The sequence below is a fragment of the Actinomycetospora sp. C-140 genome, from assembly GCF_054796175.1.
In genome coordinates this window covers 338,974-396,644 of sequence record NZ_JBTWNF010000002.1, presented here as the reverse complement: position 1 = coordinate 396,644, position 57,671 = coordinate 338,974, and the positions used below count along the sequence as shown (strand labels likewise).

Genomic DNA, 57,671 nt, shown 5'->3' with positions numbered 1-57,671 from the left:
GCGGTCGCCTCGCGGGCCGCCGCGAGGGCGTCGCGGGCGAGGTCGGCGCCCCGTCGCGGCGGCTCGGACACACCGGGTGACCCCGCTTCGGCGGTGCCCGAATCCTCCCGATCGGGGGTGTGGACAGGGCCGTCGGTGCCGCGTCCCTGCTCGGGCCCCGGATCCGGGGACGGACGATCGCCGGCAGCGGATCTGTCGGCCGAGTTGTCCACAGCATCCACAGGTCTGTCCCCAGAACCCCCCGCAACATCACGCGTCCGGCTCACCAGATCCACCCCCTGTCGACCGTAACGCCGCGGCCATCTCACGCACCGTGCCCGATTCGACCACGTAGCGTGCCCCTTGCAGGTCGTCCGGGACATCGTCGTCCACCGCGGCGGTCACCAGCACCTGTTCCGCGCGGACGGCGGTGCGCGCCAGTGCCCGGCGGCGACGGACGTCGAGCTCGGCGAACACGTCGTCGAGCACCAGGACCGGCTCGGACCCCTCTCCCCGCAGCAGTTCGAACCCGCCGAGCCGCAACGCCAGCGCCAGGGACCACGACTCGCCGTGGCTCGCGTAGCCCTTGGCCGGCCCGTCCCCGAGGGTGAGCTCGAGGTCGTCGCGGTGCGGGCCGACCAGGCACACCCCGCGCTCGATCTCCTGGGGACGCCGCCGGCGCATCTCGTCGAGCAGCATCTCCTCGACCGCCTCGGGCGGAGCGAGGTCGGCGCCCGGCGCGCCGAGCGCGTCCACGGCCTCCACCTTCGACCGGTAGCGCGCCCCGACCGGCTCGGACTCCGGGGCGACCTCGGCGTACGCGTCGCGCACGTGCGGGGCCAGGGCCGCGGCGAGCTCCAGGCGGCCCGCGACGAGCACGCCGCCGGCCCGCGCGAGGTGGGCGTCCCACACGTCGAGGGTGCTCGTGTCGCCGCGGGCGTTCTTCGCGGTCTTGAGCAGCGCCGAACGCTGGCGCAGCACCTTGTCGTAGTCCGCCCGGACCCCCGCCCAGCGCGGCGCCCGTGCCACCAGCAGGTCGTCGAGCAGGCGACGGCGCTCCGCGGGGTCGCCGCGGACCAGCGCGAGGTCCTCGGGGGCGAACACCACCGTGCGCACGATGCCGAGCACCTCGCGCGGACTGCGCACCGGCGCCCGGTTGACGCGGGCACGGTTGGCCTTCCCGCTCGCGATCTCGACCTGCACGGTGAGCTCGCGGCCCTCGTTGACCGCGACCGCGCGCACCGTCGCCGAGGACGCGCCGCGGCGGATGAGCGGCGCGTCGTTCGCGACCCGGTGGGACGACAGCGACGCGAGGTAGCCGACGGCCTCGACGAGGTTCGTCTTGCCCTGGCCGTTGGCCCCGACGAGCACCGACACCCCGGGCGCGAACGTGAGGTCGGCCTGCTCCCAGGACCGGAAGTCGGTCACCGACAGCGCCCGGACGTACATCGGCTCCTCCCCGTCGCCGCGCCCACCCGTCAGGGGAGCGCTCAGCCCCCCGTGGGCGGCTCGTTGGCGGCGTCGCCTGCCTTGTGGGTGGCGTGGCCCCCGAACTGCGCCCGCAGGGCCGCCACCGCCTTCATGGCCGGCGAGTCGATCTGGCGCGAGGCGAACCGCGCGAACAGCGCCGCCGAGATCACCGGCGCGGGCACGGCGTGCACGATCGCCTCGTCGACCGTCCAGCGGCCCTCGCCGGAGTCCTCCGCGTAGCCGGTGATCTGGTCGAGATGGGGGTCGGCCTCGAGCGCGCGCACCATGAGGTCGAGCAGCCAGCTGCGCACCACCGTGCCGCGGCTCCACGCCTTCATCACGGCCCCGACGTTGTCGACGGGGCCGCCTGCGCTGAGCAGCTCGTAGCCCTCGGCGTAGGCCTGCATGAGGCCGTACTCGACACCGTTGTGGACCATCTTGGCGTAGTGCCCCGCGCCCACCGGGCCGGCGTGCGCGAAGCCCTCCTCGCGCGGGCCGTCGGGACGCAGGGCGTCGAAGACCGGCATGAGCCGCTCGATGTCGGTGGCGTCACCACCGGCCATGAGCCCGTAGCCCTCGGTGCGTCCCCAGACACCCCCGGAGACGCCGCAGTCGACGTAGCGGACACCGTGACCGTCGAGCAGCTCGGCGTGCACGGTGTCGTCGGTGAACTTGCTGTTGCCGCCGTCGACGACGAGGTCGCCGCCCTCGAGCAGGTCGGCGAGGCTCCGCACCGTCGAGTCGGTGGCCGCCCCCGCCGGCACCATCAGCCAGACCGTGCGCGGGGCCGACAGGGCCTTGACGAGCTCCTCCAGCGACGCGACGTCTCCGGATCCGTCGTTGGCGTACCCGACGACCTCGTGACCGGCGGCGCGCAGCCGTTCGGCCATGTTGCCGCCCATGCGTCCGAGACCGACCATCCCCAGCTGCACGTCCGCGTTCCTCTCGTCAGGGCCTGCAGCGCCTCGCCCTCGTGTCGGGGCGCTCGTGTCGCGTGCCGGACGGCCGGGCCGGGCTCAGCCCGGGAGTCGCACCGGCATCAGGAGGTACAGATACCCGGGACGAGGATCGGGGAGATCATCGGCGTTGTCACCCGGTCCGGGCTCGACCGCCGTGGCGCCGCCGCCGGCGGGCTCGTCGGCGTCGGATCCCCCGCCGTCGCCGTCCGCGGACTCCCCCGGTGGAGTGGCCGGGCGCAGCAGCGCCGGGCGGCTGGGGGTGGTGAACGACAGGTGCGCGTGGTCGGCACCCAGGGCCCCGAGGCCGTCGAGCAGGTAGCCGGGGTTGAACGCGATGGTCAGCGGCTCGCCGACGAACCGGCAGGAGAGCTCCTCCTCGGCGCTGCCCTCGTCGTCGCCGCCGGCGGTGAGCCGCAGCGTGTCGTCGCCGAACTCGAGACGCACCTGCGTGCCGCGCTCGGCGACCAGGGAGACGCGCTTGATGGCCTCGACCAGCGGTGCGATCTCGAGCACCGCGGCCGACGTGTGCTCCTTGGGCAGCAGCTGGCGGTAGCGCGGGAACTCCGCGTCGAGCAGGCGCGTGGTCGAGCGGCGGCCGCCGCCGGCGAGGCCGAGCAGGCCATCGCCGCGGGCGAGGGCGAGCTCGATGCGCGAGCCGGAGGAGGTCAGCGTCTTGGCCGCCTCGGAGAGCGTCTTCGCCGGGGCGAGCAGTGCGACCTCGCCGTTCTCGCCGGCGCCCGCGCTCTCGCCCGGCTCCCACGAGAACTCGCGGACCGCGAGCCGGAAGCGGTCGGTGGCGGCGAGCGTCAGGGTCGAGCCGTCGATCTCGATGCGGATGCCGGTGAGCATCGGCAGCGTGTCGTCACGACCGGCGGCGACCGCGACCTGCGAGACGGCCTGGGCGAACACCTCGGGGGCGAGCGCGCCGGCGACGGGGGGCATGTCGGGCAGCTGCGGGTAGTCCTCGGCCGACATGGTCGGGAGGCTGAAGCGGGCGTTGCCGCAGGCGATCGTGGCGCGCGGCCCGTCGACGGTCACGTCCACCGGGTGCGGCGGGAGCGCCCGCGTGATGTCCGCGAGCAGGCGACCGGAGACCAGCGCGCGGCCGGCGTCGCCGACCATGGCCGGCACCTCGACGCGGGCGGACACCTCGTAGTCGAACCCGGACACCGTGAGCGTGCCGTCGCCCTCGGTGTCGAGCAGCACGCCGCCGAGCACCGGCACGGGAGCGCGGCTCGGGAGGCTGCGGGCGACGAAGGCCACGGCGTCGGCGAGCGCGTCACGTTCGACGCGGAACTTCATCGCGGGTCCTCCCCCTGCTGACCGGTCCCTGCGGACTCGTGCTCCGGCAGGGGACGAGACCCCGGCGCGGGTCCATCACGGTAGAGCCTGCCGGAGGGGTCCGACACTCCGGGCCCGATCTCGATTCGAGCCGATCGGGTACGCGGTCGGGAGGCGTCCGGCCACCTCGGCGACGCGTCCACACCACCTGTTCTTCAGGAGTTCTCTAGAAGAGAGAAAGACAGCAGTACCAGTAGGTCCTGTGCGTGGTGTGGATCGAGCCCGTCCGCGCTGGTCGGGCGGCGCGATGCGCTGTGGACACCTCGCTCCCGGCGGTGCCCGGATCCGGGGACAGCGCGGCGTGTCCGGTGGACGGCGGAGCGTTCTCCCTTGTCGTCCCGTGCATTTCCACCGTCGTCCGGCGTATGTCCACAGAGTTGTCCCCAGCTGTGGGTCGATCGGGAGTCGAACGACTGCGGTGTGCTACCGGCCTCGGTGTTCGCCGACGAACTCGGTCGTCTCGTCGTCGGGGCGGTGCTCCAGTGGTCACGCTCGGTCGCTCAAGGGCGGTCGGATCTCGACGCAGGGTGATCAATCCGTGGCCGGAGCACTGGTGCGGAGCCAGCTCGGGAGGTGGTGGGAGCGAGGGCGTCCTCTGCTGCCTCCGACGCAGCCGGGGACGCCCTCGATCCGCGGGCGTGGTCCGAGCGCCGTCGCGAGTGATCTTCGTGGAGCGGGCCGTGGGGGCACGGGGCGCGGACGAGGGCGTCCCTCGTTGCGCCGGACGCAGCGAGGGCGTCCCCCGCTCCCCCGGCACGGAGCGAGGGCGTCCCTGACTGCCTCCCAAGCAGCCAGGGACGCCCTCGGTCGGCACGCAGTGGCCCGAACGTCGCGAGCCCCCGTCGCGAGCCCCCGTCGCGAACGGGGAATTTGCGCGCATAGAAGCAGCGAACAGCCCGTTCGCTGCATCCGCCGGGCGAGCCGCGGGCGGGGTGGGCGGGGTGGTGGAACGTCAGCCGCGGGCGCGCTGCTTGATGCGCGCGGTGAGCTCCTGGACCTGCTCGTAGGTCCGGCGCCGTTCGGCCATCTCCTTGCGGATCTTCTTGTCCGCGTGCATGACCGTCGTGTGGTCGCGGTTGCCGAAGGTCTGCCCGATGCGGGGCAAGGAGAGGTCGGTGAGCTCGCGGCAGAGGTACATCGCGATCTGGCGGGCCAGGGCGAGGGCCTTCGTCTTGCCGGGGCCGCAGAGGTCGTCGATGGACACCGAGTAGAACTCGGCGGTCACCGCCATGATCGTCGGGGCGGTGATCTCCGACTGCCGGGAGTCGGGGATGAGGTCGCGCAGGACGATCTCGGCGAGCTGCAGGTCGATCGGCTGCCGGTTGAGCGACGCGAAGGCCGTGACGCGGATCAGGGCGCCCTCGAGCTCGCGGATGTTGCGCTCGATGCGGTCGGCGATGAACTCGAGGACCTCGGGCGGCGCGGCCATCCGCTCGCCGGCGGCCTTCTTGCGCAGGATCGCGATGCGGGTCTCGAGCTCGGGGGGCTGGATGTCGGTGATCAGGCCCCACTCGAACCGGGTGCGCAGCCGGTCCTCGAGCGTCTCCAGGCGCTTGGGCGGCCGGTCCGACGACACGACGATCTGCTTGTTCGCGTTGTGCAGCGTGTTGAAGGTGTGGAAGAACTCCTCCTGGGTGCCTTCCTTGCCCTCCAGGAACTGGATGTCGTCGACCAGCAGCACGTCGACGTCGCGGTAGCGGCGCTGGAACGCGATCTTGCGGTCGTCGCGCAGCGAGTTGATGAAGTCGTTGGTGAACTCCTCGGTGGACACGTAGCGCACGCGCATCCCGGAGAAGAGGCGCTGCGCGTAGTGCCCGACGGCGTGCAGCAGGTGCGTCTTGCCGAGCCCGGAGTCGCCCCAGACGAACAGCGGGTTGTACGCGCGGGCCGGCGCCTCGGACACGGCGACCGCGGCGGCGTGCGCGAAGCGGTTCGAGGCCCCGATGACGAACGTGTCGAACGTGTACTTCTCGTTGAGCCGGGTCTGCGAGCGCGGGGCGCCGCGGGCCGGGTCCGGACCGGTGTCGCGCAGCTCGCCGGCGGGCTCGGGCCCGCCGAGGCCGCCGCGGGGCGCCCAGATCTCGTGCACCGCGGCGAGGCCGTCGCCGACCTCGTCGACCTGTTCCTCGGGGTGCGCGGGATCCGGGTTGTGCGTCACCTGCCCGACGCCGGCGGCCGCGGCGATCGCCTCGGCCCGGTACGAGGAGGTCGGCGACGACGCCGAGGACGTGGCGGCGAGGTAGCCGGTGTCGGGACCCGTGTGCGCGTGGTGCCCGTCGGACCGGGCGTCGCCGTTGGTGCGCTCGCGCTCGTCGGCGGGCAGCGAGGCGCGCGGCAGCGGCGCGGTGCTCGGACCGGCCTCCGGCGCGGGGCGGGCGCTGTGGTCGACGCGGACGGCCAGGGAGACCGGGCGGCCGATGTGGCGGGAGAGGGCGGCGACGATCGGGTCGCGCAGGGCCCGCTCGATGGCCTCCTTGGCGAACTCGCTGGGCGCCGCGAGCAGGGCGGTGTCGTCGAGGAGCCCGAGCGGCCGGGTGACGCGCACCCAGGCCCGCTGCTGCGGGGAGAGCGAGGCGCCGTCGGCCGAGCCCGCGGTGAGCTCGGCGACCACCTGGCCCCAGGTCTCGTCGAGGTCGAAGAGCTGGTCCGACATCCGGTACCCCCCTCCGTCCCCTGCGGCGGCCGCCCGTGCGTGCCGCTCGGCACCGTCGCGTGGACGCGCGCGTCCACAGCTCTGTCCACAACTGTGCACGACATCGCGCGGACGGTGACGCGCGGGTACGAGGGCGTCCTCCCCCTGACGCCCGGCCTCGGTCCCGCTCGGCGGGCACGGCCCGGGAGACCGGGAACCCGCGTCCTCGACGGGAGCACGGACGCTAACAAGCCTCCAGCACGGGCCACAACCTCCCCCCGGACGGCGGTGGCGGACGATCGAGTGGTCCTGCCGGACCGGGGTGCGACCCCGTGGGGGAGCACCGGCTACCCTGGTCGTGACCGGATCCGGCGCCCGGACGGGGCTGCCGGCACCCACGCGCTGTCGCGCGCTCGGAGCAGGAGACATCGAAAGTGGCCAAGGGCAAGCGCACGTTCCAGCCGAACAACCGTCGGCGGTCGAAGACCCACGGCTTCCGGCTGCGCATGCGGACGCGCGCCGGCCGCGCGGTGCTGGCTTCGCGCCGCCGCAAGGGCCGCGAGCAGATCAGCGCCTAGTCGGCCCGCGGGTCCGGCCCGCGCGACACGGCTCTTCCGACGGGACCGCTCCCTCGTGGACGCGGTCCCGTCGTCGTGTCCGCAGGGTCCCCGCTGCCGGCGCACGCCACCGTGCTCCCCCGCGAACTCCGGATCACCCGGCCCCAGGACTTCCGCCACGTGCTGCGCGGCGGCCGGCGCGCCGGGCGCCGCCACCTGGTGGTCCACGCGGTCGCGACCCCGGCCGCCGGCCGTCCGGACCGTCCCGCCCGCGCGGGCCTGGTCGTCGGCCGCGGCGTCGGACCGGCCGTGACCCGGCACCGGGTGAGCCGGCGGCTGCGCCACCTGCTGCGGCCGCGTCTCGCAACCCTGCCGACGGGCACCGACCTGGTGGTGCGGGCCCAGCCGCCCGCGGCGGACGCGACCTCCGCCCAGCTCGGCGACGACCTCGACGCGGCGCTCGCACGCCTGCGGCTCACGGACTGAACAGGTAGTTCCGCTCGGTGTCGACGATCCCCGCCACCGGCCGCCAGCCGGCCGACCACGTGTGCGCGCGGTACCCCAGCGCGCCGGTGAGCCGGTCGAAGAGGTCGGCGGCCGCGAGCCCGTACTTGCTGGTGTGCCGGTCCTCGATCTCCAGCAGGAGGTGGGGCCGGTGAGTCGCGAGCGTGGCGACGGCCCCGTCGACCAGGGCGCCCTCCGCACCCTCGACGTCGGCCTTCACGAGCGCGACGCGGGCGAGCCCCAGGTCGGCGACGACGGCGTCGAGCGTGTCCACGGCGACCGACTCCAGCCGGTGGCCGGCGAACTCCCGGTTGGGGCCGGCGTCCCGCGCGCCCGCGGTGAGGTACGCGCGGCCGTGCACCGGCAGGCCGCGCCGGCGGGGCACCGAGAGCTCCTGGCGCCCCGGCGCCGCGCCGAGCGCGAGACGGTGCGGATGGACGTGGTCCAGCCCGGCCGCCCGCACCCCGAGGGTGAGTGCGCGGTGGGCGCCGCGCTGGGGCTCGAAGCTGTGCACCGCACCGCCCGCCCCGACCAGGTCGGCGAGCACGTGGGTGTAGAGCCCGAACTCGGCGCCGACGTCGAGGCAGACGTCGCCGGGTCCGACGAGGTCCGGCAGGCCGAGGATCTCCTTCTCGACCACCGAGCCCCGGTGGGCGGCGGCGGCGAGGACGCGGTGCACGGCCCGCGATCGGCGGGTCCCGCCGACTCCCCGTCCGGCGGGGTGTCCGTCGATCGACACGGAACTGATCGTCCCACCCCGCCGTCCGGCCCCCGGTCCGACCCCGTGGGCGGTCGCTTCCCGGCGCGACGACGGGCACCATGGAACCGACGACCGGGGCCCACGGCACCGACGGCGGGCGGGGTGCGCGCCGCCCGGGCCCCGACGAGGAGGACGGCATCGGTGGAGGACCGAGCACCGGTGCACGCCGTGCCGGGCGATCCGTCCGCGACGGCCGGGCCGCCGGCATCCGAGCCCCCGGCGTCCGGACCCTCGACGACGCCCCCGGGAGCACCCGACGGTGAGCGCCGCTCCCCCGCGGTCCGCGCGCTCGTCGCGGTGCTGCGGTTCTACCAGCGCTGGATCTCGCCGCTGTTCGGTCCGTCGTGCCGCTTCTACCCCAGTTGCAGCGCCTACGCGATCGGGGCGCTGCGCGTGCACGGTGTCGTGATCGGCGCGGGGCTGACCCTGGTCAGGGTGGCCAAGTGCGCTCCCTGGCACCCTGGAGGCCTGGACCCGGTCCCGCCGCGCGGCGACCGGACGTGGTGCGGGTGGCCCCGCCGCACCGCCGACCCGGGGGCCGACGGCCCCCACACCGAGGAGCGAGAGACGTGCTGAACTTCATCTACTACCCCGTGTCGGCCATCATGTGGTTCTGGCACGAGGTGTTCGGCTTCGTCCTCGGGCCCGCCAACGGCTTCGGCTGGGCGCTCTCGGTCATCTTCCTCGTCTTCACGCTGCGCTCCCTGCTGATCAAGCCGTTCATCAGCCAGGTGCGCTCGATGCGCAAGATGCAGGAGTTCCAGCCGCAGATCAAGAAGCTGCAGGAGAAGTACAAGAACGACCGGCAGAAGCTCGCCGAGGAGATGCAGAAGCTCCAGAAGGAGCACGGGGTCAACCCCCTCGGCGGCTGTCTCCCGCTGCTGGTGCAGCTGCCGGTCTTCATCGGCCTGTTCCACGTGCTCAAGGGGTTCCAGCCGAACTTCCCCTACAACTACGTCTTCGACCGGGCCGACATCGAGTCGTTCAACAATGCCGACATCTTCGGCGTGAAGCTGAACGAGGCGATCGCCGGCGGCATGCAGCAGCTGGGCCACATCTCGTTCAACTTCGGCGACTTCCAGGCCCACGTCGTGCCCGTGGCGCTGCCGCTGATGATCCTGGCGGCCATCGCCACCCACTTCACCGCGCGCGTCTCCCAGCAGCACCAGAGCCCGGCCGCCGCGGCGAACCCGCAGGCCGCGATCATGGGCAAGATCACGATGTGGCTGTTCCCGATCGGCCTGCTGGTCTTCGGTGCCTTCTTCCCGATCGCGATCCTCATCTACTTCCTGAGCCAGAACACCTGGACGCTCGGCCAGCAGTTCCTCATCTACCGCAAGATCGCCCGCGAGGAGGAGGAGAAGCGCGAGCAGGCCCGCGAGCAGCGTGACGCCCTCGCGCCGAAGCCGGGCCAGAAGCCGCAGCCGGGCCAGAAGTCCCAGCCGGGCCAGAAGCCCCAGCGCGCCGCGGCGACCGACGTGGCGGTGGACGAGGACGCGGACGACGTGGCGGAGGTCGCCGAGGCGCCGGCGCCGGACGAGGCCGGCGCGCCCGCGACCACGGGCGGCACGGTCGCCGGCGGCGCCGGGAAGGGTGCGAAGTCGGGCGGCGGGAAGAAGGGCGGCTCCGGCAACGGCGGCCGCCGGGCTCCTGGGAAGGTCGGCCCCGCCCGGTCGGGCAACGCACGCCAGGGTTCGGGCAACCCGACACCCGGCAAGGTCGCCCGGGCGAACGGCGGCGCCGGTGCGAACGCGGCCAACGGGAACGGGGCGAACGGCGCCACCGCCTCCGGCGGGTCGAACGGATCGAACGGGTCCGGCAAGGGCGCGGGCGGCAAGGGTGGCCAGCTGGCGTCCTCGGGCCAGGGCAAGCGACCGAACAAGAAGAAGAAGTAGCCCGCCGGCCGGCCGGCGTCCCCGTGCGGGCGCCCGGCCGGGGCGGGCCCTCCGGTGACCGCGCGCGACGCTCCGCAGCGCGGACCCGGACCACAGGACCCGCACGCCCGCGACGGTGGCGCGGCGCGTGCCAGACAGGCTCCGTGACGGGGCCGGGCGGAAGGAGACGACGTGTCGGAGACGGTGGCGTCGCAGGACGAGGCAGGCACGGCCGAGCCGGCGGAGACGTCCGGGTCGGGCGCGCCCGCGGAGGACGCGTCGCGCGCGGAGCGCAGCTCCGAGGACCAGCTCGTCCGCGAGGGTGACATCGCGGGCGACTACCTGGAGCGGTTGCTCGACATCCTCGACTTCGACGGGGACATCGACCTCGACGTTGAGGCGGGGCGCGCCGTCGTGAGCGTGGACGGGGGCAAGGACCTCGAGAAGCTGGTCGGCGCCCGTGGCGACGTCCTGGAGGCGCTCCAGGAGCTGACGCGGCTCGCGGTGCAGCAGTCGACCGGGTCGCGCAACCGGCTGATGCTCGACGTCGCCGGGTGGCGCTCGCAGCGACGCTCCGAGCTCACCGATCTCGGGCGCCAGGCCGCCCAGGAGGCCAAGGACACCGGGCACCTCCAGAAGCTCCGCCCGATGACCCCGTTCGAGCGCAAGATCGTGCACGACGCGGTGGCGGCGGTCGGTGGCGTGCGGAGCGAGAGCGAGGGCGAGGAGCCCCGCCGTCGCGTCGTGGTCCACCCGGCGGGCTGACCACGGTGCCCGCGGCTCCGGTCCCGGTGCGTCCCGCGAGGGACCCGGGCGATCCGGTTCCACGTGGAACACGACGATGAGCACCACGCACGGCGAGCCGGCGGAGGGGGCCGGCGGCGCGGAGGCCGCCGGCGAGGTGACTGCCGTGCCGTCGACCCCGCAGGAGGCCGCGGTCGTCTTCGGCGCCCGGCTGGCGTCCGCGGAGCGCTACGTCGCCCTGCTCGCGGGGCCCGGTCTCGACCAAGGGGTCATCGGGCCGCGCGAGCTGCCGCGGCTCTGGGACCGCCACGTCCTCAACAGCGCGGCGGTCGGTGAGGTGCTCCCCGCCGACGCGACCGTGGTCGACGTCGGGTCCGGCGCCGGCCTGCCCGGTATCCCGCTCGCCCTCGCGCGACCCGATCTCACGGTGACGCTGCTCGAGCCGATGGCCCGTCGCGTCGCGTGGCTGGAGCGGGTGGTCGCCGAGCTCGATCTCGACGTCGCCGTCGTGCGGGGACGGGCCGAGGAGCGCGAGGCGCGTCGCCGGTGCGGGGAGAGCGACGTCGTCACCGCGCGGGCGGTCGCCCCGATGGGGCGTCTCGTCACATGGACGCTGCCCCTTGTCCGCCCGGGTGGGACCCTGGCGGCGATGAAGGGCGCGAGCGCCGCCGACGAGGTGGCGCGCGACCTCAAACAGATTCGCGCGGCGGGCGGGGACGAACCCCGGGTGGTGCGTTGCGGCGTGGGAGGCGCGGCGACCTCCGTCGTGCTGGTAAGTCGGAGTGAGCGACGCGGCCCCTCCCCCGGTTCCGGACGCCGCGCCCGCGGCAGGAAGGATCGTGCCCGTGACCGATCGACCGACGACGCCTAGCCGCTCGGTTCCACGTGGAACAGCGGCCACCGACCGGCCGTCCGCCGAGAAGGTGCGCGAGGCGGTCAGCGACGCGGCGGCCAGCGTCGGCGCCGGCGTCCTCGGTGCCGGGGAGGTGCTCTACCCCGACGGCGACGAGGGCATGACGCCGATCGCCGAGGAGGCCGCGCGCGCCGCGCGGGTCCTGCATCCCGAGGACCACCGCCTCCCGCGGCCCAGCGAGCGCCGGATCATCACCGTCGCCAACCAGAAGGGCGGCGTCGGCAAGACGACGAGCGCGGTCAACCTCGCGGCGGCGCTGGCGCTGCACGGCGCGCGGGTGCTGGTCGTCGACCTCGACCCGCAGGGCAACGCCAGCACCGCGCTCGGCGTCGACCACCGCAGCGGGACGCCCTCGATCTACGAGGTGCTCCTCGGCGAGCTGACGATCGACCAGGCGGCCGCGGTCTGCGAGCGCTCGGAGGACCTCCTCTGCGTGCCCGCGACCATCGACCTCGCCGGCTCGGAGATCGAGCTCGTCTCGATGCTCAACCGCGAGTCCCGCCTCAAGAACGCGCTGACCACCGAGGCGCTCGACCGGCTCGACGTCGACTACGTCGTCATCGACTGCCCGCCGTCGCTCGGCCTGCTCACGCTCAACGCGATGGTGGCCGCGCCCGAGGTCCTCATCCCGATCCAGTGCGAGTACTACGCGCTGGAGGGGCTCTCCCAGCTCCTCAACAACATCGCGCTGGTGCAGTCGCACCTCAACCCCGGGCTCCACGTGTCGACGATCCTGCTGACCATGTACGACGGGCGCACCAAGCTCGCCGACCAGGTCACCTCCGAGGTGCGCAACCACTTCGGCGACGTGGTCCTGCGGACCGTCATCCCCCGCAGCGTGAAGGTCTCGGAGGCGCCCGGCTTCGGCCAGACCGTCCTCACCTACGACCCGGGCTCCCGGGGAGCGATGAGCTACCTCGACGCCGCCCGGGAGTTCGCCGCCCGCACGATCGTGCGGCGCCAGCCCGAGGGCGAGGGGGCACGATGACGGAGAGGACCGAGCGTCGGGGCGGCCTGGGGCGCGGGCTGGCCGCCCTGATCCCCACGGGTCCTCCGGAGACCGACGGGACGGCCGCGCCGTCGCGTCACGGGCTGGGCAACCAGGCGGCCGACGTCATGTTCGGGGCGCGACGCGCCGAGGGCCCCGGCGCGGGCGAGGACGACCGGGACCACGGGAACGGCCGGGACCGCGCGGCCACGACGAACGGCGCGACGGCCGCCCCCGAGCTCTCGGGCGAGGTCGCCGGCGCGGTCTACCGCGAGGTGCGCCTCGACGGGATCCGCCCCAACCCCCGTCAGCCCCGCACCGTCTTCGACGAGGAGGCGCTGGCCGAGCTCGAGCACTCGGTGCGCGAGTTCGGGCTCCTGCAGCCGATCGTCGTGCGCGAGCTCCCCGAGCCCGAACCGGGTGTCGACGGCGGGCCGCAGCTCACCCACGAGCTCGTCATGGGCGAGCGGCGGTGGCGCGCGGCGCAGCGGGTGGGGCTCGAGCACATCCCGGCGATCGTCCGGCAGACCACCGACGACGCCCTGCTCCGCGACGCGCTGCTCGAGAACATCCACCGCGTCCAGCTCAATCCCCTCGAGGAGGCGGCCGCCTACCAGCAGCTGCTCACCGAGTTCGACGTGACGCACGAGCAGCTCGCGGACCGCATCGGGCGGAGCCGCCCGGCGATCACCAACACGATCCGGCTGATGAAGCTGCCCGTCGCGGTGCAGCGCCGCGTCGCGGCCGGCGTCCTCTCGGCCGGGCACGCCCGGGCCCTGCTCGGGCTGGAGGACGCCGGTACCCAGGAGGAGCTCGCGGCCCGCATCGTGGCCGAGGGCCTGTCGGTCCGGGCCGCGGAGGAGGCGGTGACCCTCGCCCGGGGCGGCACCACGAACGCGACGAAGCGGGCGCCGGCGCGCAAGCCGATGCACGCCCCGGGGCTCCAGGATCTGGCCGAGCGGCTGTCGGACCAGTTCGACACCCGGGTCAAGGTCGAGCTGGGCCAGCGCAAGGGCCGGATCGTCGTCGAGTTCGGCTCGGTCGACGATCTGGAGCGCATCGCGCAGCTGATGGGCCGGGACCCCTCCTCGGGCCCCTCACCCCGGGACTGATCTCCGGGGTCCGCAGCGTCGATCTGGGGGCGCCCTGAGATCGACGGAGAGCACGCTCACCTCGGGTCACCACGATCGAGGGTCGATTCGGCGGTCGAGGGAGACCGCTCGTCCACTCGGGCGACCCGGGCCCGGCGCCACGAGAGGCCGGGACACTATCCTCTCGGCGTCCGGATGTCGGGGAAGGCGGAACGCGTGTCGCGGAGCTGTGTCGGGGTCACCCTCGACAACATCGAGGAGCTGCCGAAGCAGTGTCGCCGCTGTGTGTACTGGGAGTTCCCCCCGCACCTGAGCGACCAGGCCGAGGAGTTCGGCACCGTCGAGCTCGAGAAGGAGGCCTGGGTCTCCGGGGTCCTGCTCGAGTGGGGCTCGTGCGGGCGCATCGCCCACGTCGAGGGGGTGCCGGCCGGGTTCGCGTTCTTCGCCCCGCCGACCGTGGTGCCGCGCGCCGCGGCGTTCCCCACGGCGCCGGTCTCGCCGGACGCGGTGCTCCTGTGCGGTGTGCACGTGCTCCCGGACTTCGCCGGGGAGGGGATCGGGCGCCTGCTCGTGCAGGACGTCGTCCGTGACCTCACGCGGCGCGGGGTCAAGGCCGTCGAGGCGTTCGCCGACGACTCCGAGCGCCCGCGCGCCGAGGGTCACGGCCGCACCGACGCCGGGACCCCGACCTGCATCCTGCCGGCGGCGTTCCTGCGCGCCGTGGGCTTCAAGACCGTCCAGCCGCACCCGCGCTGGCCGCGGATGCGCTTCGAGCTGAACACCGGCTTCAACTGGAAGGAGGACGTCGAGGCGGCCATCGCCCAGCTCCTGGGCTCGGTGACGATCTCGACGGCCCCCGCCGCCGCGCCGGCGCGCGTGAGCTGCGGCTAGGAGCGACCGGGCCGGCCGGCCGCGCGTCGTGCGCTCAGCGTGCGGCCGCGGGCCGGTTGGCCTCGCGCTGCAGGACCTCGGCCCAGGTGAACGTGCCGGTCGGCTTGTCGTCCTGGCCGAGCAGGTAGAGGCGCTTGACCGCGACGAGGATCCCCTCGGCGACGACGTCGCGGAAGCCCGGGTCGAGCAGGGCGGCGCGGTCGCGGTCGTTGGTGAGATAGCCGATCTCGACCCGGACGGCCGGCATGCGCGTCAGGCGCAGGAGCTCCCAGGGCCGCGGGTGCACCCCGCAGTCGAGCATGCGGGTGCGGGCGAGGAGCTCGCGGTGGATGAAGCCGGCCAGGGCCTCGCCGACCGTGGAGGTGGCGCCCGTGCCGGTGCCGAAGTGGAACGCGGCGAGGCCGTTGGCGGCCGGGCTGGCGTTGGCGTCGACGTGGAGCGAGAGCACGACGTCGGCGCCCGCGGAGTTGGCGAACCCGGCGCGCTCGGCGTCGGTGGGGCAGTCCTGCGGGCCGTGGGAGAGCAGGGCCTCCATGCCGGCGGCCGCCATCCGGCCTTCGAGCCGGCGCGCGATGTCGCCGACGAGCCCGGCCTCGGTGACCGCGTCCGGCCCGGTACCGATGAGGCCGCCGCGGTCGGCGCCGCCGTGCCCGGGGTCGATGACGATGCGCTTGCCCGACAGCCGCGGGCCGGCCTTGTGGAGCCGCTCCTGCTCGCGGAGCAGGCCGGGCCGCCCGCCGGTGACCTTCCGGCCCAGGTAGCCGAGGTGGCGCAGGGTGCGGGGCCCGCACATGCCGTCCGGGCTCATGCCGTAGTCGCGCTGGAAGCTGCGCAGCGCCTGCTCGGTCTGCCGGCCGAAGACACCGTCGGCGCGCCCCGAGTCGTAGCCCAGCTCGAGGAGGCGCTCCTGGAGGGCGAAGACGTCGTCGCCGGTGAGGGGCTGCTGGGTGTTGAGCAGGAGCATGCGGTCGCCGAGCGACCACCGGGCGTCGCGCAGGGCGCGGTAGGTGGCCGGCCCGACGATGCCGTCGGTGATCAGGCCACGGTGCTGCTGGAAGATGCGCACGGCCTGCTCGAGCAGCTCGTCGAAGAGGGCGGGCCCGGGGCCGGTCGGCTCCAGGATGCCCATCTCCTCGAGTGCTGCCCGGACCTCGGCGACCGGCGGGCCGGCGTCACCGCGGCTCAGCAGCTGCATGCACTTCGCTCCCGATGGTCCGCGTCCGCGTCCGGGACGTCTGGCACGTAGGTGTCGTCGCGCTTCACTGGAGCCTCATTGTGCCCTGTCCGGCGCGTCACGCCGTGCAGTGGGGCGCCGCCGCGGGTCACGGTTCGGGCTCGCCGAGCGGACACGCGACGGCGCCGGGTGCCCGCCGATGATGACGGACGCCCGGCGCCGTGGCGATGGACGGCCGGATCCGGACCGTCGCGGCCCGATCGGCCGTGCTCAGACGGTGCTCAGGAGATGACGTCGGAGAGGTCGTCGAGCAGGACCGACTTCGGCTTGGCGCCGACGATCTGCTTGACCGGCTTGCCGCCCTGGAAGACCAGCAGCGTCGGGATCGACATGACCTGGTAGTCGCGCGCGGTGGCGGGGTTCTGGTCGATGTCGAGCTTGGCCACGGTCAGCTTGTCGCCGTGCTCGGCGGCGATCTCCTCGAGCACGGGGGCGACCATCTTGCAGGGGCCGCACCAGGTCGCCCAGAAGTCGACGACGACGGGCTTGTCGCTGCCCAGGACCTCGTCGGCGAAGGTGGCATCGGTGACGTTCACGGGCGCGCTCATGGCGTTCCTCTCAGGGGTGTGGGGTCGGGAGGTCGATGGCGGGCGATCAGGACGGGGCGGGGACGGCGTCGCCGGCGGGCTCGGGCGATCCCTCGTCGACGGAACCCACCGAACCACCGCTGGTGTCGGGTCCCACGGAAGCGAGGCCGTTCGTGGCGCCACCGTCCACCCCCGGGGTGGGCGGCGGGGCGGTCTCGGTGCCCGCGTCCGCCTGCTCGGCGAGCCAGCGCTCGGCGTCGATGGCGGCCTGGCACCCGCTGCCGGCGGCCGTGATGGCCTGGCGGTACGTGTGGTCCACGAGGTCACCGCAGGCGAACACGCCGGGCAGGTTCGTGCCGGTGCCGGGCAGGGCCACGCGCACGTAGCCCTCGTCGTCGGTGTCGACGGCGTCGCGCACGAGGCCGGAGCGCGGGTCGTGACCCACGGCGACGAAGAAGCCGGTGACGGCCAGCGTCTCCTCCTCGCCCGTGGCGACGTTGCGGACCCGGACGCCCTCGACGGTGTTCTCGCCGAGGACCTCCTCGACCACCGTGTCCGTGCGGATCGTGATCTTCGGGTCCTGCTTGGCGCGCTCCAGCATGATCGCGGAGGCCCGGAACTCGCTGCGCCGGTGCAGGATCGTCACCGACCGGGCGAAGCGGGTGAGGAAGGTGGCCTCCTCCATCGCGGAGTCGCCGCCGCCGACCACGACGATGTCGTGCTCGCGGAAGAAGAAGCCGTCACAGGTGGCGCAGGCGCTGACGCCGCGGCCGAGCAGCCTCTCCTCGCCGGGCACGCCGAGGTACCGGGCCTGCGCACCCATCGCGAGGATGACCGCCCGGGCGCGGTGCCACGTGCCGTCGACCCGCACGGCCTTGACGCCGTCGCCGGAGCCGGTGAGGTCGATCGCGTCGACGTCCTCGGGGCGCAGGTCCGTCCCGAAGCGCTCGGCCTGGCGGCGCATGCGGTCCATGAGCTCCGGGCCCTGGATCTCGTCCGCGAAACCCGGGTAGTTCTCGACGCCGGTGGTGGTCATCAGGGCGCCGCCGAACTGGCTGCCCTCGAAGACCAGGACGTCGAGCTGGGCGCGCGCGGCGTACACGGCGGCCGTGTAGCCGGCCGGGCCCGAGCCCACGATGATCACGTCGCGGATGGTCTGGTCGCTCACGTGGGCGTCAACGTCGCAGACCACGCGAGGATTCCCCGTGCGGCACCGCTCACCGGCCGACCGTCGTGTCGGACACGGTGAGCGGTGCGCCGGCGGCGCACCCGGGCTCCACCACCAGCAGGCGGAACCGTGCGGCCACCCCGGTGGGCAGCACGAGCAGCACGCCGGGGCGTCCGTCCACCACCACCTCGCGGGCACCCACCGGGCGGACCCCGGCGGGCACCCTGTGCGCGGCGAGGCACCCGGCGAGCCGGTCGGTGTCCGCGAGCGGCCCGTAGTCGCTGCGCCCGAGCCCGGCGCGCAGGGCGGCCGGGCCGTCGCCGCCGGCGAGGACCGGGACCTCGGTCCCTCCCGGGGCCGTCGGCGCGGGTCCCGGGGCCGCGGTCGGCGGTGCTGGCGTGGGGCCGGAGCCGGCGGTGGCCGACGCCGCCACGGCGGCGGCGACCGCGACGACGGCGACGGCGGCCGCCGCGGCGACGAGCCACCGGGCCGAGGGGCGGCGCCGGAGGGCCCCGTCCGCCGGGCCGGCCGACTCCCCGGCGTCGGACCGCCCGGCGTGGAACGGCCGGGCTCCGGACTGTTCGGGTTCCCCGGCGTCGCGTTCCCGGGCCAGCGCGCGGTCGATGTCCGCGAGGAGCCCGGACGGCATCGCGGGTGTCCGTGCGCCGTACTCCGCGAGGTCGGCCCGCGTGCGCTCGAGGGCCGCGGCCACGGCCGGATCGGTCGGGTCCGGGAGATCCGCCACGCGGTCGTCGTCGCTCATGACCCACCTCCCGTCCGCTCGGTGCCCCTCGCCTCGTCGCCGGCACTCATGGGTTGGACGTCGCCGGCCGTCCCGTCGTTCCCCCGGGCCGGATCGCGGGCCCGTCCGGGCGGCTGCAGATGGCCGAGCAGCCCGCTGAGGCGGCCGCGCGCCCGGTTGCACCGGCTCTTGATGGTGCCCTCCCGCACGCCGAGGATCGCGGCGGTCTCGGCGACGGAGAAGCCGTGGACGTCGACCATCACCACGGCGAGCCGCTGCCCGTCCGGCAGGGTCGCGAGGGCCTCGGCGACGGTGAGGCGGGTCAGGTGGTCGTCGATCCCGTCGCGAGGGGTGGGCAGCTCGTGCCCGGCGAGGGGCTCGGTGGCGCGGGCGCGACGCCGCCGGATCCGGTCGAGGCAGGCGTTGACGACGATGCGGTGCAGCCACGTCGAGACCTCCGACTCGCCGCGGTAGCGGTCCGCTCCGCGCAGCGCGGAGACGAACGTGTCCTGGACCGCGTCGCTGGCGTCCTCGCGGTGGTCGAGCGTGCGGAACGCGAGGAGCCAGAGCCGCTCGGCGTAGCGCCGCACGAGCTCGTCGAACGCGCCGTCCTGCCCGGCCACGTGCGCCGCGAGCAGCTCGCGGTCGCTGCGCGGGTCGGGCGGTGGGCCGGGCACGAGCCCGGACGCTAGCCGCCGGCCACGACCCGCCGGTGCCGTTCGGACAAGCTCGTGGGCCCGGTCAGGACCCGGCGCGCTGGATCGTTACCTCGGCCAGCTCGCTGACGTACTTGTCGTCGTCGTCCTGCCCGAGCGCGGTGATCCAGATGAGGAGGTTGCCGGTCGGCGGCGCCGCCTGGAGGGGGATCGTCAGCGTGTCCTCGTCGACCGTCCCGGCCCCGAGGAGCTGGGTCTGGGCCACCGGCACGTCGGGTCGGGCGGCCGCCCGGACCTCGATGCGGGTGCCCGGGCTGGGCGAGCGGACCGTCACCGCCGCGACCTGGGCCGGGGCCGTGAACGTCGTCATCATCCCGATCCCCGGCTTGAGGGCGGGGAGCTGCTGGCGGTAATCCGAGGTCGACCACGTGGTCGACGGGTCGTTGTCCGCGGCGCGGTTGATGCGCGTGGGGTTGTCGGGGCTGCCGGCCGGGCTGTACACGGCCACGCTCGAGAGCTGCACCGGCCCGGACGGGGCCGGCGACGGCGAGACGGGCGCCGGCGAGGGTCCGGCCGGGGCCGCCGGCGCGGCGCTCGGTGCCGCGGTGTCCGGGATGACGACCACCGGCGGCGCCGACGAGCCGCCCCCGGCGACGACCGACACGACCTGGTAGGTGACGAAGCCCAGGATCGCGAGGGTGGCGATGACCAGCGCCGTCACGCCGATGCGCAGCTTGCGGCGGCGCTCGGGGTCGGGACCGGGCTCGGGCACGGCGTCGTCGTGCCAGACCTCGGTGGGGTCGTCGGCGTCGATCGTCTGCCCGTCCTCGAGGACGGGCAGCAGCACCCCGTCGTCCTCGAGGCCCTCGCGCATCTGGACGACGAGGCGGTGCACGGCGGCCGCGGTGCGGATGCCGCCGTCGGAGTCCAGCGTGCGGTCGACGAGCGCGCCGAGCTCGACCGGCAGGTCCGGGCGCAGCTGGCGGGCCGGCACCGGCCCCCCGCCCGGGGCGTGCGGCGCGGGCCGCAGGCCGGCGGGCGTCGGGACGCCCTCGGACCCGGGCCAGCGGGCCGTGAGCAGCAGGTAGAGCAGCGCACCGAGCCCGTGCACGTCGTCGGCGTTCGTCGCGTCGCCGCGCGGCATCGGGAACGCCAGGCGGGTGGCGGCGCGGGCGCTCACCCGGACCCGCTGGGGGTGGTCGAGGCCCAGCACGAGGCCCGAGCGGTGCGCCGCGGCCACCGCGTCGGCGAGGGGTTCGATCACCCGCAGGGCGGCGCTGGGGCGCAGGGGCCCGTCGGCGACCAGCTCGGCGAGATCGCGTCCCGGGGTCCACTCGGCGACGGCGGCACCGAGCACGCCGGTGGGCAGCGGCGAGCCCCCCGGCCGCACGACGTCGAGGATGCGGGCGGCGTGCGGGTGCTCGAAGTGCGCCGACCGCGTGGCGCGGGACAGGGCGGCGGACGCCCTCGCGTCGCCCTGCCACGAGCCGACCAGCAGCGTCACCGCGACGTCGCGCTCGAGCATGATGTCGCGCGCCTTCCACAGCGCGGCGTCCGCGCTGCGGTCGCGGCCGACCTCGGCCACCAGCCGGTACCGGTCCGCGAGCAGCGTGCCCGGCATGAGCGCGCTCGGCGCCGGGATCGGGCCGGATCCCGGTCCCGTCCGGACGGGACCGCGCCCGGGGCGCCGGGGGCCGGCCGCCGGGAAGGGTGCGGACGGGGGGCCGGGAGGGCCGGCGGGACCGGGCCCCTGGGCCGCCGGTCCGCGGGGGCCGCGGCCGGCGCCGCCACCTCCGGGCGGCGGGCCCGGAGGCACGGTGCCGGTGGCCGGTCCACCGGACCCGTTCGTGCCGGACGCCGCGCCGCCGGCCTCGGCGGCGCGGGGGACGTGGGTGGTGGGGCCGTCGATGCCGACACCGCGGCGGGTGGGCGCACCGCTGGGGGCCGGCTCCTCGGGGCCGTCCTGCGCGGCGACCCGGGTCGTGGCCTCGACGCCGCCGGACCCGGAGCCGTCCGGACGCTCCTCGTGCTCCGTCCGGCCCTCGGTCACCTCGGGCTCCGCGGGGGCAGGTCCGGTGGTCGTGCTCTCCGGAGACGGTTCGCCCGCCACGTCCTCACCTCCCCCACGAATCCGGCCGAGCCTACGGGACTCCGGTGCCGCCTCGGGGGACGCCGTACCGGTGCCGTGGGTTGCTCGATGGGCCCCTGAGCCACCCGTTCTAGGCCGCCGGGGCGCGCCCCCGACCGACCAGACGGCGCAATCGGGACACGACGGGGTCGAGCTCCGGCACCCGCAGGAGGCGCATGGCCACGGCGACGACGACGAGGAACGCCACCGACCCGACGACCAGCACGAGCCAGGACCGCAGGACGAGCGACACCCCGCCCCCCAGGACCCGTTCGAGCAGCGTGACGACGAGCACGGCGACGAGCACGGCGACGAGCGAGGCGAGCAGCGTCAGGACGAAGGTCCGCAGGACGCGCCGGGTGTGGAGGTGCCCGAGGCGTACCCGCAGCCAGATGTTGCCGACCACCAGCCCGATGACGAACCCGAAGGCGTTGACCGCGGCCAGTCCGAGCACGACCTGCTCCGGCGGGAGGAGGACCGGGCAGAGGTAGGCCATCGGCACCTTGATCGCGGTGATGATCACCATGATCAGGGTCGGCGTGCGGGCGTCGTTCATCGCGTAGAAGACGCGCATCTGCAGCATGACGACGGCCATGGGCAGCAGACCGAAGGCCGACGCGGCCATGGCGCCGCCGAGGGCCGCGGCACCCTCCGGTCCCGACCGCCCGACGCTGAACAGCGCGACGCCGAGCTGGGAGCCGAACACCGTGAGCAGCGCGCTCATCGGCAGCAGCGTCACGGTCGACAGGCGCGTGCCCAGCGAGAGGTCGGACACCACCTGGTCGGTGCGGCCGTTGGCGGCGGCGGCGCTCATCCGCGGCATGAGGGCGGTCAGCAGGGACACGCCCAGCACGCCGTAGGGCACCTGGATCAGCAGCCAGGCGTAGCTGTAGATCGCGGGCCCGCCCTCGTCCGAGCCGGACGCGACCCGGGTGATCGCCGCGAGGCCGACCTGGCTGACCAGGACGTAGCCGACGACCCACGCCGCCAGGCCGCCGAACGCCGAGAGCCGGGTGTCCCACCCGAAGCGCCACTTCCAGTGGAAGCCGACCCGGCGCATGGCCGGCAGCATCACCCCGGCCTGCACGACGATGCCGAGGGTGCTCCCGACACCGAGCACGAGCAGCTGCGCGGTGGAGATGCCCTCGGGCGGCGAGGGCAGCATCGCGTAGACGCCCAGCGCGATCAGCGCCACGACGTTGTTGAGCACCGGCGCCCAGGCCGCGGGGCCGAAGTTCGCCCGCGAGTTGAGGATCGCCCCGAACAGGGCGCCCATCCCGTAGAAGAAGATCTGCGGCAGGAGCAGGTAGGCGAAGTCGACGGCCAGGTCGACGTTGACGTCCGCGGCCAGGTAGGGCCGGATGAGCAAGGGGGCCGCGACCACCGCGAGCGTCGTGGCGACGAGGAGTCCGACCGTCGCCCCGGACAGGAGCTTCTGGGCGAAGGCGTCGCCGTCGTCCCCGTCCTCCTTGGCGGCGCGGACGAGGACGGGGATGACGACGCTGGTCAGCACCCCGCCGAGCAGGAGCTCGAAGATGATGTTCGGCAGGGTGTTCGCGACGTTGAACGAGCTGCCGACGAGGTTCAGCCCGACGATCGCGGTCAGGCCCAGCGTGCGCAGGAAGCCCGTGAGCCGGCTGACCAGCGTCGCGACGGCCATGCCGCCCGAGGCCTTGACCAGCGCGCGGTCGTCGCGGCCGGGCTCGTCCACCGGCGCGCGGGGCGCCGGGACGGCCGGGGCCTCCTGCTCGAGCGGCAGGCGCGGGAGCAGCACGGTCTCGTCGGCCGCGCCGCCGTAGCTCCACGACGCCAGCGGCGCCGGGGTCCCGACCCGGACGGTCCGCTCCTCGCGGGGCGGACGGGCCGCGGCCGCGAGCGTCTCGGTCCGCTCCGGATCGGCGGCGTCGGCGAGGGCACCGTCGGCCTCGAGGGCGTCGATCGCGGCGGTCGGCGCGGTGAGCCCGGTGGTCGACGGCTCGGCGGGACCGGCCCCGGGCGGCGCGCCGGGGGGCCTCGGCGGGAGCCCGGGCCCGGGGGGCGTGGCGCCACCGTGGACGGGCGGCGCCCCGGGTCCGCGGGGCGGCCCGGGAGGTCCCGGTGGGCGAGCGGGCGGGCGGCCTCCCGGCGGGGCGCCACCGCCCGGCCCGCCGGCCTCCGACACGGGCGGGTCGTGCGGTGCGCCGTTCCGGGGCACGGCGGGAGGTGCTCCGGCGGGCGGCGGTCCCGCGGCGGGTGGTCCGTGGCCCGGCCCGGGAGCGGGCGGGTGCGGTGGCGGGCCGGGAGGAGGACCCGGGGGCGGCGGCGCCGGCACCCGCGGTGCGCGGTCACCGGGCCGGCCGCGTCCGGACGGTCCCGGAGGGGGCAGCGGCGGCCGACCCGGACCACCCGGGGCCGGGCCCGGCGGCGGTCCGCCGGCGGGCGATCCGGGGGGCGCCCCGCCGCGGGCTCCGGGCGGGGGCGGCGGGGGCACGACCTCCGGCGCGTCCGGGTGGGACGGCGGAGCCGGGGGTGTGGGCGGGTGCTGCTGCTGGTTCGCGTGCTGGTGCTGGTTCGGGTGCTGACCGGGGTACACGGCGGCGTCCGGCGTCCGCCCGGGGCGCTGGGGTGCGTCCGGGCCGACGTCGTCCGCCTGCGCGTCGTCGCGCCGGCGGTCGGGCTGGCCGGCGCTCATCGTTTCTGCAGCTCGCGGGTCGGGAGATCCTGCGGATCCGTCGTGGTGGGGCCCCCGCGACGCCGACTGCGGCGGGACCTCCGGTCGCGCCGGGCCGCCCGGACCCGGCGAGCGATCCGCACGCTCGCCAGGATCACCAGCACGAGGGCTGCGGACGCGGTCAACCACACCGTGATCGTGCCGTAGGCCGTCGATCGCAGCAGCAGACGAGCCGTGGGCCCGAGAGGTTCACCCCCCGGTGTCTGGGCCCGCGCGTCCACGGCGAACTGCCCGGCGCGGGTGACCTCGACCTCCACCTGCACCTGGCGACTGCCGAACGCGGGCACCGTGAGCTGGGGCAACGGTGTGGTCCGCAACCCGTTCGTCGGTTCCAGCACCACGTCGACCCGCACCGCGACGGGCAGGCGGTTCTCGACGGTGAGCAGCAGCGGGGCGTCGTTGCTGCCGAGCGAGTACGACCCGGACGGCTGCACGACGCGCACGAGCGAGCGCAGCTCGTCGTTCTGCCGCTCGACCGCGCCGACGGCGGCGTCCTGCGCGGCCGGGTCGCCGCGCCACGCCGCGGACAGGCTGCGCAGCACGCCGTCGGTCAGCGGCTCGACGAAGTCCGACGGCGAGGGCGCGCCGACGCCGTCGCGCTCGGTGGCGGCGAGCAGTTCGCGCTGGCGGTCCCGGACCTGCCCGGCCCGGGCGACGACCGACGGCTGGAGACCGTCCGCCGCGGAGAGCCCGGAGCGCGAGGACAACGACGCCGTGGGCAGGGGCGTCCCGGCGCCGACGGGCGAGAGCAGGCTGCCCAGGTCGGCGGGCCGGGCGAGGCCGAGACGGGCGAGCTCGTCCACCGCACCGAGCAGGGCCCCCGCCTCGGCGCCGTTCGCCGCCCAGTCGATCGGCGGGGCGACGACGTCCACCGGCGGGCTCCCGGTGCCCGGGCCCTGCAGGGCACGCAGGGCGAGCGCGCCGACGGCGTCCTGGGCGGCGAGCGCGCCGGGGGTCCCCGCGGGGCTCGCGACCGCCTCGTCGGTGCGCGGCGCGAGGGCGGCGGCGGCCACGGGGTCGAGCGTCACCGCGGTGGGCGCGGCACCGGCAGGCCCGGGCAGGCGGGCGAGCGCGCCGGCGGGCGGGTCGCCGTCGAGCACGTCCGGGTCGAGCAGGAGGTTCCGGGTGCCGCCCGCCGTGAGGTCGGCGAGGCTGCGCTCGTCGACGAGCCCGCCGGCCGGCCAGACCGTGTCGGGCACCGGGGTCACGCCGAGCAGCTCGGCGACGCGCCGCGTGCCGGTCGCCACGGCGGCGGTGGTGAGATCGGTGAGGTTGCCCCGGGCCGTCGCGACGAGGTCGGTGTCCGCGTAGGGCAGCGCGGTCACGCACCGCCCCCGGGCCTGCGCGCGGACGGCGTCGAGCCACTGGCCGGCCGCCGCCGCCCCCGCTCCGGGCCGCGAGCCGCCGTCCGGCGTCCGCACCTGGTACCCGCCGGCCATGGCCTGCGCGGTCTCGAGCAGGTCGGCGTCGACGGCGAGGCACACCGAGCGTGCGGCGGCGGAGCCCGCGGGAGCGGCCTTCCCCAGCGCGTCGACCAGGCCCGCGAGACGCCCGCCCGGGGCGAAGGACGTCGCCAGGTCGTCGTCGGCGAGCAGGGTGGGGGCGCCGGGGACCACGGGCAGACGACGCGGACGGTCGGCGAGGGGGTAGAGCACGGAGATGCTCGTGGCGCGGTCCGCGGGGGGCGGGGTGGCCGGCCGCCCGCCGGGCACGCCGAGGACGGGCAGCAGCACGGGCACCGCGCCCAGGCGGCTCGTGCCGGCACCACCGACGCTGCCGGTGGCCTCGACCCGCAGCGGGAGGACTCCGCTCCGGGCGGCGAGCGCGTCCGTGCCGGTGAGCGGGACCCGCAGCGTGAACGGCGCGTCCTGGCCGGGCTCGACGGTCGGCGGCGCGTCGACGCGGGCGCGGACCGCCTGGGTGGCCCCGTCGCCGTCGAGGGCGTCGACCGCGCCCCGGGACCCGGAGACCGCCGAGCCCTTCGCGAGGCGCACGGTGAGGTCGCGGACGGCCACCGCCGACCGGTTGGCGACGTGGCCGGTGACCACCAGCTCCCCGGGCCCGTCGGCGGTGACCGCGCGCGGGGTCATGCCGTCGAGCACGAGGGAGACGGCGGTGTCGTCGTCGGGCGCCTCCGGTGCGGCCGGTGCGGCCGCCGCGGACGGCGCGGCGACGAGGGCGACGAGCAGGCCGACGAGGAGGAGCAGCCCCGCCGCGTACGCCCGCGGCGGGCGGCGGCTCACGCCGACTCCTCCAGGATCTGGGCGGCGCGCCGCACGAGGCGGCGCTCGTCGGCGTAGGCCAGCCTCCGGTCCAGCTCCGCGAGCGGCACCCAGGCCACCTCGGTGACCTCGACGTCGGCGTCGGAGAGCTCGCCGCCGTGGGCCCGCAGCAGGTAGTGGTGCACCGTCTTGTGGATCCGTCGGTCCTCGGCCACGAACCAGTAGTCGATGCTGCCGAGGAACGCCCGCACGGACGCGATGATGCCGGTCTCCTCCTCGACCTCGCGCACCGCGGCCTGCTCGGCGGTCTCGCCCTCCTCGAGGTGGCCTTTCGGCAGGGACCAGAGCAGGCGGCCGCGGCGGTCGAGCCGGCCGATCAGGGCCGCGCTGGCGCCGGTGGCGTCGACGACGAGGCCTCCCGCCGAGGTCTCGTCGACCGTGCGCATCCGCCGTCGGGAGCCCCGTCGGCGCCGGTCGCCGGACCGGCGGGACGGGGTGGACACGCTCGCGATCGTACGGCGCCCGCTCGGTGACGGGGATCTGTCGGCGGGTCGACGCGCGGGTGTCGGATCCCCGCACCTCCGGTGTCGGGGTACCGCGACCCGGTCGCGGTACTCTGTCCTGCCGTGCCCGTCCCCGCCCAGGCCCCCACCGCCTCCACCGGCGCCGATCACGCGGCGGTGGTCGACATGCTGCGCTACTCCCCCGTGGCCGACGAGCTCGCGGAGCGGTTCGCGGACGCCGGGCACCGGCTGTACCTCGTCGGCGGCAGCGTGCGGGACGCCCTGCTCGGGCGAGCGTCCCCCGACCTCGACTTCACCACCGACGCGCGACCCGAGCAGATCCAGCGGCTGGTCTCCGGGTGGGCCGAGGCCGTGTGGGACACCGGCATCGCGTTCGGGACGGTCGGCGCCGCCCGCCGGGGCGTGACCTGCGAGATCACGACGTTCCGCGCCGACGCCTACGACGGCGTGACGCGCAACCCCGTCGTGGCGTTCGGCGACACCATCGACGGCGACCTCGTCCGGCGTGACTTCACGGCCAACGCCATGGCGCTCTCGCTGCCCGACCGCACGTTCGTCGACCCCTACGGCGGGCTGGCGGCGCTGGCCCGCGGCGAGCTGGACACCCCGGCCGACCCCCGGACCTCCTTCGCCGACGACCCGCTGCGCCTGCTGCGGGCGGCACGGTTCGTCGCGCAGCTGGGGTTCGAGGTCACGCCCCGCGTGCGCGAGGCGATGACCGAGATGGCGCCGCAGCTGGGACGCATCACCGCCGAGCGGGTGCAGGCCGAGCTGTCGAAGCTGCTGCTCGGCGAGCACCCGCGGCGCGGCATCGAGCTCATGGTCGACACCGGGCTCGCGGACGTCGTGCTGCCCGAGGTCCCGGCCATGCGCCTGGAGATCGACGAGCACGCGCAGCACAAGGACGTCTACGAGCACTCCCTGACGGTCATGGAGCAGGCGATCGGCCGCGAGACCGACGGCCCCGACCTCGTCCTGCGCCTGGCCGCCCTGTTGCACGACATCGGCAAGCCGGCGACCCGCAAGGTCGAGCCGGGGCGGCGCGTGAGCTTCCACCACCACGAGGTCGTGGGCGCCAAGATGACGCGCAAGCGCTTGCGCGAGCTGCGCTACCCGAAGCAGGTCATCGAGGACGTCGCGCAGCTGGTGTTCCTGCACCTGCGCTTCCACGGCTACGGCAAGGGCGAGTGGACCGACTCGGCGGTCCGCCGCTACGTGACCGACGCCGGGCCGCTGCTCGACCGCCTCCACCGGCTCGTGCGCTCCGACTCGACCACCCGCAACAAGCGCCGGGCCGCGGCGCTGCAGCGCTCCTACGACGACCTCGAGGAGCGGATCGCGCGGATCGCGCAGGAGGAGGACCTCGCGCGCGTCCGCCCGGACCTCGACGGCAACGCGATCATGGAACTGCTGGGGATCCCGCCCGGCCCGCTGGTCGGGAGGGCCTGGCGCCACCTCAAGGACGTCCGCCTGGAGCGCGGGCCGCTCGACGACGACGAGGCGCGCGCGGAGCTGTTGCGGTGGGCGGAAGCGGAAGGGATCCCGGGGGAACCGCAGGACTGACGCCCGCGTCGAACCGGGTGTGGGATCGATCAGCTATGTCTTCGGCACCGGGGAGGGCCCGGTGCACCGCCACGTCTCCGTCGCCGACCTCGACCTCGGCCCGCCGGGATCCCGGGACGCGGTGGCGCTCGACTTCGACGGCGACGGGCGCGCCGACGACGCCCTCTGGGACGCCGACGGCGACGGGGTCGCCGACCACTCGGTGCTCGACCTCGACGACGACGGCCGGGGCGACCACGCCTACACCGACCCGGGCGGGCGGGGCCTGTGGGGCACCCGGGTGCCGCTGGACACCGGGGCCGAGGCGGGCGCGGCGCTGAGCTGGTCCGACGTGCGCGGGCGCTCGGCGCGGGCCGACGCGACGCTCGACACCGACGGCGACGGGGCGCTCGACGGCGCGGCGGTGGACGCCGACCACGAGCCGGGCTCGGAGGTGGTGTGTGACCTCGACGGCGACGGCCGGGCCGAGCAGCTGCTCGTCGACGCCGACCACGACGGCCGCGCCGAGCTCGCCTACCTGTCGGCCGGCCCGGAGGCGCCGGGCTCGCCGTCCGCCCGCTGGGACGTGGTGCTGGTCGACACCGACGGGGACGGGGCGGTGGACACCGCGGTCGCCGAGGGCGCCCCGGGCTGGGTGCCGCCCTGAGGCGCGTGCCGGTCGCCGACGCGCAGCGCGGCCTCGTAGATGACGAGGCCGAGCAGGTAGATGCCGGCCGCGAGCACGAGCAGCAGCGGCGAGCGCCCGCTGGTGGGCGCCACGAGGGCCGCGCCGGCCACCGCGACCACGTAGGTGACGTTGAACGTGGTGTCCGAGAGCGAGAACACCCGGCCGCGCACCGCGTCACCGACCTCGCTCTGCACCGCCGCGTCGGAGCACAGCTTGATCGCCTGGCCGACGAGCCCGAGCACGAACGACCCGGCGAGGATCGTCGGCAGCGTCATCGGCAGCCCGAGGCCGAGCAGGGCGACCGCGGCGAGCACGAGCATGATCCGCACGGTGCCGGAGCGCCCGACCCGCCCGGTGAGCCACGGCGTGACCACCGCCGCGACTCCGAGGCCGGCCGCGACCGCCGCCACGACCTCCCCCAGCCCCGCGATGCCGGCCTTGAACGGCCCGACGTCGGTGAGCGAGTTGCGCATGAGCAGCAGCATCACCAGCGTCGTGATGCCGAACGCGAGCCGGTGCGCGGCGACTGCGCCGAACGCCCCCAGCACCCCGGGCGCCGCGCGGGCCGCCCGGAACCCGTCGACGAGGCCGGACGCGACGGCCCGCAGCGCCTGCGCGGCCTCGCGGCGCTCGTCGGGCCCGAGCGATCCCGGCGTGATGCGGGCGGCGACCACGACGATGAGCAGCGACCCGACCGCGGCGGCGCTCGTGGTCCACGCGGCGTCGACGTCGTAGGGCCCGATGATCCCCCGCAGCCCGATGGCGCAGCCGGCCCCGATGGCGGCGGCCACGGCCCCCGAGGTCGTGACCAGGGAGTTCGCCCCGACGAGGTGCTCCTCGGCGACCACGTGGGGCAGTGCCGCGGAGAGCCCGGCCTGGATGAACCGGCTGACCCCGATGGTGGCCAGCGCCCCGAGGTAGAGCAGCGGCCCCGTGACACCGGCCAGCACCACGGCGGCGGTCGCGAGCGTCAGCACCCCGCGCAGCGCGCCCGCGACCAGCATCACGCGCCGCCGGTCCCACCGGTCGAGCAGCGCGCCGGCGAACGGACCGACGATCGAGTACGGGAGCAGGACGGTCGCGAGGCCCACCGCGACCATGACGGGGTCGGCCTCGCGCTCGGGGCTGAAGAGCACCAGCCCGCCGAGCGCGGCCTGGAAGACGCCGTCGCCCCACTGCGCGGCCAGCCGGACCGTCAGCAGCTTCCCGAAGCCGGGGTGGGTGAGCAGTTCGCGCAGGCGGGCGACCGGGCCCCTCGCCGGCAGCGCGGTCGGGGCCGCAGCAGCGGTCGAACCGGGCGCGACGGGCACGGGCGCCCACGCTACGCGTCCGGTCCGGCACTCGGTCACCGCTCGGTGGTGCGGGGAGAGTGACCACCTCCACCGTGCCTGCCACCCCGGCGCGCGGCGGTGCGACGATGGGGCTCGTGGCCAGTGGTGTGGGTGAACATCAGGAGGCCGAGGTCGAGGCCGGGACGCTCCTCGTGGCCGCCCCGACCCTCACCGACCCCAACTTCTCGCGGTCGGTCGTGTTCGTCATCGACCACCGTCCGGCCGGCACCCTCGGCGTCGTGCTCAACCGGCCCAGCGAGGTCTCGGTGGCCGACGTCCTCCCGACCTGGGGCCCCCACACCACCACCCCGCACGCGGTCTTCGTCGGCGGTCCGGTCGAGCAGCGCACCGCCCTGTGCCTCGCGGCCCTGCGCACGGGCGAGGACCCGGCGAGCACGGGCGGCGTCGTCGGCGTCCGGGGTCCCGTCGCGCTCGTCGACCTCGACGGCGACCCCGACGACCTCGCCCCGCGCGTCCGCGGCCTGCGGGTGTTCGCCGGCTACTCCGGGTGGGACCGCGGCCAGCTCGACGGCGAGATCGGCCGCGGCGACTGGTACGTCGTCCCGGCCCTGCCCGACGACGTCCTCGCCCCGCCCGGCTACGACCTGTGGGGCGGGGTCCTCCGTCGCCAGGGCGTGCCGCTGGCCCTGCTCGCCACCCACGTGAGCGAGCCCCGCCGCAACTGATCCGTTCACCCCTGTGGCGTCAGGGGCGGGAGGGGCGCGTGCTCCTGACGGACCGTGACGCCATCGGGTGAGTGAGGTCCCCCGACCCGGGCAGATCGCTTGGGTGCCGCCCACGGCCGGCCACAGGATGATCCGGCATCGAGCGGTGGACCGGGGGGTGACGTGGGCGTTCGTCGTGTCCTGCTGCCCCTGCTCACGGCGCTCGCCGCGACGGTCCTGGTCGCCACCCCCGCGTCGGCCGCGGGGCCGCGCGTCGATCTCCGCGTCCTCGTCGTCCAGAACGGGAGCCCCGAGGTCGACGCCGTGCTCGAGGCACTCACCGAGAGCGGGGTGCCGACCGACGTCGTCGACCTGTCCGACCCGGCCCGCCGGCCCGTCGACCGCGCCTCGCTGACCGTGCCGGACACGGTGCCGCACGCCCGCTACCAGGCCGTCGTGCTGCCCGGCGACTCGCCGGTCGAGCTGGCCCCCGCCGAGCTCTCGGTGCTCCACGACGTCGAGCGCGAGTTCCGCCTCCGCCAGCTGAACGCCACGGTGCGCGCGACCGCGCAGACCGGGCTCGCCGAGCCGGGTGCGGGCGCGGGCTGGTCGGGCCGGCTGGACAGCGGCCTCGCGCGGCTCACCGACGCGGCCCGGGCCGACGGCTTCGGCGACATGCGCGGGGACGTGCCGATCGGCGGGGACACCTGGGTCGAGATCGGGACCCCGCTGGCCGGCTACACCCCGCTGCTGACCGGGAGCTCGCCCGACGGCGCACGGCGCGGGCCGCTCATGGGCGTCCTGCGCACCGGCGGCCGGGAGGAGCTCGGTCTCTCGTTCTCCTACGCCCCGGGCTCCATGCCTTTCGCCGCGCTCGCGCCGGGCCTCGTCGAGTGGCTCACGCGCGGGGTGCACCTCGGGATGCGGCGCGCCTGGTTCGCCGTGCACATCGACGACGTGCTCCTCCCGGACGCCCGCTGGGTCGCGGGGGCGCACTGCGCCTACGGGGCGGACTGCCCGCCGACCGTGCCGCCGGCGCCCACCATCCGCATGACCCCGGCCGACGTCGACGCCGCGGCGGGCTGGTCGCGCGACCACGACTTCCGCCTCGACCTGGCCTTCAACGGGGCGGGGTCGCGGCTCGCGGCGCCGGGCGGGAACGACCCCCTGCTCGCGGCGCTGCTCGCGCGGCGGGACGCCTTCGGCTGGATCAACCACACCTGGTCGCACCAGTACCTCGGCTGCGTCCGCGACTACGAGGCCCTGCCCTGGCGCTGCGCCACCGTGCCGATCCTCGGCTGGACCCGGTACGTGCCCGAGCGGGTGATCGACGACGAGGTGGCGCGCAACATCGGGTTCGCCCGCGAGGTCGGCCTGCCGATCAACCCGTCCGAGCTGGTCACCGGCGAGCACAGCGGCCTGCGCGGCGACGAGGAGATGCCCGACGACAACCCCGGGCTCGCGGGCGCGCTCGACGACGAGGGGATCCGCAGCGTCGCGGCGGACGCGTCGAAGGAGGCGGGCCAGCGCCCGATCGGCGGGGCGCGGACCGTGCCGCGCCACCCGATCGACCTCGACTTCGACACGGCCACGTTCGCCGAGACCGTCGACCAGTACAACTGGTCGCACACCGCCCGCGCCGACGGCGGCGACGGCACCTGCGAGACCGACGGCGGCTGCGTGCCGCCCGTGCCGGCCGCCGATCCGCGGGCGGGGTTCCTGGCCCAGATCGTGCCGATGGAGGCGACGAAGGCGCTCGGGCACGTGCTCGCCAACGATCCGCGGCCCCACTACGTGCACCAGCCGCAGCTCACCGAGGACCGGACCCTCTACCCGGTGCTCGACCAGGTCCTCGGCTCCTACCGGGCGCTCTACACCGAGACGCGCCCGCTGCTGGTGCCGACGATGACGCAGTCGGCGGAGGTCCTCGCCCGCCAGGCCGCCTGGGCCGCCGCCGCGGGGAGCACGCGGGCCTGGGTGCAGGACGGCGTCGTGACGGTGGTGTCGGGCGTGGCGGCTGATCGCCCCGTGGACGTGCCCGTGACGGTCCCGCCGGCGCTCGACGGGGCGTTCGGCGAGCCCTACGGCACCACGCGCTCGGGCTGGATCCCGGTCGCCGGGGAGCAACGGATCGGAGGAGTGGCCCCGTGAAGGTAGCGCTCGTGACGGAGGGGACGTACCCGATCCACGCGGGTGGGGTGAGCGACTGGTGCGACCAGCTCGTGCGGAGCCTCCCGGAGATCGACTTCGAGGTCGTGGCCCTGTCGGGATCGGGGCGGGAGACGGCGACCTACCCGGTGCCGCCGAACGTGGCCGCGGTGCGCCGGATCGGGCTGTGGGCCGAGCCGGCCCGTCCCCGCAGGCCCCGGCCACCCGGGCGCCGGTTCCTCCGGACCTACACCGACCTGCTCGACGCGATGCTGCTCGGCGGCGCCGCCGCCCCCCGGGACTTCGAGCACGCCGTGCGGACGCTGCGCGACATGGCCCGCACGGTCGACCTCACCGAGGCGCTGCGCAGCCAGGAGGCCGTCGACCTCGTCGTCGAGGTGACCTCGGCCCTGCCGGAGCTCACCCCGACCCTCGCCGACGCCCTCGCCGTCACCGACCTCGTCGAGCACTTCCTGCGCCCGCTGCAGCTGCCCGCGCCCCGGGCGGACCTCGTGCACTGCACCGTCAACGGGCCCGCGATGCTGCTCGGGCTCTGCGCCGCCTGGGAGCACGGGACGCCCGTGCTGCTCTCCGAGCACGGGGTCTACCTGCGAGAACGGCTGATGGCCACCCGGCGGTCCGGCGCGGGGCGGGCCGAGCGGGCCGCGCTGCACGGGTTCTACGCCGCCCTCACCGGCCTCGGCTACCGGCGGGCCGACGCCGTCCTTCCCGTGAGCGGCTTCAACGCGCGCTGGGCGCTGCAAGGCGGCGCCCGCCCGGACGCGGTGCGGCTGCTGCCCAACGGCGTCGACCCGGCCGGGCTGGCGCCGCTCGTGACCGAGCCGGACGTCCCGACCCTCGTCTACGCCGGTCGCGTCGACCCGCTCAAGGACCTCCACACGCTGCTCGCGGCGTTCGCCCGGGTGCGTCTCGCGGTGCCTGCCGCACGCCTGCGCCTGTTCGGGGGCGTGCCGGCGGGCAACGAGGGCTACCGGGCCTCGTGCGAAGCCCTGGTGGCCGAGCTCGGTCTCGGGGACGCCGTGGTGTTCGAGGGACCGGTCAGCCCGGTGCGCCGCGCGTTCGAGGCCGGCCACGTGGTGGTGCTCTCCAGCGTCTCCGAGGGCCTGCCGCTGACGGTCATCGAGGCCGGGATGTGCGGGCGGCCGGTCGTCGCCACCGACGTCGGCGGCGTCGCCGAGGCCGTCGGCCCCGGCGGGATCGTGGTGCCCGCGGGCCACGTGGAGGCGTTCGCCGACGCCTGCGTCGAGCTGCTCACCGACGCGGCGCTCCGCCGGGAGCTCGCCGGCGCCGGGCAGGACCACGCACGGCAGCGGTTCACGCTCGACCGCTTCCGCAACGACCTCCGGGCGATCTACGCCCACCACGCGGCGCCGGCCGCGGGCCCGGGCCCGCACGGCCTCGAGCCGCACCGCGACGCGGTGGCGCGGACGGTCGAGGAGGTGGGCCCGGGATGGGCGTGAAGCGCGTCGACGCCGCGGTGGCCCACGCCGCGGCCTCGTCGACGACCCGGTCCGAGGCCGCCGTGGTGATCGAGGGCGCCGGGGTGAACGACCGCGTCGCCTCGCAGCGCTACGGCGCGGCCGACGTCTTCGAGCTCGCCGGGTGGCTCGTCGCCGACCGGCGGCGCCCGCGCTCGGAGCCCGCCGTCGCGCCGCCGCGCCGGACGTGGTCCACCGCCGGGGATCCCCGCTGGCTCCCGGCGCGCGGGGTGCTCTACGCCGTGCCCGCCGTGGTCGCGCTCGCGCTGCTGCCGAGCGAGGACCCCGTGTCGGCCACGCTCATGCTCAGCGGGCTGGTGCTGGCCTGGGCGGCGGCCTACGGCGTGGCGAGCGTGGCCTGGTCGTACCTCGGCAACCTCGACCGGCCGGCCGCCCGGCGCTTCCTGCGCCGCGCCCTGCTCGTCGGGACCGGGGTCGCGCTGGTGCTGGCGGTCGCCGCGGTGTTCGCCGCGCTGGTGCTGACCGCGACGATGTCGGTCGACCTCGTCACGGTCGTGCTGCTCACCGGCCAGGCGGCCTACCTGCTCGCGGCGGCGGCCCTGCTGCTGTGCGGACGGGAGGCCTGGCTGCTCGGCGCGCTGCTCCCCGCCGCCGTCGGCGCCGTGCTCGGCCTGCTCCTCCCGCACGAGGGCCCGGCCAGCGCGCTCGCCAACCCCACGAGCGGCGTCCCGGCCCGCGACCTGCTGTGGCCCGCCGCGTCGGTGGTGCTCGCGGTCGTCCTCGCCCTCGTCGCGACCCGCGACGGGCGCCGACCGGTCTCCGCGCTGCCGCGGTCGGCCTGGACGCACGCCGCCGCGCAGGTCGGGTTCGGCCTCTTCGTCGCCGTGCTCGTGCTGTTCCCGGCCCTCGAGCAGCTCCTCGACCCGGGGTTCGACCCGATGCCGCTCTCGCTCACCGCGCTCGCCCTGCCGCTGGTGCTGACCACGGGCATCGCGGAGTGGCTCCTCGTGCGCTACCGGGAACGGACCGGGGCGCTGCTCGCCGCCACCGGTTCGGTGCCGCGGTTCGCCCGCGGGGCGCGGCACGCGGCGCTGCGCGCGCACCTGCTCTACCTCACCGCACTCGCGGGCACGACCCTGCTCGTCGGCGCGGCGGTGGCGGTCGCGATGCCCGGGTGGGACGTTCGCCTGGTGCTGCTGGGGGCCGACTACGTCGTGCTCGGCACCGCGCTCTTCGCCGCGGCCGTGGCCACCGCGCTCGGCCGCGGCGACCGTGTCCTCGCCCTGCTGTCCGCGGCGGTGGCCGGGCTGGCGGCGTTCATCGTGCGCGGCCAGGCCGTGCCCGCCTCCGGGACCGCGGCCATCCTCTGGCACCTCGGGACCGGACTGGTGCTGCTCGCCGTCCTCGCCGTGCTCGTGCGGCGCTCCGCCGGCATCCCGGTGCGGCACCGATGAGCGTCATGAGCCTGGCCGTGCCCGCCTACTTCCACCCGCGGCGCGAGGCCGCCGACTGGGAACGCCTGCGCCTCCTCGGCGACCGGCTGGGTGTCGTGGTGGTCAACCCCGACTCCGGGCCCGGCACCGGTGACGCCGCCTACCGGAGCGCGGTCCGCGACCTGCCCGGACTCGTCGCGGGCTACGTCGACACCGACTACGCCCGCCGCCCGCTCGCCGCCGTGCTCGCCGACGTCGCGGCGTACCGCCGGCTGCACGGCGTCGAGGCGGTCTTCGCCGACCAGGTCACGTCCTCGGCCGAGCACCTGCCCTACTACGCGCGCCTCGCGGCGGCCGTCGAGGCCGGGCTGATCCTCAACCCGGGCGTGCGCCCGGACCCCGGCTACCTCCGGCTGGCGTCGGTGGTCGTGACCTTCGAGGGCCCGTGGTCGGCGCACGCCGCCCTCGACACACCGGATCCGCCGGGGCCCGCCGCCACCTGGCACCTCGTCCACGGGGTGCCCGACGGCGAGGAGGAGCGGACCCTGCACCGGGCGAGCGCCCTGGGTGCGACGCACGCCTACGCGACCGCCGCCTCCCTGCCCAACCCGTGGGGCGCGCTGGCGACCTGGGTGGGCCCGTGACGCGCGCCGGGCTCGTGGCCGTCGTGTGCGGCGGGCTGATGATGGCCCTCGCGTGCGGGTCGCCGGCCGGGGCCGGCGGCGCGGTCCGGGCGCCGGCGGGCAGCACGTGGCAGTACCAGCTCCAGGGCCCCGTCGACACGTCGGTGGACGCGGCCACCTACGACGTCGACCTGTTCGCCACCTCCGCGCAGACCGTCGCGGCGCTGCACGCCGACGGGCGCCAGGTCGTCTGCTACGTCAACGCGGGCGCGGTCGAGGACTGGCGCCCCGACGCCGGGGCGCTCCCCGCCGAGGTGCGCGGGCAGGAGCTGGAGGACTGGCCCGACGAGTACTGGCTCGACGTCCGGCGCACCGACGTCCTCGAGCCGTGGCTCGCGGCCCGCTTCGACCTCTGCAAGCAGAAGGGCTTCGACGCCGTCGAGCCCGACAACGTCGACGGCTACACCCACCCCACCGGCTTCCCGCTGGGCGAGGGCGACCAGCTGGCGTTCAACCGGATGCTCGCCCGCCTGGCCCACGAGCGCGGCCTGGCCGTCGGGCTCAAGAACGACCTCGACCAGGTCGACGACCTCGTCGGCGACTTCGACTTCGCCGTCAACGAGCAGTGCGCCCAGTACCGCGAGTGCGACGCGCTCGCCCCGTTCGTGGCGGCGGACAAGCCGGTGTACCACGTCGAGTACGACCTCCCGCTGGCGTCGTTCTGCCCGCCGCCGCCGGGGTTCCGCTCGATCCGCAAGAACATCGTGCTCGACGCCCCCGTGGAGACCTGCCCCGCCCAGGCGCCGTGACTCGGTGCAGCGAACGTGGCGTTCGCTGCTTCTACGCGCACGAAGTCCCCGTTCGCTCGCCGCGCCGACGCGCCCGGGCGGGCCTAGCGTCATCGGTGTGCGACGCGTCGAACCGGGCCCCGGGCAGGAGTCGGTGTGGGACTACCCGCGCCCGCCGCGGGCGGAGGCGGTCCGGCGGCGCGCGGTGGTGACGCACGCCGGCACGGTCGTCGCCGACTCCGACGACCTCGTGCGCGTGCTGGAGACCAGCCATCCGCCGACCTGGTACCTCCCGCGGACGGCGTTCACCGAGGGCGTCCTGCGCCCCGCCGAGCGCCGGACGATGTGCGAGTGGAAGGGCACGGCGCGCTACGTCGACGTCGTCGTCCCCGGCGCGACGCCGCTGACCGACGTGGGCTGGTGGTACCCGCCGGAGGACACGAAGCGCAGCGGAGCTGGACCGTCGGAAGGAGCGGTGTACCCGGAGCTCGCCGACCGCGTGGCCCTCTACCCTGCCCCGTTCGACGAGATCACCCTCGACGGCGAGCGCGTCGAGCCCCAGCCCGGCGGGTTCTACGGCGGCTGGATCACCCACGACGTGGTCGGCCCGTTCAAGGGCGCCGCGGGCACCTGGGGCTGGTGAGTCAGGCCTCCGCCTGCGCGCGGGGACACAGCGCGCACGTGCCGCCGCACGCGCCGGGCGCCGTGTCGCAGGCCGGCTCCTCCGCGGGGACCCCCGCGGTGCACGGCGGCAGGTCGGCCAGCGCCGCCTCCTCGGCCTCCTCGGCCTCGGCGAAACGGGACCCGACGACGCCTCCGGCGCCCAGGAGTCCGATCAGCGCGACCGTGCCGAGCACCAGCATCGTGATGCCGGCGCCGGTGGTCGCGGCCAGGGCGGCGGCGACCGCGCCGGCGATCCCCGCGACGCCCGCGGCGACGAAGGCCGGGGCCGCGGCGCGGTTGGCGCGGCGGAAGGCGTCGACCGTGCCCATGGTCCACACCGTGCGCACGCCGAGCACCCGGTTGCGCGGGAGCCGGTGGAACAGCGCGAGGACACCGGCGCCGCCCACGAGCAGGGCCGCCGCCGCCAGGACCAGGGCCGGGACGATCACACCCCCAGAGTAGGCTCGACGCCGTCCTCGCGGGATCCACGGTGCCCCTTCGTGCGGCGCCGGACCCGGCCGCGGGCTCCCCGCGGCGAGGACCCCCGGTCGATACCCAGGAGGAAGCCGTGACCGCCGAGCCCGAGGTGGCGAGCCGCGCCGACAGTCCCGGCGGGGCGAGCGGCGTCCCCCCGTACCGCTACACCGCCGCGCTCGCGAACGACATCGAGCGGCGCTGGCAGGACCACTGGGAGTCGGCCGACACCTTCGCCGTCGCCAACCCGGGCCCGGACCACCCGGCGCCGGCGGGCGAGAAGTTCTACCTGATGGACATGTTCCCCTACCCGTCCGGCGCCGGGCTGCACGTCGGGCACCCGCTGGGGTTCATCGGCACCGACGTCCTGGGCCGCTTCCTGCGCATGTCCGGGCGCACCGTGCTGCACACGATGGGTTTCGACGCCTTCGGGCTGCCCGCCGAGCAGTACGCGGTGCAGACGGGCACCCATCCGCGCACCACGACCGAGGCCAACATCGCGCGCTACCGCGCCCAGATCCGCCAGCTCGGCCTCGCGCACGACCAGCACCGGTCGGTGTCGACCACCGACATCGACTTCTACCGCTGGACCCAGTGGATCTTCTTGCGGATCCACGGCTCCTGGTACGACACCGAGGTCGGTCGGGCGCGCCCGATCACGGAGCTGGAGGACGAGTTCGAGAAGGGCATCCGCGGGCTGCCCGACGGCCGCGACTGGAGCGCGCTGTCCCGCCCCGAGCAGGACCGCGTCCTCGACGACCACCGGCTGGCCTACCTCGCCGACGCACCCGTCAACTGGTGTCCCGCGCTGGGCACGGTGCTGTCCAACGAGGAGGTCACCGCCGACGGGCGCTCCGAGCGCGGCAACTTCCCGGTGTTCCGCCGCAACCTGCGCCAGTGGATGATGCGGATCACCGCCTACGCCGACCGCCTGGCCGACGACCTCGACGGCGTCGACTGGCCGGACTCGGTCAAGACGATGCAGCGCAACTGGATCGGGCGCTCGCAGGGTGCGCAGGTCCGGTTCGCGTCCGGCGCGGGCGACATCGAGGTGTTCACCACCCGCCCGGACACGCTCTTCGGCGCCACCTACCTGGTGCTCGCCCCCGAGCACCCGCTGGTCGACGCGCTGACCCCGGACGCCTGGCCCGCGCCGCTGACCGGTGAGGAGCTCGACGGGCGCTGGACCGGCGGTGCGGCGTCGCCGACCGAGGCCGTCGCGTCCTACCGCCGCGCGGTCGCGCAGCGCTCGGAGCTCGAGCGCCAGGAGGCCCGCGACAAGACCGGCGTCTTCACGGGCGCGTGGGCGACCAACCCGGTCAACGGCGAGCCGCTACCGGTCTTCGTCGCCGACTACGTCCTCATGGGCTACGGCACCGGCGCGATCATGGCCGTGCCCGGCCAGGACCAGCGCGACTGGGACTTCGCGACGGTGTTCGGGCTGCCGATCCGCCGGACCGTCGCGCCGCCGGAGGACTTCGACGGCGAGGCCTACGTCGGGGCGGGCCCGGCGATCAACTCGGCCAACGACGAGATCAGCCTCGACGGGCTCGACGTCGACGCCGCCAAGACGGCGATCGTCGCGTGGCTGGCCGGGAAGGGCACCGGTGAGCCGGTGGTGCAGTACAAGCTGCGCGACTGGCTGTTCTCCCGCCAGCGGTACTGGGGCGAGCCGTTCCCCGTCGCCTACGCGGCCGACGGCGAGACCGACGGCGGGCCGTCGATCCCGCGCGCGCTGCCCGACGCCGATCTCCCGGTGCTGCTGCCCGACGTCGAGGACTACGCGCCGAAGTCGTTCGCCCCGGACGACCGCGACTCCTCGCCGGAGTCGCCGCTGGCGCGCGCGACCGACTGGGTGGCCTTCGCCGAGGACCTGCCCTCCGACCCGGAGCGCGGCTTCGCGGAGTACGTCCGCGAGACCAACACGATGCCGCAGTGGGCGGGGTCGTGCTGGTACTACCTGCGCTATCTCGACCCGCACAACAGCGAGCGCTTCGTCGACCCCGACGTCGAGCGCTACTGGCTCGGACCCCGCGCGCCGGGCGATCCGGGCGGTGTCGACCTCTACGTCGGCGGCGTCGAGCACGCGGTGCTGCACCTGCTGTACTCCCGGTTCTGGCACAAGGTGCTCTTCGACCTCGGGTACGTCACGTCCTCGGAGCCGTTCCGCAAGCTGTTCAACCAGGGCTACGTCCAGGCCTGGGCCTATACGGACGCCCGCGGGGTCTACGTGCCCGCCGAGGAGGTCGTCGAGGACGGCTCCTCCGCCACCGGATTCACGTGGAACGGCGAACCGGTGCGCCAGGAGTACGGGAAGATGGGCAAGTCGCTGCGCAACGTGGTGACGCCCGACGAGATGTGCGAGGCCTACGGCGCGGACACGTTCCGGCTCTACGAGATGTCGACGGGGCCGATGGAGGCGTCGCGCCCCTGGTCGACCCGTGACGTCGTCGGCTCGCACCGCTTCCTGCAGCGCGTGTGGCGCCTGGTGATCGACGAGGAGACCGGCGGGCTGCGGGTCTCGGACGCCGAGCCCGACCGCGACACCCTCGTCGCGCTGCACCGGGCGATCGACGGCGTGCGCTCCGACCTGCCGGCGATGCACTACAACACCGCGGTCGCGAAGCTCATCGAGCTGGCCAACCACCTGACCAAGACCTACCCGGCCGGCGGCACGCCGCGCGCGGTGGTGGAGCCGCTGGTGCTGCTGCTCTCGCCGCTGTGCCCGCACCTGGCCGAGGAGCTGTGGTCGCGCCTGGGCCACCCGGACACGCTGGCCTACGAGCCGTTCCCCGAGGCCGACCCGTCCCTGCTCGTCGAGGACTCCGTCGAGTACCCGATCCAGGTCAACGGGAAGGTCCGCTCCCGGATCACGGTGCCCGCCGCCGCGGGCGAGGACGACGTCCGGGGTGCCGCCCTCGGTGACCCGAAGGTCGCCGAGCTCCTCGCCGGCGCCGAGCCCCGCAAGGTCATCGTCGTCCCGGGCCGCCTGGTGAACATCGTCCGCTGACGCGGGAAGGGCCCCCACCCAGGTTCGGGTGGGGGCCCTCCGCGTGCTTCCGGCGGCGTCAGGCGGGGCCGCGCTCGCCGCGGATGAACTCCTCGACGCGGTCGTAGGCCACGGAGTCGCGGTACTGCTCGGGCGGCGACTTCATGAAGTACGACGACGGCGCCAGCAGCGGGCCGCCGATGCCGCGATCGGCGGCGATCTTCGCGGCGCGGACGGCGTCGATGATGATGCCCGCGGAGTTCGGGGAGTCCCAGACCTCGAGCTTGTACTCCAGCGAGAGCGGCACGTCGCCGAAGGCGCGGCCCTCGAGGCGGACGTAGGCCCACTTGCGGTCGTCGAGCCACGGGACGTGGTCCGACGGGCCGATGTGGACGTTGCCCTTGCCCATGTCGCGGTCGATCTGCGACGTCACCGAGTTGGTCTTCGACGTCTTCTTCGACTCGAGGCGCTCACGCTCCAGCATGTTCTGGAAGTCCATGTTGCCGCCGACGTTGAGCTGCATCGTGCGGTCGAGCTGGACGCCGCGGTCCTCGAAGAGCTTGGCCAGCACGCGGTGGGTGATGGTCGCGCCGACCTGGGACTTGATGTCGTCGCCGACGATCGGCACACCGGCGTCGGTGAACTTCTGCGCCCACTCGGGGTCCGAGGCGATGAACACCGGCAGGGCGTTGACGAACGCGACGCCCGCGTCGAGCGCGCACTGCGCGTAGAACTTGTCGGCGTCCTCGCTGCCCACCGGCAGGTAGGAGACGAGCACGTCGGCGCGGGCTTCGCGCAGCGCCGCCACGATGTCGACCGGGTCGCTGTCGGACTCGGTGATGATCTCGCGGTAGTAGCGGCCGAGACCGTCGTGGGTGTGGCCGCGCTGCACGGTCACGCCGGTCGGCGGGACGTCGGCGAACTTGATCGTGTTGTTCTCCGACGCCGTGATGGCGTCGGCGAGGTCCTGGCCGACCTTCTTGGCGTCGACGTCGAACGCCGCCACGAACTCGAGATCGCGCACGTGATAGCCGCCGAAGTCGACGTGCATGAGACCCGGCACCCGCGTGGCCGGGTCGGCGTCGGCGTAGTAGTGCACGCCCTGGACGAGCGACGCGGCGCAGTTGCCCACGCCGACGATCGCCACTCGAACCGAACCCATGGCAGTTCTCCTCTTGTCTCTTGTTCGGGGGTGACGGGACTCGGACGGGCCTGGCGTCTCAGGCGCCGCGGGGGGAATCGGGGGACGGGGTCTCGTCGGGGGGCGGCTCGTCGACGGTCCGGGCGGAGCCGCCGGGCTCGGTCCCACCGTCGACGGGTCGAGCTCCGCCGCGCGGCGTCTCCCCGCGCTCGGCGGCGATGAGCTCGTTGAGCCAGCGGACCTCGCGCTCGGTCGACTCGAGCCCGATGCGGTGCAGCTCGCGCGTGTAGTGGTCGATCTGCTCGCCCGCGCGGGACAACGTGGAGCGCAGGCCCTCACGGCGCTCCTCCACCCGGCGGCGCCTGCCTTCGAGGATGCGCATCCGCACCTCGACCGGCGTCCGGGAGAAGAAGGCCAGATGGATGCCGAAGCTCTCGTCGTCCCAAGTCTGCGGGCCGGCCTCGGCCACCAGCTCGTCGAAGCGGTCCTTGCCCTCGGCGGTGAGCTCGAAGACCCGCCGTCCGCGGCGGGTCTTGGTGCTCCACGTGCTGCGTGGGGGCGCGGCGGTCTCGGCGCCCTCGTCGGTGCCCTCGCTCTTCGGGGCGTCGGTGGTCTCGGCGATCAGGCCGGCGCGCTGGAGACGCCGGAGCGTGGGGTAGAGCGAGCCCCACGAGAACGCCCGGAACGTGCCGAGCCGGGCGTGCAGCTGCTTGCGCAACTGGTAGCCGTGCATCGGGGCCTCGTGGAGCAGGCCGAGCACCGCGAGCTCGAGCACGGCCACCTCCTCTCGTCCGCCGGGTGGGCCCCGATCGCCGTGACCGCTCACCCGACCATATCGGAGCGATACATCAGGCGAGGGTGAGCGACGATCACGTCACATCCCCGGTCGCACCGTCCCCCGCGGGCACGCCACGAGCGGGGACGCCACGAGGTGGGGATGGCTAGGCTGGCGGCCGTGCCGGGAGTCCGTCAGGTGGTCGACTACGCGCTGCAGCGCCGCGCGATGCTCGCGGACGTCGCCGCGGGCCGGGTGGCCACCGCCGACGCCTGCGACGCCGGGGTCTACCTGCTCCAGGCCGCCTCGTACCACGGTCGCGCGACCACCCGTCCGTGTCCGCTGTGCCACGCCGACCCGCTCGTCGAGGTACTGTGGATCTTCGGTGAACGGCTCGGTGCCGCGGCCGGATCCGCTCGATCCGCTGACGAGATCAGCCGTCTGGCGGATGCGATCAGCGAGTTCACGGTGCACGTCGTGGAGGTCTGCCGATCGTGCCGGTGGAACCACCTCGTACAGTCATACGTCCTGGGGACCGACGACGCGTCGGGAGGAGGGCGGCGGCGACGCCGCACCGCCTCGCCCTGACGGGCCGGTCCGCCGGTCCGACCGCAGGTCCGGCGGGGTACCGACGGCCCTGAAGTGAGAACCACCCGGCACCGGGAGGCGATCGGTGGACGACGAGCGGCACAGGGACCGCGGGGGCGGACGACCCCCCGGGACCGACCGGGGACGACCCGACCGCAGCGCCCGACCCGACCGCGCCGCACCACCCGATCGTGGTGGCCCGCCCCCCGGTCGTCCCGCCAACGGTCACCCCGGTCCCCCCGGCTCCCCCGCTCCCCACGGCTCCCCGCCCCCGAACGGCTCCCCGGCTCCCCCCGGCTCCCCCGCCCCGAACGGCTCTCCCGCTCCGCACGGTTCTCCCGCTCCCCACGGCGCCAACGGCCACGGCGGACCTCCGCCCGGGCCCCCGCAGGGCCCGCCGCGCGGCGGCCCCGCCGGACCCCCGCCCGGAGCGCCTCCCGGAGGACCCCCGCCGCGCGGCCCGCAGGGCCCGCCCGTGCCCCGCAACGGCGGACCCCGTGGACCGGTCGGACCCCCGCCCGACGGCAACCTCCCGCCCGGGTGGCGCGCGGTGCCGCCCTCGCAGAACCCCACCCACCGCGACACCCACCGCGACACCCACCGCGACGAGGCGCCGACGACGGCGGGCGGCGCGTCGGCCGGTGCCGGCGCGACCGCCACGGCCGTCACCACCCGCCGGAGCAACGTCGGCACGGTCACGCCGCCCGAGGGCCGGGAGAGCGCGCGCGAGCCGGGTCTGCTGACCCACGAGACCGCTCGCCCGCCCCGCACCGGCGAGGACCGCCGCGCCGGCGGAGCGACCCGGGCGATGGCGCCCTCGGCGACGGCCGCGACGTCCCGCTCGGCGATGGCCGCCGGGGGGCTCTCGGGCACCGCGGTGGCCCCCGCCCCCACACGCCGCCGCGGCGAGGGTGGCGACGACGAGCCGCCGCCCCGCTCCCGCCGTCCCTCCCGTGCCGAGCCGGAGCCCGACCCGCGCAAGCGGCGGTGGCGGCGCGTCCGCCGCACCACCTACGTGCTGCTCGGCGTCTTCGTGCTGGGTCCGGTCGTCGCGTTCGCCGTCGGCTGGATCTTCTTCCGGGTCCCGACGCCCGACGACGCCTTCAACAACCAGGTCGCGACGATCTCCTACGAGGACGGCTCGTCGCTGGCCTCCCTCGTGCCCGAGAACGGCAACCGGATCAAGGTGCCGATCACCCAGGTGCCGCTGCACGTGCAGCAGGCGGTGCTCTCCGCCGAGGACCGCTCGTTCTACTCGAACCTGGGCTTCGACCCGGTCGGCATCCTGCGCGCGGTCTGGCTCCAGGCCACCGGCGGCAGCGGCGGCGGGTCGACGATCACCCAGCAGTACGTGAAGAACGTGCTGGTCGGTGACGAGTACTCGATCTGGCGCAAGTACCGCGAGGTGGTGATCGCGGCGAAGATCTCCCAGCAGCAGAGCAAGGAGGAGATCCTCGGCAACTACCTCAACTCGATCTACTTCGGGCGCGGTGCCTACGGCATCCAGGCCGCGTCGCAGGCCTACTACGGCAAGGACGTCGCGCAGCTCTCGCCGTCCGAGGGTGCGGTGCTCGCCGGGCTCATCCAGTCGCCGTCGCGGTGGGACCCTGCGGTCGACCGCCGGATGAGCGAGCAGCGCTGGAACTTCGTGCTCGACGGCATGGTCAGCCAGAACTGGCTCCCGGCCGCGGAACGCGCGGCGCAGACGTTCCCCGTGACGATCCCGCCGCAGCCCCGGCGCAGCGGCATCCCGGACAACGACCGCGGGCACATCGTCTCCGCGGTCCGCAACGAGCTGAACTCCTACGGGATCACCGAGCAACAGGTGAACCAGGAGGGCCTGCAGGTCACGACCACGATCGACAACCGCATGCAGCAGCAGGCCGCGGACTCGGTCGAACGCCGGCTGCGGGGTCAGCCGGGCAACCTGCGGTCGTCGCTGGTCTCGGTCGACCCGCGCACCGGCGCGGTGCTCGCCTACTACGGCGGCGAGGACGGCTCCGGGTTCGACTACGCGCAGACCCAGCGCCAGCCGGGCTCGTCGTTCAAGCCGTTCGTGATGCTCGCGGCCCTCGAGCGCACCCCCCCGATCGGGCTGGGGACGACCTTCGACGGATCGAGCCCGCAGACGATCGCGGGCACCGAGATCGCGAACTCCGAGGGTGAGAGCTGCCCGAACTGCGACCTGCGCACCGCGATGACGCAGTCGATCAACACGGTCTTCTACCAGCTCGGCGTCCAGGTCGGCCCGCAGCGCGTCGCCGACGCCGCCCACCAGGCGGGTGTCTCGGCGCCGCTGGAGAACCCCAACGGCGGCATCTCGCTGGGCGACCGCGAGGTCCGGCCCACCGACATGGCCGCGGCCTACGCGACCTTCGCCGCGGACGGCGTCTACCACCGGCCGCACCTGGTCAGCCGCGTCACGACGTCCGACGGGCGCGTCCTCTTCGACGCGGGTGCGCCGGCCGGGGAGACGCGGATGCCGCAGCAGGTCGCCCGCAACGTCACCGAGTCGATGCTCCAGGTCGCCGACCACTCCGGTGTCCCGCTCTCGGGCGGGCGCCCGGTGGCGTCGAAGACCGGCACCGTGCAGTCGTCGGTCGAGGGCCAGAACAACGACGCGTGGATGGTGGGCTTCACGCCCCAGGTGTCCACCGCGGTGTGGGTCGGATCCGACGACAACAGCCCGATCAAGACCTCGGGCGGCGGGCCGATCTACGGCCGCGGCGTCCCGGGCCAGATCTGGCAGGGCTACATGAACGACGCCCTGCGCGGTGACCCGGTCCAGCAGTTCTCCGACTTCCGGGCGATCGGCACGCCCCCGCCGACGACGCCGACCGCGCCCCCGGACCAGCAGAACTGCCTCCCGGGCCAGCCCTGCCCGCCGGCCAATCCGGACCAGCAGCAGGGCGACCAGGGCGGCGACCAGGGTCAGCAGAACCAGGGCGACCAGGGCGGCGGGCTGTTCGGCAACGGGGGCGACAACGGGGGCCAGAACAACAACGGCGGTCAGGCCGGCAACAACGGCGGCAACGACGGCGCCGGCGGGAACAACAACGGCGGTGGCGACAACGGCGGCAACGACGGCGGCGGTGGTGGTGGTGCCGACCCGGACGGCGGCGGCCTGTTCGGTGGGGGTTGACGCCCGGCGCCCCGATCGCGCCGGGACGGGCGCCGCGTGAGCGGCGCGCCGACCCGCACCGGGGCGCCCACCTCCGGCCGCGCCCGCACGCACGACCCCGACTCGCTCGGCCCCGACCAGCGGGTCCGGCCGACGCAGGAGGATCCCTTCGTCGGGTCGCTGTCGGCCGTGGTCGGCGGCCCGCTCGGTGAGCACGCGGTCGCCGGGCGGGCCCGGTTCCTCACGCCGCTGCGCGTGGTCCTGCTGCTCGGTGTCATCACGCTGGCCCTCGCCTGGTTCGCCAAGGCGCCGTGTCTGCAGCAGTACCCGAGCGACAAGGGCCTCGAGCTCGACTGGCGCGACGGGCGGCAGTACGTCGCGATGTGCTACTCGGACACCGTCCCGCTCTACACCGCCGAGCGGCTCGACGTCGGGGGCGTGCCGTACCTGACGTCGTGGGTCGACCGCCGCGACGACGGCAGCGAGCAGGTCCGCTACATGGAGTACCCGGTGCTCACCGGGTTCTTCCAGTGGGCGAACGCCCGCCTCGCCGACCTCTGGCTCGCCGGCCACGGCGCCGGGTTGCTGCCGGGCGGCCTCGCCGTCGTCGTCTACTTCGACATCTCCGCGTTCTGGCTCGCGCTCGCCTGGCTGGTGACGGTCTGGGCGGTGGTCCGGCTGCGACCCGGGCGGCCCTGGGACGCCGCGATCGTCGCCGCGTCACCGCTGGTGGCCGTCCACGCGTTCACGAACTTCGACACCCTCGCCGTGGCGGCGGCGACCCTCGGCATGCTCGCCTGGGCGCGGCGACGACCCGTGCTCGCCGGCGTGGTCCTCGGCATCGGTGCGGCGGCGAAGCTCTATCCGCTGTTCCTGCTGTTCCCGTTGCTGCTGCTCTGCCTGCGAGCGGGGCGGATGCGGGCGTGGGCGCAGGCGACGGCGGCCGGCGTCCTCGCCTGGGGCCTGATCAACGTGCCGCTCGCGCTCGCGGCGCCGGCGGGCTGGTGGGAGTTCTTCCGGCTCAACGGTGAGCGCGGCGCGGACCCCGACTCGCTCTACAACGTCGCGTCCGGCCTGACCGGGTGGAGCGGTTTCGACGGCCAGCTCGCCCCGGGCCAGCCGCCGTCGGTGCTCAACGCCGTGAGCGCGGCGTTGTTCGGTGTCTGCTGCCTCGCCATCGGCGTGCTCGTCGTGAAGGCGCGGCGACGCCCGCGGTTCGCCGCGATCGCGTTCCTCGTCATCGCGGCGTTCCTGCTCACCAACAAGGTGTGGAGCCCGCAGTACTCGCTCTGGCTCGTGCCCCTGGCCGCGCTCGCCTACCCGCGCTGGCGCCCGCTGCTGGCGTGGATGGCGATCGACGCCCTCGTCTGGGCGCCACGGATGTACTACTACCTCGGCACGGACGCCAAGGGCCTGCCGGCGCCGTGGTTCTACGGCGCGGTCCTGGTGCGGGACGTCGCGGTGCTCGTCGTCGCCGCGCTCGTGGTGCGCTCGGTGCTGCGCCCGGAGCACGACCCGATCCGCAGTCCCCGTGACCCGTCGTTCTCCCGCGGTCTCGACGACCCGGACGGCGGCGTCCTCGACGGCGCGGCCGATCACGATCGGCGCCTCGCGCGGGCGGACGCCGTGCTCGACGCGGTGGCGGGAATCTTCCGGCGACGTGGGGACCGCGGAGGAACTCGAGTCCCCCGATGAGGGCGCGTCCCACCGTCCTGGCGTGTCGGTGGGCGACCGCTCCGGCAGCCGGGTGAGAGTGGGCGTCACCACCGGGCGACGCGCTCGTTGGAACCACGTGCCGCCGGGACGGCCCGCTCCCCCTCACGGGGCCGTTCCGGCATCCCGGTTCCCCCGGCTCCGAGGAGAAGGTCCCTTCATGGCGCTGCGCGCATCCCGCATGCTGTCGAGTGTCGTCGCGAGCGGTCTGGTCGCGGGTTCGCTGCTGCTCGGCGCCGGGTCGGCGCTCGCGGCCCCGACCCCCACGCCCGACCCCGACGACGTCGTCGCGGCCCGGTGCGGCCAGACCGTGCAGGCGGAGCCCGGACAGACGGTCCGGGTGATCCCCGCCCTCGGCCTGCCGTTCGAGCGCGAGGTGCGCACCGGCATGCAGCCGATCACCCAGTTGATCGGCGGCGTGCTGTGCCGCGTGCAGGTGCAGGTCGTCGAGCCCGTCACCGAGCAGGTCGCCCGCGCCGCGCCGCCGCTGCGCCAGGCCACCGACCAGGTGCGTCAGGACACGGGGGCCGTGCTCGCACCGTCGGCGCGCCCGCAGGCCACCCCGCGCGCGGCCGCGACGCCGGTGCCCGCCGCCGTGCCGACCTTCACCCCGCAGCAGGCCGCGGCCGCGGCGCCCGCCTTCGGCCCCGCGTTCGGCGCGCTGCCGTCGTCGTTCCTGCGCTCGGCGGCCGGCCCGGCGCCCGGCGTGCGGACCCTCGACCCGAACATGCTGCTCGGCTCGGCCTTCCCCGGGCTGCGCGCCGGCGCCCCCGCCTACCTGGGCTACGGCTCGGCGAGCGCGGTGACCACGGCGAGCCAGGTCCAGGCGCTGCCCGTCGACGGGCTCTCCGGCGGCGGTGTCGGGGTGCCCGCCCTCATCGCGGTGCTCGCCCTCTCCGGTGTCGCCGCGTTCACGGTGCGGCGCCTCGTGCTCGGCAAGGTGACCGCGGCCGCCGGTCCGGAGCCGGCGGCCCCTCCGATCGACGCCGCGGACGACACCGATCTCGACGACGACGCCCGCGAGGTCGAGGACGAGTTCGAGGACGAACTCGACGACCTCGAGGACGGCGAGGAGCTCACCGCGGCCGACGCCGCGCCGGGCGCCACCACCGACCGCGAGCCCGTCCCGGCCTGAACCGACCAGAACTGCCGCGGGCCCGGACGGAACCGTCCGGGCCCGTGCTGCGTCGGACTCCGTAGGGGTCGCGGCAGGGCAGTGACCGGCGCCGACCGGCCGATTGGTAACCTGGCGGTACCGAGATCCCTCCTGCCACGGAACGCCCGTGGCCGCCAGCCCAGAGGAGGTGAGTGGTTCTCGTGCGCCACTACGAACTGGTCGTGATCCTCGAGCCGAGCCTCGACGAACGCACCGTCCAGCCGTCCCTCGAGACGTTCCTCAACGTCGTCCGCAAGGACGGCGGCTCCGTCGAGAACGTCGAGGTCTGGGGTCGTCGCCGCCTCGCCTACGAGATCGACAAGCACGCCGAGGGCATCTACGCGGTCCTCGACGTCAACTGCGAGCCCGCGACCGTCAAGGAGATGGACCGCCAGCTCGCGCTGAACGAGTCCGTGCTGCGGACCAAGGTCATGCGCCGCGATCCCGCCTTCGCGGGCCGCCGGGGCAAGGCGAACTGATGGCGGGCGACACCGTCATCACCGTGGTCGGCAACCTCACCGCCGACCCGGAGTTGCGGTTCACGCCCTCGGGCGCCGCGGTCGCCAACTTCACGGTCGCCTCCACGCCGCGCACCTTCGACCGCCAGAGCGGCGAGTGGAAGGACGGCGAGGCGCTGTTCCTGCGCTGCAACATCTGGCGCCAGGCCGCGGAGAACGTCGCCGAGACCCTGACGCGCGGCGCGCGCGTCATCGTGCAGGGACGGCTCAAGCAGCGCTCCTTCGAGACCCGTGAGGGCGAGAAGCGCACCGTCATCGAGCTCGAGGTCGACGAGATCGGCCCCTCGCTGCGCTACGCCACCGCCAGCGTCACCAAGGCCTCCCGGGGCTCGGGAGGCGGCGGTTACGGCGGAGGCGGCGGCAACGGTGGCGGCGGCTACGGCTCCGGTGGTTCCGGAGGCGGCGGCGGTGGCTGGTCCGGCGGGTCGGACGACCCGTGGGCCTCGGCACCGGCCGCCGGGTCCTCCGGAGGCGGCGGCGGTGGCGGCGGCTATGACGACGAGCCCCCCTTCTGAGCCCTCCTTCACCCCAGTTCTGCACAGCGCTAGTTCAGGAGAAGAAACACCATGGCGAAGCCGCCGGTGCGCAAGCCCAAGAAGAAGGTCTGCACCTTCTGCAAGGACAAGAACCAGCTGATCGACTACAAGGACACCAACCTCCTCCGGAAGTACATCTCCGACCGCGGGAAGATCCGCGCGCGCCGGGTGTCGGGCAACTGCAGCCAGCACCAGCGCGACGTGGCCACCGCGGTGAAGAACTCCCGCGAGATGGCGCTCCTGCCCTACACCTCGACCGCGCGCTGAGGGAGGCCGACGTGAAGCTCATCCTCACCGCCGACGTCGCCAACCTGGGCGGCCCCGGCGACACCGTCGAGGTCAAGGACGGCTACGGCCGCAACTTCCTGCTGCCCCGCGGGCTGGCCATCGTCGCCACCCGCGGTGCCCAGAAGCAGGTCGAGACGATCCGCCGCACCCAGGAGGGCAAGCGGATCCGCGACCTCGACCACGCCAAGGAGGTCGCCGGGCAGATCCAGGGCCTCGGCACCGTCACGGTCACCGGCAAGGCCGGCCAGGGCGGGCGCCTCTTCGGCTCGGTCACGCCGGCCGACGTCGTGTCGGCCGTCCGATCGCAGGGCGGCCCGAACCTCGACAAGCGGTTCATCGACATCGACGGGCACATCAAGTCCACGGGCGGCCACGAGGTCACCGTGCGCCTGCACCCCGACGTCGCGGTCGCGCTGCCCCTGGACGTCCAGGGCGCCTGACCGGCCGCTGCACCACCCGCACCACCCGCACTACCCGCGCCTCGGGCCCGGACCGCACCGCCGGTCCGGGCCCGACGTGTGTCCGGGGTCGGGGCGGGTCACCGGGGTGTGTCAGCGAAGTGCCGTCACGGACGCTGAGCGTCCGTATCGGGACTTCGATCACCGGCTGATCACCGACCGGCCGCCGCTCGAGATCACCCCGTCCGACCCGCCCGCCGAGCCGAGGACCCCGCTCGGCTCGCCACGCAGCGCCCGCGGGTGAACACGCCCGCGACACGCTCACGGCGACGCGCCGAGCGTCGCCCCATCCACTTGTTGTCCACACCCTGCACAGGGCCGTGACCTGCGACGACACCGTGTGGGGGACGGTTGCCAACAGGTTGTCCCCAGGTGTGTGCCCATCACGGGGGTGTGCTCGGTGGATCGATCCCGGGTCTGTCCCCAGGGCATCAACATGGGCCGCTGGAGCCGCCGATCTCCGGGCCCTACCGTGCCCACGACGCGATCGACGGCGTCGGCACGGGACAGCGCGCGACCCGGTGCCGCCGGGCTGTCGGTGGGCGCTGCTAGAACTGGTGTTCGACGGGCACGGCGCCGCACGGCGCCCGCCCGGGGGTGGCGAGCGGAGGGAGCAGTCGTGGCGGTGCTGGACGATCGGGGGACGTCCGGACGAGGCCCGGAGCGTCCCGGTGCGACGCCCGCGGAGTTCGACCGTCAGCCTCCCCAGGACCTCCCCGCGGAGCAGTCGGTGCTCGGCGCGATCCTGCTGTCCAAGGACGCGATCGCCGACGTCGTCGAGATGCTCAAGCCCGACGACTTCTACCGGCCGGCCCACCAGACGGTCTACGAGTGCGTGCTCGACCTCTACGGCCGCGGCGAGCCGGCCGACCCGGTCACCGTCTCCGCCGAGCTCGAGCGCCGCGGCGAGCTCCTGCGCGTCGGCGGCGCGCCGTACCTGCACACGCTCATCGCCGCCGTGCCGACGGCGGCCAACGCCGGCTACTACGCCGAGATCGTGGCCGACCGGGCCATCCTGCGCCGCCTCGTCGAGGCCGGCACGCGCATCGTCCAGCTCGGCTACCACGGCGCCGAGGGGGCGGACACCGACGACGTGGTCGACCGCGCCCAGGCGGCGGTCTACGAGGTCACCGACCGGCGCGTCACCGAGGACTACGTGGCCCTCGAGGACGTCCTCCAGCCGACGATGGACGAGATCGACGCCATCGCCTCGCGCGGTGGCGTCTCGTTCGGCGTGCCCACGGGCTTCACCGACCTCGACGACGTCACCAACGGTCTGCACCCCGGCCAGATGGTCATCGTGGCCGCGAGGCCTGGCATCGGCAAATCGACCCTGGGAATGGATTTTGCCAGATCAGCAAGTGTCAAACACGGTCTGACCTCGGCGTTCTTCTCGCTGGAGATGAGCCGCACCGAGATCGTCATGCGCCTGCTCTCGGCCGAGGCGAAGATCCGGCTGGCCGACATGCGCTCCGGCACGATGACCGACGACGACTGGACGCGGCTGGCGCGGCGGATGAGCGAGATCAGCGAGGCGCCGCTGTTCATCGACGACTCGCCCAACATGACGATCATGGAGATCCGGGCGAAGGCGCGGCGCCTCAAGCAGCGCCACGACCTCAAGCTGATCATCCTCGACTACATGCAGCTGATGACCTCGGGCAAGAAGGTCGAGTCCCGCCAGCAGGAGGTCTCGGAGTTCTCCCGCCAGCTCAAGCTGCTGGCCAAGGAGCTCGAGGTGCCGCTGGTGGCGATCAGCCAGCTCAACCGTGGTCCCGAGCAGCGCACCGACAAGAAGCCGATGCTCTCCGACCTCCGTGAGTCCGGGTCGCTGGAGCAGGACGCGGACATGGTCATGCTCATCAGCCGCCCCGACGCCTTCGAGCGCGACGACCCCCGCGCCGGCGAGGCGGACCTGATCCTCGCCAAGCACCGCAACGGGCCGACCGCGACCATCACGGTGGCCCACCAGCTGCACTACAGCCGCTTCAGCGACATCGCGCGGGGTTGAGGCACGCGACCTTGAGTGCTGGTCCGTCCGGCCTCTATCGTGCCGCGATGTCGGGCGAACCGTGTATCGCGAACGGAGGACCGTCAGCGACCGTGGGCCGTGGCGTCCTCGCCGCCCACGTGGTCCTGACCGCGCTCGTCGTCGGGACGGTGCTGCTCCCCCTCGCCGACCTCACTCAGCGCATCGTGGTGGGCGGCCTGCTCGCCGTCATGATCGTGCTCCAGGGCGTCCTCCTGCTCCGGTTCAGGGAACGGTGGAGGCAGCAACCCCGGGTCGTGCGCTGGGCTGACACGGCGATCGCGTTCTGGGGCCTGATCACGGCGATCAACTTCCTGGTCACGGACGGGAGCGCGGGCGCGAGCGTCGTCTCCGCCCTCGTCGGCGCCGGGATCTTCGCCATCGTGATGTGGTTCGTCGTGCCGCGGGAGGACGACTCGTCGCGGGCCCACGGGACGGTCACGGACACCGGTCGAGGTGGGTGAGCAGTTCGCGCAGCGGGGTCACGGCGTCGTCGACGACCTCCCCCGCGGGCTTGGCGTCCCGGGCGCCGGCGGCGCGGGCGCGCAGGACGACCTCCTCGTGGCGGAGCCGTCCCCACGCGGCGGCGCGCTCGGCACGCTGGACCCGCAGCCGGGCGCTGACACGGCGGCGCCGGCGCCGGGTGCGGGCGGTGTCCTGGGCCCGCTCGAGCACGCGCAGGCGGCGCACCCCCCACGCCACCACCGGGCCGGCGGCGGCGACGACTGCGGTCGGCGTGCCGCTGAACCGCTGCTGCAGCGCCTGCACGCGCTCCGGCAGCGCGTCGACCTCGCTCTCGAGGTGCACGAGGCGCTCGCCGTCGACGGTGTGGCGCACGACGACGCGACCGATCCGTCGCGCCGCGTACTCGACCGGCCACCGGAGCCCGAGGAACTCCGCGACGGCGTCGGCGCGCACCGCGGCGTCCCGATCGTCGGCGCGCAGGATCCGGGCGACGCGGCAGGAGCGGCGGGGTTGGAACAACCACTCCGCCGCCGGGATGTCCACCATGTATTACAGAATACAGCCTACAGCGCATCGGGAGAAGACGCCCGATGACCGTGGGTCGTCAGCCGCGCACGGGCCGCGCTTCCGGACGCAGCGGCCAGGCCGTCACCACGGCGAGCGCGAGCAGCACGACCATGAACCCCACGGTCGCCGGCCAGCCCGCGAGGCCGAAGGCGACACCGCCGAGCGTCCCGCCGACCGACGAGCCGACGTAGTACGCGGCGAGGTAGAGCCCGGAGGCCACGGCACGCCCGTGCTCGGCGCGGCGTCCGACCCACGAGCTCGCGACGGTGTGGGCGGCGAAGAACCCGACGGTGAGCAGCGCGAGGCCGGCCACGACGACGGCCACCCAGGGCGCGAGCATCGCCACGGCACCCACGGCGGCGACCCCCGCGGCACCGAGCACCACCGGCCGGGTGCCGACGCGGTCGGCGAGGCGGCCGGCGCGGGTCGAGGTGGCCGTGCCGACCGCGTAGAGCACGAACACGAAGCCGACGACGAGCGCGGGCAGCCGGAACGGCTGGCCGAGCAGCAGGAACGTCACGTAGTTGTAGGCGCAGACGAACACGCCCATGACCAGCAGGCCGACGGCGTAGAGCCGGCGCAGCACGGGGTCGGCGAGGTGTGACCGCGCCTCGCCGAGCAGCGCCCCGACCCCGACGCGCGTGGGGCGGAAGCGCCGGGACGCGGGCAGCACCGCGGCGAACGCGACGAGGCAGGCCGCGGACACCAGGGCGATCCCGGCGAGCGCCCAGCGCCACGAGCCGGTGAGGTCGGCGAGCGCGCTGGTCACGAGCCGCCCGCCGAACCCGCCCACGGAGTTGCCGGCGACGTAGAGGCCCATGGCGGCACCGAGGTGGTCGCCGTGGATCTCGTCGGCGAGGTAGGCCATGCCGACGGCGGGGAGCCCGGCGAGCGCGAGGCCTTCGAGCGCCCGCAGCACGAGCAGCAGCCCGAAGCCCGGGACGACGGCCGCGGCAACGCCGAACACGACGGCCGCGGTCAGCGACCAGACCATGACCGGCCGGCGGCCCCAGCGCTCGGAGAGCGCGCTGGCCGGGATGACGCCGATCGCGAGCGCCGCCGTCGTCACCGAGACCGAGAGCGAGGCCGTGCCCGGCGAGACGCCGTAGGCGTCGACCAGAGCGGGGAGCAGCGGCTGGGTGGCGTAGAGCAGCGCGAACGTGGTGAAGCCCGCGAAGAACAGCCCGATCGCGACGGGGCGGAAGCCCGGCTCTCCGCGGCGCAGCGCCGTCGGCTCGGCGGACACCAGCGACGACGACATCGTTGGCGAGGCTAACGGTCTGCGGCGGTGCCCCGCTCGGTCTCCTCCGTCACGGTCGAGCTCCGCTCCGCTTCGTCTCCTCCGTCACCCACGCCAGGTACGGCCCGTGCCCGCCGACGACCGGCAGCACGAGGACCTCGGGCACGTCGTAGGTGTGCTCGGCGACGAGACGGGTGGTGAGGTCGTCGACGCGGGTGGCGTCGGTCTTGAGCCAGAGCTGCCACTCCGGCTCGACCGACACGGCGCCCTCCCACCGGAACACGCTGCGCACGGGCCCGACGATCTGCACGCATGCGGCGAGGTGGGCGTCGACGAGCACCGATGCCAGCCGCTCGGCCTCCTCCGAGGAATCGGTGGTGGTCAGGACGACGCGGGTGGTCGCGTCACCGCTCATCGGGGCCTCCTGGAGACGTCGATCTCTGCCACGATGCGCCGATGCTCCTCGTCACCGGTGCCACGGGGTTCGTCGGGTCGGCCGTGGTGGCCCTGTTGCACGAGCGGGGGCACACCGTGCGGGCGGTGGTCCGCGACCCGGCGCGCGCCGACGTCCTCCCCGACGGGGTGGAGCGGGTCGCCGCGGACCTCGCCGACGCGGAGAGCCTGGCGCGCGCGATGGACGGCTGCGAGGGCGTCTTCCACCTCGCGGCGGCCGTGGGGGCGCCCGGCCCCGAGGCCCACGAGCTCAACGTCGGCGGCACCCGGCGGGTCGTGGAGGCCGCGCGCCGCGCCGGGGTGGGCCGCCTCGTGTACACCTCGACGAGCGCGGCGATCTGCGTCCCCGACCCGGACGGGCCGGGCTGCGTGATCGACGAGGACGCCACCGGCGGCACGGCGCTCACCGACACCTACTCCACGACGAAGGCCGAGGCCGAGGCGGTCGTGCTCGGCGCCGTGGCCGAGGGCGGGCTGGACGCCGTGGTCGCGACCGTCGTCAACGTCTACGGCCCGTCGCCGCGGGGGCCGCTGAGCTACAACCAGCTGTTCGCCGCGGCCGCGCGCGGCGAGGTCGGCGACATCGTCGACACGCGGGTCGGCTGGACGTTGGCCGAGGACGTCGCCGAGGGCCAGCTGCTCGCCTTCACCGACGGCGAGGCCGGCCGGCGGTACGTGCTCTGCGGGGCGGTGACGTCGTTCCCGGACGTGCTGGACACCTACTGCGCACTGGCCGGCAGCGGCTACCGCGTGCGCCCGCTGCCCGAGGGCAGCGAGCTCTCGCCCGACGCGCCGCCGTTCGCCGACCGGTCGGTGGTCTACGGCCGGCTCGGCGGCTACCGGGTGCGCGACGACGGCGCCCGCGCTCTCGGGTTCGCCCCCCGCGGGATCACCGAGGGACTGGCCCTGACGGCGCGCTGGATGCCGCGTTCGTGAGCCTTTCGGGGACAGTCCTCCGCCGCCGGATGGGAGATGGGACACGCCCGCCGACGTGCGCGGGCGCGGGATGCCACGCTGGTGTCTTCGGCTGTACCTGACACGGCCGGGAATGGGTGAGCAGATGACCGACGACAACGAGGTCGGGGCCGGCGTCGTGGCCGCCTCCGGGGAGTACCGCCTGGGCGAGGAGCTGAAGGTCCGCCGCCTCGGGTACGGCGCGATGCGCCTCACCGGCGAGGGGATCTGGGGTCCGCCCAAGGACACCG

Annotated in this window: 52 protein-coding genes (2 of these 52 only partly in view); 30 read left to right on the top strand and 22 right to left on the bottom strand. The window is 74.9% G+C overall.

The features are described from left to right. From ACR9E3_RS04885 to dnaA, 5 genes are all read right to left on the bottom strand, one after another. A protein-coding gene (locus ACR9E3_RS04885) for a DciA family protein (RefSeq protein WP_460378927.1) crosses the window boundary here: on the bottom strand, nt 1-71 show its start. It extends 478 nt beyond the left edge of the window; only the first 71 of its 549 coding nucleotides appear in the window; its start codon is at nt 69-71; its stop codon lies off the left edge, out of view. Nucleotides 72-249: 178 nt separating this feature from the next. Continuing rightward, complete coding sequence (recF, locus tag ACR9E3_RS04880) at nt 250-1,428, bottom strand: DNA replication/repair protein RecF (protein WP_460378926.1); 1,179 nt, start codon at nt 1,426-1,428, stop codon at nt 250-252. Nucleotides 1,429-1,469: 41 nt separating this feature from the next. Continuing rightward, nucleotides 1,470-2,369, bottom strand: coding sequence for a phosphogluconate dehydrogenase (NAD(+)-dependent, decarboxylating) (gene gnd / locus ACR9E3_RS04875; protein ID WP_460379073.1), 900 nt, complete (start codon nt 2,367-2,369; stop codon nt 1,470-1,472). A gap of 96 nt (nt 2,370-2,465) precedes the next feature. Continuing rightward, nucleotides 2,466-3,710 carry a DNA polymerase III subunit beta gene (gene dnaN, locus ACR9E3_RS04870; RefSeq protein ID WP_460378925.1) on the bottom strand — a complete coding sequence of 415 codons (1,245 nt, stop codon included), beginning with the start codon at nt 3,708-3,710 and terminating at the stop codon, nt 2,466-2,468. Nucleotides 3,711-4,701: 991 nt separating this feature from the next. Beyond that, nucleotides 4,702-6,402 (bottom strand): chromosomal replication initiator protein DnaA, encoded by a 1,701-nt coding sequence (gene dnaA, locus ACR9E3_RS04865; RefSeq protein WP_460378924.1) that lies wholly within the window; start codon nt 6,400-6,402, stop codon nt 4,702-4,704. A gap of 413 nt (nt 6,403-6,815) precedes the next feature. On the opposite strand from dnaA, the gene rpmH reads away from it, so the two are divergent. Together rpmH and rnpA are read left to right on the top strand one after the other, a co-directional pair. Further along, nucleotides 6,816-6,959: a 50S ribosomal protein L34 gene (rpmH, locus tag ACR9E3_RS04860; protein WP_285658377.1), complete on the top strand. Its 144-nt coding sequence runs from the start codon at nt 6,816-6,818 to the stop codon at nt 6,957-6,959. 111 nt (nt 6,960-7,070) lie between these two features. Continuing rightward, nucleotides 7,071-7,424 carry a ribonuclease P protein component gene (gene rnpA, locus ACR9E3_RS04855; protein WP_460379072.1) on the top strand — a complete coding sequence of 118 codons (354 nt, stop codon included), beginning with the start codon at nt 7,071-7,073 and terminating at the stop codon, nt 7,422-7,424. Here the strand turns inward: rnpA and ACR9E3_RS04850 are convergent. Beyond that, on the bottom strand, nt 7,414-8,181 hold the full coding sequence (locus ACR9E3_RS04850; protein WP_460378923.1) for an FkbM family methyltransferase: 768 nt from the start codon (nt 8,179-8,181) through the stop codon (nt 7,414-7,416). The two genes, rnpA and ACR9E3_RS04850, sit on opposite strands and share 11 nt — an antisense overlap. 162 nt (nt 8,182-8,343) lie before the next feature. Here ACR9E3_RS04850 and yidD point away from each other — a divergent pair, with 162 nt between their 5' ends. The 7 genes from yidD (at nt 8,344) to ACR9E3_RS04815 (ending at nt 14,703) form a co-directional block, all read left to right on the top strand. Beyond that, nucleotides 8,344-8,778: a membrane protein insertion efficiency factor YidD gene (gene yidD / locus ACR9E3_RS04845; protein WP_460378922.1), complete on the top strand. Its 435-nt coding sequence runs from the start codon at nt 8,344-8,346 to the stop codon at nt 8,776-8,778. Continuing rightward, nucleotides 8,772-10,097 (top strand): membrane protein insertase YidC, encoded by a 1,326-nt coding sequence (gene yidC, locus ACR9E3_RS04840; protein ID WP_460378921.1) that lies wholly within the window; start codon nt 8,772-8,774, stop codon nt 10,095-10,097. The genes yidD and yidC overlap by 7 nt, the downstream gene beginning before the upstream one ends. Before the next feature lie 171 nt (nt 10,098-10,268). Next, nucleotides 10,269-10,841 (top strand): Jag family protein, encoded by a 573-nt coding sequence (locus tag ACR9E3_RS04835; RefSeq protein ID WP_460378920.1) that lies wholly within the window; start codon nt 10,269-10,271, stop codon nt 10,839-10,841. A 76-nt stretch (nt 10,842-10,917) separates the two neighbouring features. Then, entirely contained in the window at nt 10,918-11,691 is a 774-nt protein-coding gene (gene rsmG, locus ACR9E3_RS04830; protein ID WP_460378919.1) for a 16S rRNA (guanine(527)-N(7))-methyltransferase RsmG, read from the top strand. Nucleotides 11,692-11,833: 142 nt separating this feature from the next. Then, a complete protein-coding gene (locus ACR9E3_RS04825) occupies nt 11,834-12,721 on the top strand; it encodes a ParA family protein (protein WP_460379071.1) in 888 nt (295 codons plus the stop codon). Further along, entirely contained in the window at nt 12,718-13,833 is a 1,116-nt protein-coding gene (locus ACR9E3_RS04820) for a ParB/RepB/Spo0J family partition protein (protein WP_460378918.1), read from the top strand. The genes ACR9E3_RS04825 and ACR9E3_RS04820 overlap by 4 nt, the downstream gene beginning before the upstream one ends. Before the next feature lie 195 nt (nt 13,834-14,028). After that, nucleotides 14,029-14,703 carry a GNAT family N-acetyltransferase gene (locus ACR9E3_RS04815; protein ID WP_460378917.1) on the top strand — a complete coding sequence of 225 codons (675 nt, stop codon included), beginning with the start codon at nt 14,029-14,031 and terminating at the stop codon, nt 14,701-14,703. A 34-nt stretch (nt 14,704-14,737) separates the two neighbouring features. Here ACR9E3_RS04815 and ACR9E3_RS04810 read toward each other — a convergent pair whose 3' ends face one another. The 9 genes from ACR9E3_RS04810 to ACR9E3_RS04770 all read right to left on the bottom strand — a co-directional run bounded on the left by ACR9E3_RS04810 (nt 14,738) and on the right by ACR9E3_RS04770 (nt 26,536). After that, nucleotides 14,738-15,898: an N-acetylmuramoyl-L-alanine amidase gene (locus ACR9E3_RS04810; protein ID WP_460378916.1), complete on the bottom strand. Its 1,161-nt coding sequence runs from the start codon at nt 15,896-15,898 to the stop codon at nt 14,738-14,740. A 260-nt stretch (nt 15,899-16,158) separates the two neighbouring features. Continuing rightward, nucleotides 16,159-16,485, bottom strand: coding sequence for a thioredoxin (trxA, locus tag ACR9E3_RS04805; RefSeq protein WP_285658361.1), 327 nt, complete (start codon nt 16,483-16,485; stop codon nt 16,159-16,161). 46 nt (nt 16,486-16,531) lie between these two features. Further along, a complete protein-coding gene (gene trxB, locus ACR9E3_RS04800) occupies nt 16,532-17,632 on the bottom strand; it encodes a thioredoxin-disulfide reductase (protein WP_460378915.1) in 1,101 nt (366 codons plus the stop codon). Nucleotides 17,633-17,681: 49 nt separating this feature from the next. Then, nucleotides 17,682-18,395, bottom strand: a complete 714-nt coding sequence (locus tag ACR9E3_RS04795) for a hypothetical protein (protein ID WP_460378914.1) — start codon at nt 18,393-18,395, stop codon at nt 17,682-17,684. Continuing rightward, nucleotides 18,392-19,051: an RNA polymerase sigma factor SigM gene (gene sigM / locus ACR9E3_RS04790; RefSeq protein ID WP_460378913.1), complete on the bottom strand. Its 660-nt coding sequence runs from the start codon at nt 19,049-19,051 to the stop codon at nt 18,392-18,394. Before sigM ends, ACR9E3_RS04795 begins: the two co-directional genes overlap by 4 nt. A gap of 64 nt (nt 19,052-19,115) precedes the next feature. Further along, entirely contained in the window at nt 19,116-21,080 is a 1,965-nt protein-coding gene (locus ACR9E3_RS04785; protein WP_460378912.1) for a protein kinase family protein, read from the bottom strand. A gap of 169 nt (nt 21,081-21,249) precedes the next feature. Continuing rightward, nucleotides 21,250-23,319, bottom strand: coding sequence for a murein biosynthesis integral membrane protein MurJ (gene murJ / locus ACR9E3_RS04780; RefSeq protein ID WP_460378911.1), 2,070 nt, complete (start codon nt 23,317-23,319; stop codon nt 21,250-21,252). A gap of 506 nt (nt 23,320-23,825) precedes the next feature. Beyond that, nucleotides 23,826-26,111, bottom strand: coding sequence for a DUF6049 family protein (locus ACR9E3_RS04775; RefSeq protein WP_460378910.1), 2,286 nt, complete (start codon nt 26,109-26,111; stop codon nt 23,826-23,828). Next, on the bottom strand, nt 26,108-26,536 hold the full coding sequence (locus ACR9E3_RS04770; RefSeq protein ID WP_285658510.1) for an NUDIX hydrolase: 429 nt from the start codon (nt 26,534-26,536) through the stop codon (nt 26,108-26,110). Before ACR9E3_RS04770 ends, ACR9E3_RS04775 begins: the two co-directional genes overlap by 4 nt. Before the next feature lie 243 nt (nt 26,537-26,779). On the opposite strand from ACR9E3_RS04770, the gene ACR9E3_RS04765 reads away from it, so the two are divergent. Continuing rightward, a complete protein-coding gene (locus tag ACR9E3_RS04765; protein ID WP_460379070.1) occupies nt 26,780-28,177 on the top strand; it encodes a CCA tRNA nucleotidyltransferase in 1,398 nt (465 codons plus the stop codon). 513 nt (nt 28,178-28,690) lie between these two features. On the opposite strand, the gene ACR9E3_RS04760 is transcribed toward ACR9E3_RS04765, so the two are convergent. Next, nucleotides 28,691-30,154, bottom strand: a complete 1,464-nt coding sequence (locus ACR9E3_RS04760; protein ID WP_460378909.1) for an MFS transporter — start codon at nt 30,152-30,154, stop codon at nt 28,691-28,693. A gap of 116 nt (nt 30,155-30,270) precedes the next feature. Between ACR9E3_RS04760 and ACR9E3_RS04755 the strand changes: the two genes are divergently transcribed. From ACR9E3_RS04755 to ACR9E3_RS04725, 7 genes are all read left to right on the top strand, one after another. Beyond that, a complete protein-coding gene (locus ACR9E3_RS04755; protein WP_285658350.1) occupies nt 30,271-30,861 on the top strand; it encodes a YqgE/AlgH family protein in 591 nt (196 codons plus the stop codon). Between the two features lie 162 nt (nt 30,862-31,023). Beyond that, a complete protein-coding gene (locus tag ACR9E3_RS04750) occupies nt 31,024-32,991 on the top strand; it encodes a hypothetical protein (protein ID WP_460378908.1) in 1,968 nt (655 codons plus the stop codon). Nucleotides 32,992-33,002: 11 nt separating this feature from the next. Then, complete coding sequence (gene pelF / locus ACR9E3_RS04745; protein WP_460378907.1) at nt 33,003-34,469, top strand: GT4 family glycosyltransferase PelF; 1,467 nt, start codon at nt 33,003-33,005, stop codon at nt 34,467-34,469. Continuing rightward, nucleotides 34,460-35,902 (top strand): hypothetical protein, encoded by a 1,443-nt coding sequence (locus ACR9E3_RS04740; RefSeq protein ID WP_460378906.1) that lies wholly within the window; start codon nt 34,460-34,462, stop codon nt 35,900-35,902. The genes pelF and ACR9E3_RS04740 overlap by 10 nt, the downstream gene beginning before the upstream one ends. After that, nucleotides 35,899-36,525, top strand: a complete 627-nt coding sequence (locus tag ACR9E3_RS04735) for a spherulation-specific family 4 protein (RefSeq protein ID WP_460378905.1) — start codon at nt 35,899-35,901, stop codon at nt 36,523-36,525. Before ACR9E3_RS04740 ends, ACR9E3_RS04735 begins: the two co-directional genes overlap by 4 nt. Continuing rightward, complete coding sequence (locus ACR9E3_RS04730) at nt 36,522-37,313, top strand: endo alpha-1,4 polygalactosaminidase (protein ID WP_460378904.1); 792 nt, start codon at nt 36,522-36,524, stop codon at nt 37,311-37,313. Before ACR9E3_RS04735 ends, ACR9E3_RS04730 begins: the two co-directional genes overlap by 4 nt. A 97-nt stretch (nt 37,314-37,410) precedes the next feature. After that, on the top strand, nt 37,411-37,935 hold the full coding sequence (locus tag ACR9E3_RS04725; protein ID WP_460378903.1) for a DUF427 domain-containing protein: 525 nt from the start codon (nt 37,411-37,413) through the stop codon (nt 37,933-37,935). A gap of 1 nt (nt 37,936) precedes the next feature. On the opposite strand, the gene ACR9E3_RS04720 is transcribed toward ACR9E3_RS04725, so the two are convergent. Beyond that, entirely contained in the window at nt 37,937-38,404 is a 468-nt protein-coding gene (locus ACR9E3_RS04720) for an SdpI family protein (RefSeq protein WP_460378902.1), read from the bottom strand. A 137-nt stretch (nt 38,405-38,541) separates the two neighbouring features. Here ACR9E3_RS04720 and ACR9E3_RS04715 point away from each other — a divergent pair, with 137 nt between their 5' ends. Beyond that, the gene (locus ACR9E3_RS04715; RefSeq protein ID WP_460379069.1) at nt 38,542-41,439 is read left to right on the top strand and encodes a leucine--tRNA ligase; all 2,898 of its coding nucleotides are present in this window, start codon (nt 38,542-38,544) and stop codon (nt 41,437-41,439) included. A 58-nt stretch (nt 41,440-41,497) separates the two neighbouring features. Here ACR9E3_RS04715 and ACR9E3_RS04710 read toward each other — a convergent pair whose 3' ends face one another. Beyond that, nucleotides 41,498-42,580 (bottom strand): inositol-3-phosphate synthase, encoded by a 1,083-nt coding sequence (locus ACR9E3_RS04710; RefSeq protein ID WP_460378901.1) that lies wholly within the window; start codon nt 42,578-42,580, stop codon nt 41,498-41,500. Between the two features lie 58 nt (nt 42,581-42,638). Further along, nucleotides 42,639-43,334, bottom strand: a complete 696-nt coding sequence (locus tag ACR9E3_RS04705) for a PadR family transcriptional regulator (RefSeq protein ID WP_460378900.1) — start codon at nt 43,332-43,334, stop codon at nt 42,639-42,641. A gap of 180 nt (nt 43,335-43,514) precedes the next feature. Between ACR9E3_RS04705 and ACR9E3_RS04700 the strand changes: the two genes are divergently transcribed. The 10 genes from ACR9E3_RS04700 to ACR9E3_RS04655 all read left to right on the top strand — a co-directional run bounded on the left by ACR9E3_RS04700 (nt 43,515) and on the right by ACR9E3_RS04655 (nt 54,205). Beyond that, nucleotides 43,515-43,922 (top strand): DUF5318 family protein, encoded by a 408-nt coding sequence (locus ACR9E3_RS04700; RefSeq protein WP_460378899.1) that lies wholly within the window; start codon nt 43,515-43,517, stop codon nt 43,920-43,922. 475 nt (nt 43,923-44,397) lie between these two features. Beyond that, nucleotides 44,398-47,064 carry a transglycosylase domain-containing protein gene (locus tag ACR9E3_RS04695; protein WP_460378898.1) on the top strand — a complete coding sequence of 889 codons (2,667 nt, stop codon included), beginning with the start codon at nt 44,398-44,400 and terminating at the stop codon, nt 47,062-47,064. 36 nt (nt 47,065-47,100) lie between these two features. Continuing rightward, the gene (locus ACR9E3_RS04690) at nt 47,101-48,738 is read left to right on the top strand and encodes a glycosyltransferase family 87 protein (protein ID WP_460378897.1); all 1,638 of its coding nucleotides are present in this window, start codon (nt 47,101-47,103) and stop codon (nt 48,736-48,738) included. 178 nt (nt 48,739-48,916) lie between these two features. Beyond that, nucleotides 48,917-49,891, top strand: a complete 975-nt coding sequence (locus tag ACR9E3_RS04685; protein ID WP_460378896.1) for a hypothetical protein — start codon at nt 48,917-48,919, stop codon at nt 49,889-49,891. Between the two features lie 173 nt (nt 49,892-50,064). After that, nucleotides 50,065-50,391 carry a 30S ribosomal protein S6 gene (gene rpsF / locus ACR9E3_RS04680; protein ID WP_460378895.1) on the top strand — a complete coding sequence of 109 codons (327 nt, stop codon included), beginning with the start codon at nt 50,065-50,067 and terminating at the stop codon, nt 50,389-50,391. Beyond that, on the top strand, nt 50,391-50,945 hold the full coding sequence (locus tag ACR9E3_RS04675) for a single-stranded DNA-binding protein (protein WP_285650958.1): 555 nt from the start codon (nt 50,391-50,393) through the stop codon (nt 50,943-50,945). The genes rpsF and ACR9E3_RS04675 overlap by 1 nt, the downstream gene beginning before the upstream one ends. Nucleotides 50,946-50,996: 51 nt before the next feature. Further along, nucleotides 50,997-51,233 carry a 30S ribosomal protein S18 gene (gene rpsR, locus ACR9E3_RS04670; RefSeq protein ID WP_116707953.1) on the top strand — a complete coding sequence of 79 codons (237 nt, stop codon included), beginning with the start codon at nt 50,997-50,999 and terminating at the stop codon, nt 51,231-51,233. 11 nt (nt 51,234-51,244) lie between these two features. Next, nucleotides 51,245-51,694 carry a 50S ribosomal protein L9 gene (rplI, locus tag ACR9E3_RS04665; RefSeq protein WP_285650961.1) on the top strand — a complete coding sequence of 150 codons (450 nt, stop codon included), beginning with the start codon at nt 51,245-51,247 and terminating at the stop codon, nt 51,692-51,694. A 637-nt stretch (nt 51,695-52,331) separates the two neighbouring features. After that, a complete protein-coding gene (gene dnaB / locus ACR9E3_RS04660; protein WP_460378894.1) occupies nt 52,332-53,723 on the top strand; it encodes a replicative DNA helicase in 1,392 nt (463 codons plus the stop codon). A gap of 92 nt (nt 53,724-53,815) precedes the next feature. After that, complete coding sequence (locus tag ACR9E3_RS04655) at nt 53,816-54,205, top strand: hypothetical protein (protein ID WP_460378893.1); 390 nt, start codon at nt 53,816-53,818, stop codon at nt 54,203-54,205. Here ACR9E3_RS04655 and ACR9E3_RS04650 read toward each other — a convergent pair. Genes ACR9E3_RS04650 through cutA form a run of 3 tightly spaced genes read right to left on the bottom strand, consistent with a single transcriptional unit; the run spans nt 54,180 to nt 56,428 of the window. Continuing rightward, on the bottom strand, nt 54,180-54,752 hold the full coding sequence (locus tag ACR9E3_RS04650; protein ID WP_460378892.1) for a hypothetical protein: 573 nt from the start codon (nt 54,750-54,752) through the stop codon (nt 54,180-54,182). The two genes, ACR9E3_RS04655 and ACR9E3_RS04650, sit on opposite strands and share 26 nt — an antisense overlap. 58 nt (nt 54,753-54,810) lie before the next feature. Then, complete coding sequence (locus ACR9E3_RS04645; protein WP_460378891.1) at nt 54,811-56,034, bottom strand: MFS transporter; 1,224 nt, start codon at nt 56,032-56,034, stop codon at nt 54,811-54,813. Nucleotides 56,035-56,083: 49 nt separating this feature from the next. Then, a complete protein-coding gene (cutA, locus tag ACR9E3_RS04640) occupies nt 56,084-56,428 on the bottom strand; it encodes a divalent-cation tolerance protein CutA (RefSeq protein WP_460378890.1) in 345 nt (114 codons plus the stop codon). Nucleotides 56,429-56,469: 41 nt separating this feature from the next. On the opposite strand from cutA, the gene ACR9E3_RS04635 reads away from it, so the two are divergent. Both ACR9E3_RS04635 and ACR9E3_RS04630 read left to right on the top strand, forming a co-directional pair. After that, entirely contained in the window at nt 56,470-57,402 is a 933-nt protein-coding gene (locus ACR9E3_RS04635) for an NAD-dependent epimerase/dehydratase family protein (protein WP_460378889.1), read from the top strand. A gap of 124 nt (nt 57,403-57,526) precedes the next feature. Further along, nucleotides 57,527-57,671: the 5' end (the start) of an aldo/keto reductase gene (locus ACR9E3_RS04630; protein WP_460378888.1), read on the top strand. 731 nt of this gene lie beyond the right edge of the window; 145 of the gene's 876 nt are visible here — the first part of the coding sequence; its start codon is at nt 57,527-57,529; its stop codon lies beyond the right edge, outside the window.

Coding starts and splice junctions, on each gene's coding strand:
- ACR9E3_RS04740 (WP_460378906.1), top strand. CDS start 34,460: ATGGGCGTGAAGCGCGTCGACGCCGCGGTGGCCCACGCCGCGGCCTCG.
- ACR9E3_RS04735 (WP_460378905.1), top strand. CDS start 35,899: ATGAGCGTCATGAGCCTGGCCGTGCCCGCCTACTTCCACCCGCGGCGC.
- dnaA (WP_460378924.1), bottom strand. CDS start 6,402: ATGTCGGACCAGCTCTTCGACCTCGACGAGACCTGGGGCCAGGTGGTC.
- ACR9E3_RS04650 (WP_460378892.1), bottom strand. CDS start 54,752: ATGGTGGACATCCCGGCGGCGGAGTGGTTGTTCCAACCCCGCCGCTCC.
- ACR9E3_RS04825 (WP_460379071.1), top strand. CDS start 11,834: ATGACGCCGATCGCCGAGGAGGCCGCGCGCGCCGCGCGGGTCCTGCAT.
- ACR9E3_RS04675 (WP_285650958.1), top strand. CDS start 50,391: ATGGCGGGCGACACCGTCATCACCGTGGTCGGCAACCTCACCGCCGAC.
- ACR9E3_RS04765 (WP_460379070.1), top strand. CDS start 26,780: ATGCTGCGCTACTCCCCCGTGGCCGACGAGCTCGCGGAGCGGTTCGCG.
- ACR9E3_RS04770 (WP_285658510.1), bottom strand. CDS start 26,536: ATGCGCACGGTCGACGAGACCTCGGCGGGAGGCCTCGTCGTCGACGCC.
- ACR9E3_RS04645 (WP_460378891.1), bottom strand. CDS start 56,034: ATGTCGTCGTCGCTGGTGTCCGCCGAGCCGACGGCGCTGCGCCGCGGA.
- ACR9E3_RS04820 (WP_460378918.1), top strand. CDS start 12,718: ATGACGGAGAGGACCGAGCGTCGGGGCGGCCTGGGGCGCGGGCTGGCC.
- rsmG (WP_460378919.1), top strand. CDS start 10,918: ATGAGCACCACGCACGGCGAGCCGGCGGAGGGGGCCGGCGGCGCGGAG.
- gnd (WP_460379073.1), bottom strand. CDS start 2,369: ATGGTCGGTCTCGGACGCATGGGCGGCAACATGGCCGAACGGCTGCGC.
- ACR9E3_RS04710 (WP_460378901.1), bottom strand. CDS start 42,580: ATGGGTTCGGTTCGAGTGGCGATCGTCGGCGTGGGCAACTGCGCCGCG.
- cutA (WP_460378890.1), bottom strand. CDS start 56,428: ATGAGCGGTGACGCGACCACCCGCGTCGTCCTGACCACCACCGATTCC.
- ACR9E3_RS04685 (WP_460378896.1), top strand. CDS start 48,917: ATGGCGCTGCGCGCATCCCGCATGCTGTCGAGTGTCGTCGCGAGCGGT.
- dnaN (WP_460378925.1), bottom strand. CDS start 3,710: ATGAAGTTCCGCGTCGAACGTGACGCGCTCGCCGACGCCGTGGCCTTC.
- recF (WP_460378926.1), bottom strand. CDS start 1,428: ATGTACGTCCGGGCGCTGTCGGTGACCGACTTCCGGTCCTGGGAGCAG.
- ACR9E3_RS04635 (WP_460378889.1), top strand. CDS start 56,470: ATGCTCCTCGTCACCGGTGCCACGGGGTTCGTCGGGTCGGCCGTGGTG.
- ACR9E3_RS04810 (WP_460378916.1), bottom strand. CDS start 15,898: ATGCAGCTGCTGAGCCGCGGTGACGCCGGCCCGCCGGTCGCCGAGGTC.
- rpsR (WP_116707953.1), top strand. CDS start 50,997: ATGGCGAAGCCGCCGGTGCGCAAGCCCAAGAAGAAGGTCTGCACCTTC.
- trxA (WP_285658361.1), bottom strand. CDS start 16,485: ATGAGCGCGCCCGTGAACGTCACCGATGCCACCTTCGCCGACGAGGTC.
- ACR9E3_RS04795 (WP_460378914.1), bottom strand. CDS start 18,395: ATGAGCGACGACGACCGCGTGGCGGATCTCCCGGACCCGACCGATCCG.